The following is a 57225-nucleotide window of genomic DNA, read 5'->3' on the forward strand; positions in this document are numbered from 1 at the left end:
GCGCTTTCGAGCCGGTGCGCACCGCGGAGCACTTCGCTGATGCCTTCGGGCCAGGAACGGGCGGCCATGACCAACCGCTGCTCCAGCGCGGCGGAATCCACCGTGACCAGCTCTTCTCCCTTCGGCAGCCGGATCCGGAAGAAGAGCCGGGCCAACGCGGATTCGCTCATCCGCGCCTCAAAATCAATGGACACCGCGGCGAACGTGCTGGTCAGCTCCGCTTCGATCCGGTGCCGGACGGCCGTGGTGTAACGGTCTCTGGGGATGTAGATCAGAGCGGACATGAACCGGCCGTAGATGTCCGGGCGCAGGAAGAGCCGGGTCCGCCGACGCTCCTGCAGACGCAGAATTCCCTGGGCCGTGGCGATCAGGTCATCGACCTCGATCTGGAAGAGCTCATCCCGCGGGTAGGTCTCCAACACAGCGAAGAGATCCTTGCCGGAGTGGGAATCCGGCGGAAACCCGAAGTGCCGCAGCACGGCGTCGACCTTCTCCCGCACCACGGGAATGTTCCGGACGCTTCCGGTGTAGACCGTCGAGGCGAACAGTCCGATGAAACGCTGCTCTCCGTTGACGTTTCCGGCCGCGTCAAAGGACTTGACGCCGATGTAGTCCAGATACGCGGCGCGGTGGACCGTGGAGCGGGAATTGGCTTTGGTGATGACGAGTGCCCGTTTTTCCCGCGCCTTGCGCCTGCCCGTATCGGTCAAATGTTGGACGTGCCGGTTGCCGCGGTCGTCGCGGAGCAGGCCCAGTCCGCTGCCTTCCCTGTTGACCAGAACGTCCTCGCCGTTTTCCTGCACGAGGTCATATTCCCGGTAACCGAGGAAGGTGAAATTGCCCGCATCCATCCAGTGCAGCAGGTCTTCCGCTTCGCGAAGGTCGACGATGGACTCGGCAGCGGAGACCTCGGCCAGCAGACCGGCGCGGCTCAGGGCGCGCTCCCGCATCTGCTGCCAATCCTCCACCGCCGCCCGGACATCGCCGAGGATTTTCGTGAGGCCAGAACACAGTTCCGCGTTGACGTCGTCGCCCACGCGGTCAATTTCGACGGCGATCCAGGACTCCATGAAGGAGGCGTTGTCGCCCTGGGAAATGAGAGCGGAAAGACTGGGCATCGCCGCCGTGTCGCCGCTGGCAATGCCGACGTGGGAGGGCACCCGCGCCACGTGGACCAGCTCGTTGGTGTCCCGGTTGCGAGTCACCACGAACATCGGGTGCATCACCAGGCGGATGGCGGCGTTTTGGCGGACCAGCTCGGCGTTGACCGAGTCCACCAGAAAGGGCATGTCATCGGTGACGATGTAGACAACGCTGCGGTCAACCTCGGAGGAAATGTGCACCTTGGTCTCGCCGGGTGCACGGTCCCGGGCCAACCTGCGGTGCTCCTGCACCCGGTCCTTAAGTGTCTGCGGATCATAGGCCCGCGAATCTTCAGCGGCCAGCTGCTCGTAGTAGTCAGCGATGAATGTCTCCATGGCCGAATTATCCAGCGTGGTATCGGCCGAGTTGATTCCAGACGACATGAATAAACGCCTCCGTGACAGTTGTTGAAGGCCGCCTCATTGCGGCCCGATTCCGAGCCTAGCGCGAAATCCCCAACCGTGCTGTGGCCCTTCCGACAGCGGATCTTCGCCTGCGCTGGACGGGTGCACAAACTATCCGGGACACTGCCGTCCGGAGGGCCGAATCCGGCGCCGCCTCCAGCAGCAGCTGCCCGGCACTAAGGGTTTTGTCCGTTGCGGCCGGATCCCAGGGCAGGAAGTGGCCGATCCCCAGTGGCGGCCCAAACCGGTCCCAGGCCAGTTGCAGCGCACGCTCGGGCCCCCTGCCCGCGGCCGACCTGCGGACCTTGTTGAGCACCACCGAAATGTCCGCGGCGAAGGTCAGCCCGGCGAGCTCGGCTAATCCGCGCACCAACCGCGGCAGCCCGACGGCGTCCGCGGCGCCGACCGCGTAAATGCTGTCCGCCGCGGCCAGGGACGCGAGCGTGGCAGCATTGCGGCGCGGGGCCAGAGTGTCGTAGCTGAGCTCCTCGTCCGACTCCAGACAGAACCCGCAGTCGATCACCGTCACCTCTGCAAGTTCCCGGCAGACCGCCAGCACCCCCTCCAGCGCCGCGGCCCGCAGTTCCGGCCATCTGTCCGCCCGGGTCAGCCCGGTCAGCACACGGATATGTCCGCCCCTGAAGACGACCGGGGTCGCCACGGTGCGCAGCCCATCGGCGGTCAGCAGCCCCTGATCGGCCAGCCGACAGGCCTGCGCCAGTCCCGCCGATTCGTCCAGCAGCCCCAGACTGGCACTGACGGTCGGTCCATAGCTGTCCGCATCCACCAGCAGGACGGACAGCCCCGAGGCCGCTAGCTCGGCGGCAATATTGACGGCAACCATGGTCCGGCCGGGTGCCCCGGTCGGGCCCCAGACGGCCAGGATCCGCGCTGCGGAAATCGCTTCCGTGCCGCCGTTCCCGGTGGGGTCAGGCGGCGCGGCTTCCCCGGTGTCATGCCCCGGCGGCGGTTCTCCGCGTCCGGCCGCAGGATCCAGCCGCGATGTGGCCGTCGCCGGGTGCGCTTGGGCACCGCTGGTTCCCCGCCCGGGCGTTCCCGCAGACGTGGCGACCGCCTCACGGATCTGCCCGGCCAGCGTTGCGGGATCCGTCGTGCTCGCCGCGACCAGAGCACCGATGCCGCGCAGCCGGCTGACTTCACCGCCGTCGTCGGCCAGTACGACGACGGCGACGCCGACGGCCGCCAGCCGGTCCACGAGGGTCGCCGTCAGTTCCTCCGAACCGGCAAGGACGACGGCGGCCCGGGCCAGCCCGCTCTGACAGGCAGCCAGCAGTTCGGTCAGTTCACCGCAACGCCGCACCACCGTGACCTGGCCGTGCAGTTTCTCGAGGCCGCCGATCAGATCTTGTGTCGTCTGACCCACCGTCACGACAGGAATCTGCATTATTGTCCGCCTGCGGGGTTCCAGACCACGGCGATCTTCGCCTTGTTCGCCTGGGCGCCGAGAAGTTTGGGCATCTGGGCCGTTGTCACCAGCACATGCAGTTGGGTGGTTTTGTTCCCGCCCAGCGCCGATGAACCCGGAGTGAGTTCGGAGATTTCCGCCCCGGGCAGCAGCAGTGCCGGCTCACCGTATCCGTTTTTGCCGTCCGGAACAGAAATCCACACATCCACCCGTGAACCGACCGCCACTTCCTTCGGGAGCGCCTCTTCGACGCTGATGGCCGCCGGTTTTCGTCCCAGCGCGTCGGCCGTGCCCATGCTGGATTTGGCCAACAGCTCACCTCTGGGCACCAGACGGACGGCCATTTGTCCGGCCGGAAGGGGATCCGCGGCCACTGCATACATGCCCTCCGCGTCCCCGAGCCGGACCCGCACGGTGGTCAATTCGTCCGGAGTGATTTTTTGTCCCAGCCCAATGTTGTTCCTGGCCGCGTACACCTCAGTTGTTTGGTCGGCCCCGCCCACGAGCGCCACCACCGAGGCTATCGAGGCCAGGACAAGCAGAATGCCGACCAGCAGCCGTGGGTCTTTCCAGGAAGGCTTTTTGAGGCGGGCCGCCGGGGTGGAAACGCCAAGGCTCATCTGCACTCCCCCGAAGGTTCCCGTGGCGCTTCCCCGGGTCCGCGCCTTTGCGGTCCTGGTTCGACCCGAATGATTTTCCTGCTTGTGTTCCTAGTTCTAATGGTTCGCGGCCCGGAAGGAAAGCCTTGGGGCGGAAAATGTGCAAAACCGCAGCTTTGGTCACCGTCGGAAACCGTCGGCAAAAACGGTCATGCAGGACCATTGAGCGAAACTTCCGGCCGAGGTAAACCGTCCAAGGTATCCGGGGCGCCCGAGAGGGTTGTGGACATCAGCATCAAAGGGGCGCAAACGTGGCAGGATGAAAGCATGCCACGCTTTTTGACCCTTTCGGACGTTGCGGAGCAACTGCAGCTGTCCGCGGCCGCCACGTACGCCCTGGTGCGCAGCGGCGAACTCGCCGCCATCCAGATCGGCGGCCGGGGGCAGTGGCGGGTAGAGGAATCCAAGTTTGAGGAATTCATCCAGGCGCGCTATGCGGCGACAGAGCAGCTGTTGGCCGCATCGAAACCTGCACCAGCACCTGACGTGGGGTCATCCAGCCGTCCCCGAAGCTGAGGGACCGCCTCCAACGGCTCCGCCTGCCAAGGCGCCGGCGGCTAAGAATCGGCCTGCCAAGACGCCGCCGGTAAAGGCGCGGTCGGCTAAGGCGCGGTCGGCTAAGGCGCGGTCGGCTAAGGCGCGGTCGGCTAAGACAGCGTCTGCCAAACGCAGCCTAGGGGCGGCCGTTGTTCCGCGAACTGACGGCCACCAGAGCGGCAAAAGGAATTGCATAGCTGGTGAGCACGTTGCGCTGGCGCCGCGGTTCGCCGTCGGCGGTCACAGCAAGCTCCACGTAATCGAAACCAACCCGGTCGAAGACACCGGCGAGCGGGCCGGCATGCTCCGAGTCCTCCAGATACAGATGAACGGCCGCTCTGTCGCGCGCGAGCGTCCGCAGGACCGATGCCAGCGAATGGCGGACCGTGCCGACCGGCTTGACTGCGGTCCCGGGCAGGCCCGAAATCCGAATCACGGCGTGCAGGGGCACCAGCACTGAACGGTTCCCGTCGGACATCAGCAGCCACCCGTGTCCCGTGCAGGCCAGCGTACCGCTGAGCTGCAGATTACCCTTCAGCAGCAGCGTCAGAGGGGCATCTTCGCCGCCCCGGAGCCTGTCCGCCAGCCCGATTGCGGAGTCCTCGATCCGCGCCATTTCCGTGACACCCGCATCACGTTCCAATTGCTGCGCAGCATCCAATTGGTCCTCCATATCGCGAAAAAGCGAGTCCCAGCGCATGCCGCCAGCGTACGAGAGCCGGCCGGACGGGTCAACAGTCGGTCCACAGGGAGTCAACACAGGGATGGAGTTACCCACAGCCACCCCTCACCTCTGGACACCGCTATCCGAAGAGGTCAAAATCTATCAAAGAGCATCAAAAATGGTTCAAAATGAGGCGGCGCGGGCTAACGGTGGAAGGAGTGCGCATCATGCGAAAGCAACTGCGGGAAGATGCGGCCATGGCCGGGACCATACTCCTGCTGGGAGTCGCACTGGTCTATGTCGGGACCGTGCTGCTCCAGCGTTGGCTCGTGCAGGGCCGTCCTGGACGGACTCCCGGGTTTGAGGACGCGCTCGGAGCCGTGTCGGCGGCGATTGGATCCGCCGTCGTCCTCTGGTGGCTCTTTGCCCTACTGCTGGCCCTTGTCTCCTGCATTCTGCACCGCACCGGGCGACGGCGGCTGGCCGGCGTTGCCGGGCGCCTGACACCGGCGTTTATGCGCAGACTGGTTCTGGCCGTCCTCGGGGTCAATCTGCTCTGCGCGCCCTTGGCTCACGGCGCTGAATCCCCCGTTGATCCGCTGTGGCATCCTGCCGTGGCCACCACCGCCCCGGCCGCCCCGGTCCTTCCCGCCGCGCGGACGGCCGTGGACCCGGTGACACCGGGTGCTCCGGAACCGCCGAGCCCGCTCTGGAGGCCGGAGGCACCCGTCGTATTCCCCGGGCCGCTGGCGCCGGTCCCCAGCCGTCCGCCGGACCAGATGCCGTCATCACGGGGTGAACAGACCCCGGCATCACCGGGCGGTCACGCCGCGGCGCAGCCGGTCGCACCAGCGGCCAATGACGCAGGCTCCGAGGACACGAATATGGTCGTGGTGAGGGCCGGCGACAGCCTGTGGACTCTCGCCGCAAAGCAATTGGGTCCTTTTGCCACCGACGTGGAGATTGCCCGTCAATGGCCGCTCTGGTACCGCATCAACCGCGCCGCCATCGGCAGCGACCCAGGGCTTATCCTGCCGGGGCAGATTCTGCAGGAGCCATGACATGTCGTCCCTTAGGCTTCCGGATTACCTGGTCGGAGACGCTTTTCACCCACGCGCACCCAAGCAAGGAGAGAACCATGAACACGCATGCAGCCCTTGATGGCGCTGTCACGCCGATCCGGAGCCGTCCGGCGCCCGTGCTGGAACCGGCCGGGGAATTGGCTCCCGTTATTCCGATGCCACCGCGGCATCGTGGTCTCCGCGCGGGAACAACGTCAGGACAGGCGGCGACCGCGGCAGAGGTCCTGGCAGTTCCGGCCTTGGGCGTGTTCACATCGGCAGATCGTGAGGCCGTTGAGCCAGGAGGCTCTGCGGACGGCGATGGCTCATCCCTGAAATCCCCAGCAGACAAATTCCGACACGATCTTGCCCAGGCGCGTGCGGCGGAAGCAGCCCTGGTTCGGGCCATGACGGCCAAGATCGGCCAGGCCGCCGTCGAGGTCCTGGCTGGCAGCAGGCCACCCCAGCAGCTGGCGCGCTGGCTGGACGCGCGCAGCTTCGAGGCCCTTCAAATCCGCGCAGAACTGACTCGGTCGGTACAGCGGAATCTGGATCACAGCGGCGGACACAGCAATGTCCATCAACTGCACCGCAACCCGTCGGTCAGGTCGGTGCACTGCTGTGCCGTCAGACCCGGGGTCTACGAGGCTTCGCTTGTCATCGCTGAACAGCAGCACGTCCGCGCCCTGGCCATGCGCATGGAGGAACGGAACGGCGTCTGGAAAGTGACCGCACTGGAAATCGGCTAACCAAGGTCCGGGCCCCGTCCCACTAAGGGCGGGACCGCCAGGGTCCCTACTTGGCGCGCCAGCGACACGAAAGGGCCGGTCTCGTCCGCTACCGCCGCTTCTTTTTCTTGGTCTTCGCAGTATTGGTCTTCGTCGCGGCAGCCTTCTTCGCCGACGGCGGCAACCCGCTACTGCTGGAGCGGCGTTCAGTGTGAGTCTCTGCTTCACCGGATACATCCGGAGCCGTGAACTGCAGCTGGGCCGGCTGCTCCGGAGCCTGCAGGCCCGGAGCCTTGAACTTCACGGCGGCGTGCTCCTCCGCCGGCTGCGCCTTCTCACCGTCGGAGGAGGCATCCGACACCCGCCTGAGCAGGGACTCCGGCTGGTCGGCCATCACTCCTACCTGGGCTGCTGCCGGTTCTTCAACCTGGACCTCCAGATTGAACAGCAGCCCGACGCTTTCTTCCCTTATCGCACCCATCATGGCCTGGAACATGGTGAAACCCTCACGCTGATACTCCACCAGCGGATCACGCTGGGCCATGGCGCGCAGCCCGATGCCCTCCTTGAGATAGTCCATCTCGTAGAGGTGTTCCTGCCATTTGCGTCCGACCACTGAAAGCACCACCCGGCGCTCCAACTCACGCATCGTCTCGGAGCCAAGCTTTTCCTCGCGGTCCTGGTACGCCAGCTTCGCGTCCGATAGCAGCTCGGTTTTGAGCAGTTCGGGCGTGATCCGGCCTTCACCGCCGGCCTCTTCTTCCAGCTCGTCCGCGGTCACGGAGACGGGGTACAGGGTTTTCAGGCCACCCAGCAGCGCCGGGAAATCCCAGTCGCCGCTGTGGCCTTCCGCGGTCGCAGCGTCGATGGATTCGGTGACGGTGTCCTCCAGGAAGAACTGCACCTTTTCATGCAGATCATCGCCTTCCAGAATTCGACGCCGGTCCCCGTAGATGGCCTCGCGCTGTCGGTTCAGGACGTCGTCGTACTTCAAGACGTTCTTGCGCTGCTCGGCGTTGCGGCCCTCCACCTGGCCCTGGGCGGAGGCGATCGCCTTGGACACCAACCTGGATTCCAGTGCGACGTCGTCGGGCATGACAGACCGGGACATCAGACGTTCCGCTGCTCCCGAGTTAAACAGGCGCATCAGGTCGTCAGTGAGCGAAAGGTAAAAGCGGGACTCGCCCGGATCGCCCTGGCGCCCGGAACGGCCGCGCAGCTGGTTATCGATGCGGCGTGACTCGTGACGTTCCGTACCCAGCACGTACAAACCGCCGGCCTCCACGACGTCGTCATGCTCGGACGACACGGCATTCTTGGCATCCTCGAAGGCCTCGGCCCAGGCCGCCTCGTAGTCCTCCGGCGTCTCCTCCGGGTCCAGTCCGCGGGCCGCCAAGGCTGCCACAGCATTGAACTCCGCGTTCCCGCCGAGCATGATGTCGGTACCCCGGCCAGCCATGTTGGTGGCCACGGTGACGGATCCCTTGCGCCCGGCCTGGGCCACGATGGCGGCTTCGCGGGCATGGTTCTTCGCGTTCAGGACCTCATGCTTGATGCCGCGCGTGGCCAGCTGCTTGGAGAGATATTCACTCTTCTCCACGCTGGTCGTACCAACCAAAACCGGCTGCCCGCTGGCGTGGCGCTTGGCGATGTCCTCGACGACTGCCTCGAACTTCACCACTTCGTTCTTGTACACCAAGTCCGGCTGATCGGTGCGGCGCATCGGCATGTTGGTCGGGATGGGCACGACGCCGAGGTTGTAGGTGCCCATGAACTCGGCGGCCTCGGTCTCGGCAGTACCGGTCATACCGGAAAGCTTTTCATACAGCCGGAAATAATTCTGCAGCGTCACCGTGGCAAGCGTCTGGTTCTCCGCCTTGATTTCCACGCCTTCTTTGGCCTCGATGGCCTGGTGCATGCCCTCGTTATAGCGCCGACCCGCCAGAATACGGCCGGTGTGTTCGTCCACGATCAGGACCTCGCCGTCCAAAATGACGTAGTCCTTGTCGCGCTTGAACAGTTCCTTGGCCTTGATGGCGTTGTTCAGGAAACCGATCAGCGGCGTATTAGCGGATTCGTACAGGTTGCTGACGCCGAGGTAATCCTCGACCTTCTCGATGCCGGGCTCCAAGACACCCACTGTGCGCTTCTTCTCGTCCACCTCGTAGTCGTCCTCGACGTTCAGGCGCAGCACCATCTTGGCGAATTCGCCGTACCAACGGTTCGCATCCCCCGAGGCGGGACCGGAAATAATCAGCGGGGTGCGGGCCTCATCGATCAGGATGGAGTCCACCTCGTCAACAATCGCGTAGTGATGGCCGCGCTGGACCAGTTCATCGGAGGCCCAGGCCATATTGTCGCGAAGGTAATCAAAGCCGAACTCGTTGTTGGTTCCGTAGGTGATGTCCGCCTCATACTGCTGGCGGCGCACGGCTGGATCCTGATTGGAGAGAATGCAGCCGCTGGTCAGCCCCAGGAACCGGTACACGCGGCCCATCAAATCGGACTGGTACTCGGCGAGGTAGTCGTTGACCGTGACCACATGGACGCCGTTGCCGCCCAGAGCATTGAGATACGCCGGAGCCGTGGCGACCAGCGTCTTACCTTCACCGGTCTTCATCTCGGCAATGTTGCCCAGATGCAGGGCCGCACCACCCATCAGCTGGACGCGGAAGTGTCGCAGGCCAAGGGTGCGCGACGACGCCTCGCGGACCGCCGCGAAGGCCTCTGGCAGCAGCTCATCCAGCAGCTCGCCGTCGGCATGGCGCGCCTTCAGCTTGTCCGTTTCCTCGCGGAGCTCGGCGTCAGTGAAGGTTTGGAACGGCTCCTCCAGCCTCTCGATGGCGTCCGCGTAGACATGAAGGCGCTTCAATGTCTTGCGGTCACCGGTACGGAGGACTCGCTCGAGAAGTGATGGCACGGGTGTAGCTCCCAATCTATGGCTGCCTAAAACTGGCCTTTTCAGTCTACGTGAACAGACGAACGGCGCGCGGCCCCGGTTCCCCGGATCCGCTGCCGGCTGCATAAATTGACATCGATGATGCAATTCGCGCCGATGCCGATGACTGACATGGGCGTGAAATGCGACATCGATGAACGGGCGGGCGCGGGTGGGGGGTGCGACGGCGTGCGGGGGCGCTGGAGCGACGGTCAGCCGGCGCGGACGGCGGCCGCCAGTTCCGCGGCCAGCGTGCCGACGGGTTCGACGACGACGTCAGTCAGCGAGAGCCAAGTGGCCATCAGCTGCAGTTCCGCAGCGAGCTCGGAGGCGGTTTCCGGTGGACTCCCGGGCTCGGCAAAGGCGCTGCGGACCAGCAACACTGCGCGGAGTCTGTCGGCCTTGAGGTCCACCCGCGCCACCAATCGCTCACCGAGCAGAAACGGAAGCACGTAGTAGCCGTAGCGCCGCTTCGCCGCCGGGGTGTAAATCTCGATCCGATAGTGGAACCCGAAGAGCTCCTGAAGCCGGCGACGTTCAAAAACCAGCGAATCAAACGGACTCAACAGGGCCCGGCCCGCAGCGCGCCGCGGCAGCGTTGCCTGCACATGCCGGTAGACCGGTCCGTCCCAGCCGCGCACGCTGACCGGCTGCAGGATGCCCTCCTCTGCCAGCTCCGCAACTGCCTGAGCGGCCGGTTTGGCCGGCAGCCGGAAATAGTCAGCGAAACATTTGACGGTGCCGATACCGTGCGCCGCCGCCGCAGCCTCGACGAGACGGCGCAGGGACGCGTCTGGATCGGTGGGTGTGCACGTCTGGGCAAGGAGCGGCGGCGGCAGCACGGAACCGATCGGCGTGTACCGCCGCTCAAACTGGGCCGTGCGCGCCGCGGTGCCGACCGTTCCTTGTTCGAAAAGATCCTCCAGCACTCGTTTGGCCGCGTTCCAGTTCCAACCCCAGTTATCAGTGACCTTTGCCTGCCGGTGGTCGATGGCCCCGGTGATTTCCCGGGCCGTCATTGGAATCCCTTCGTCCAGCACGGAAAGAATCCTGGCTTCCAGCGAACTGCGAAGTTCCGGCTCCAGTGCCCGGGCGCCCACCCATTGCCGCTTTTGCCACAGCCGCAGGTCCCGGAAATGTTCCGGCCGGATGAAGCTGGCTTCATGCGCCCAGTACTCCATCATGGTGCGCGGCCGGGCTCCGGAGATCCGGTCCAGAAGGTCCCGGTCGTAATTGCCCAGCCGGGAAAAGAATGGCAGGTAATGGCTGCGGGCGAGCACGTTGACCGAGTCAATCTGAACCAGCTGCAGCCGGCCAAAGGTCCGGCCCACCGCCCGTGCGTTGACGGGGCCGGCGGGCCGTTCCTTTGCCAGTCCTTGGGCTCCCAACGCGATCCGACGGGCCTGTGAAAGACTCAGATCGGCCGCCACGGAACCCTCCTGGTCTATGCGATAGCCGCCTTATCCGGCGAGCGGTAGGCGATGATTTCGTCGGCCGGAGCAGACTCAATGCCGGCGCGGTCCGAATCCAATGAAATCACACCATACGTCCAACCCTCCCGGCGATACACCACGGACGGCGACCCGGTTGCCGAGTCGATGAAGAGATAGAAGTCGTGTCCCACCAGTTCCATATTGTCCACCGCGTCATCGAGCGAAACAGACGCCGTCGGGAAGACCTTCCGCCGGATCAGCACAGGAGAATCACCGGCCGGAATGTCATTTTCAATATCGAAGCGGGAACGTTCTTCCGCAGCACCGTCCGTCGTGGCAGTGGCTGACTGGGCGTAGATGGGTTCCGATGCGCTCACGGTGGGGAGCGCAGCCGTAGCCGTGTTGACTCCAATCGGAGCATGCCTGCCGTGGTGGACCTTCTTGCGGTCCCTTGCGCGGCGGAGTCTTTCCAGTAGCTTGTTGTAGGCCGTGTCAAAAGCCGCAAATTTATCCCCGGCGGATGCCTCGGCGCGGATCACCGGGCCGCGGCCCTGAACTGTTAGTTCGACTGTGAGCTGGGCATCCGCGGCACGTGCGTTCGTCTGCTTCGAAACCTTTGCATCGATGCGCTGGACCTTGTCTCCGAGCTGTTCAATCTTCGACATTTTTTCGCCGGCGTATTCGCGGAAGCGGTCCGAAACGGTGACGTTACGGCCGCTGATCAAGAACTCCATGGTGCCCTCCAAATGACTTCGGTGACACGACGGCCCGCAATGTCGTCCAGCCATTGCTTGACCGCCGACGGGTGGTCAACCTCTATGAGGTACCCGTTTAACCACGCTAGTCCACGTATCCCCGATATTCGTCTTTTAGCCACGCATTTCTTTCCTTGAAGTGGCTGTGAGCTGTGCGGAGCCATCGCGGGTCGGACCTCCGGCTGCCGCCAGCACCACGGATCCGCCGACTACGGCCCCGGCGGACCGCAGCGCGCGTGCGGCCTCCGCGACGGTGGCACCAGTGGTCAGCACATCGTCAACGATCAGCACCCGGCGGCCCTCCAACGCCCGGGCGCGAGCCGATCCAGGCCTGCCGCGGACATACATGGAATTGCGCACGTTCGCCCGGCGCGCCGAGCGACCCAAGCCCTTCTGGCTCAGCTGCCGCCAAGGCGGCCGGAACCTCAGTTTCAAGGCCCGGCACGTCGTTGTTCCCGGTGGAAAGGCCGAACGCCGGCGCAGGGTGAGCAGCAGCAGCCACACCGGGTCGTAGCCTCGCTTGCGGAATCCCTTGCCGCTGGTCGGCACCGGCACCACGAGCACGGGCCGGTCAGCGGTCAACGGCCAGTCGCCCACCGCCGCAGACAAGGCCCCAGCAAGCGGGCCGGCCAGCCTGGCGGCCAGATCGGTCCGGCCGTGGTTTTTGAAAGCCAGCAGCACCTGGGCAAGCTCGTCACGGTAGCTGCCGGCCGCCACCGACGGCAGCAGCACCGTGCCATCCACATCCATCAGTGCCGGCGCGCTCTCTTCCGAGCGGAAGGGCCGGTTCGTCGCTGTGCGCATGGTCCGCGCACAGTCCCGGCACAGCGAGCTGTCCTCGGCACCGCAGACGACGCAGTCCGCGGGCAGCAGCAGGGCGGCCAGCTCCTGGCCCGCGGCGGTCAGCCACAGCACGAACCGCAGCCACCACGCTCCCGCCCGGGCACGATGGGATCCTGTCGGCGCGGGAGATCCCCTGGGCCTGCCCCGTCCGGAAGCATCGTGTGCGTCACCGTCGGGCAGTGCCGATCCGTTCAATTCAGTGCCCATTCGTGCCGCCATCCCGGTGCCGCTGTCCCTTATCACTGTCCATCTGCAGCACTGTCCATCTGCATCACTGTCCATCTGCATCACTGTCCATCTGCCCATTGTCTACGGGGGTTGCGGTTCCGCGAGGGCGGCAAAACGCGGATGTGGATGTCAAGAGACCGGGGATGGCGTGTGCAGGACAACACGCCATCGGATGGCAGCTTCAGCCCCAGCGGACGAATGCGCCGGCCGCCAACGCTCCGGCATCAGCTTGGGTCAGCCGGCGAAGGACGCGTCCGTCACGTCCTTCGCCTGAACCACCCAACCGTTCCCCAGCCGCGCGTAGATATCCTTATCCGTTTGGGCGTACAGGTCCAGCCAGCTGTTGCCGGCACTCAGCCAGCGCATACCGTCCATTGGCGCCAGCTGCTGCGGATCGGATTTCAGGTCCAGAATTTCCACCGCCACGGGGCCCGTCGCGGATGGCCGCATGACTGCCATGCTGGTCTCGCTGACCCATGCACCGAAGCTCGGATTCACGGAACTCACCACCGTGATGGGCGGTGTGAGGTCCTTGGGCACGTCGCCGGCGCGCAGGATGCCGGTGATCTGGACGCTGCTGACACCGTTCTGCTCGGAAATGACCAGGGCGCGGCTGCCGTCGCGGGAGACCCGGAAGCTTGTCACCGTCCGCCCTGTCAGCCACTGCACTGACAGCACGACTGCGGCAGCCGGTTGTCCCGCTTTGCTCCCGTCCGGGTGGAACGCGATGACCTGCCCACCGCCGTCACCGGCTGCCGTCCAGACCCAGTCCTGCGGCGAAAACGACGGCGCCGTGAGGTTAGGCCCGGTGGCGCCGGCCTCCTCCAGTTGTCCGGGCACCACACTGAAGAGTTGACTATGATCGGCATTGAGGAAGGCATACAGCGGCTTGATATAGGACTGTGCCGGGTGGGACGGGCCGTACTTGGCCATCGACGCCAGCCCGACTATCGCCGTCGTCTGCCCGTTGTCGAAGTGCACCAGCTCGCCCTTGGAAATGCCGACCTGGGTGTGCGGCACCTGGTGGTTGACCACCAAAGCAGGCTGCCCCGACTCCTGCGGCCCCAGGTCAATTTCGCGGGTATCCGCGCGGAGCGTGACCGAGGTGACCGTGTTGAGGTTGCGCTGCAGGGTCAGCAGCAGCTGCGCCTGCATCTGCTGGCGGGCCTTCACGGTGGCGTCCAGCAGCGGCTGCGCAGTCAGATCCAGTTGGGCCACTCCATTGTTGATCGGGACCGAGTCCCGCACCAGCCTGATGCCGTCCGGGAAGGCGCTGGCAACGGCGCCCTTGAGATACGGCGCGGGGCCATCGAGCATGGCCCGCACGATCGACGTTGCCCGGGTGGTGGCCTTACCGGCCAGCCAGCGGATGTCCGGCACGGCATAGGCAAACGACGGGTCATAGAAGTACAGCGAATAGGGGCTGTACAGTGTGGCAAAGTTGGCTGACTGCAGCATGATGCCGTCCGGCACGCTGCTGATGCGCCACTCGCCGTCCTCCTTGACCAATCCGAACTTCACGGTTTCCACCGCACCCGCCTCCGCGGGTGTGAGAATTCCGTTCGCGTCCACCATGGACTCGGTCGAAAAATCAATTTTGAAGTCCGAATCCGTCCCCGTGCTGACGACCTTGAAAGTCTCCTTGTACACCAGCGTGCGCGCGTCCGCCCGCCACGTGCCGGAAATTTTGTGTGCCAGGTACTGCCGTGCCACCTGAAAGTCGTCTGTGACGCCGGTTCCGGCCGCAATAAAGCCTTCAATGATGCTCGTGGGGCTTGCCCCCTGAACAGGGGCGTTCTGCCGGAAGTCGATGTTGATCGGATTACTCCGTCCGGCCACCGGATCGCTCTTGCCTACGGCACCGCTGCTGGGAATAACGGCGCAGCCGGCCGCGCACAGCAGAACCGCGACGACGGCAGCCAGAAGACGCAGCAGGGACCGGATACTCATCACAAAACCGCCTTGCCCTGGACCGAAATGGCCCCCGTTACCGTCGACTCGGACTGCGCGGCCGTCACGGCCGGCCCGGTGAGGTGCAGGTTACCCGTAGCGTCGTCGTCGTCCCCGGGCGGAAGGCCCACCGGAGAACGATCCAGCACGACTCCGCTGCGGCGCGGCAGGGTCAGCCGGAAACACGAACCGGCCGCCGGCTTACCCCAGGCCTCCAGCCAGCCACCGTGCAGTCGGGTGTCCTCCGTGGCTATGGACAAGCCCAGTCCGCTGCCCCCGGTGGTGCGCGCGCGGGCCGGATCGGCGCGCCAGAAACGGTCAAAAACGCGTGCCACGTCGCTGGCGGACATGCCGATGCCGTGATCGCGGACGGCAACGGCGATGGTGTCCGCGTCCGAGGCCAGATAGAGTTCCACGGCCAGCCCGTCCCCGTGTTCGAGGGCATTGACCACCAGATTCCGCAGGATCCTGTCAATCCGTCGGGGGTCCATATCCACCACGCTGCCGTACTCCTCGGTACTGTCGATAACGGTGAGGGTGGAACCGCATTGCTCCGCCAACGGCTGGGCTCCCTCGAGGACGTTGTGGATCACCGCGTAGATGTCGCCGGGCTCCGCGTCCAACACGGCGGCCCCGGCATCGAAGCGGGAAATTTCCAGCAGATCCGACAGCAGCGCCTGGAAGCGCTCAACCTGGTGGTACAGCAGCTCGGCGGAGCGTTTGTTCACCGGGTCAAAGGCTGCCCGGGCGTCGAAGAGTACCTCCGCGGCCATCCGCACCGTGGTCAGCGGAGTTCGGAGTTCATGCGACACATCAGAGACAAAACGCTGCTGCATGTGCGAAAGCATGGCCAACTGCGTGATCTGTTCCTGCAACGAGTTGGCCATGCGGTTAAATGAGGTGGCCAGGCGCGCCACTTCGTCCTCACCCTTGACCACCATGCGCTCCTGCAGTTCGCCGGCCGCGAGTTTTTCCGAGACCGCCGCGGCCTGACTGATCGGGAGGACAACGTTGCGCGTTACGTACAGGGCAATGCCACCGATCAACAGCAACAGGATGCCCCCACCCAGCCACAACACGGACTGAATATAGTTCAACGTGGACTGGGCGTTGTTGAGGTCGTAGATCAGATACAGCTCGTAGTTGGTCCCGAGCAGATTGACATTACTGCCGATCGCCACGGCCGGATGCTCCTCGCTGCTTCCGGCGCTCAGAGACATTGACTGCCAATACTGACCGGAATTTTCCTGAACCGCCTTGCGCAGCCCGTCCGGAATAATGGCGGGCGTGATCCCGCCGGAGCTCACGGTGGCAACGAACAGTGAATTGCTTTGCCCTGGCACCAGCACCATCAGGTACTTCCGGGTGTCGTCCGCGCCGCCAACTTCCAGCAGTTTCAAGGTGTCCCTGACATAGGTGGATGCGGCTGGCACGTCACTGAGCTGCGCATTGTCAAAGCTTTCCTGGACCTGCGTAATGCCCCGGGAAGATTCCTGTTTGGCCTGCTGCAGCCGCTCCTGAAAGAGACCGTTGGCAATCTGGCTGGACAGGTAGGCACCCACACCGACCAACGCGATAAATGCGATCAGCAGGGTCACCAGTACGGTGCGGAACTGCAATGAGGTGCGCCAGCGGCGGCGGACCGAGAGCCGCCGCCGATCCAGCCATCTCCCGACCGGCCGCAGCACCGGCAGCACCGCGGTCCACGCCAGCCGCAGCCACCCCGGGATGCGGCGAACGACGGCCAGCGTGCGGACGACGGCGCCGGGACCGTCGGGCGCGACGGCGCCGGTTCCGGGGGCGCTGCCCGGGCCGGATATGTCCGGATCGGGCACAGCCTCCCGGTCGCCCGGCACAGCATTCCGGTCCCCGCGCACAGCGTCGCGGCCGTCGGCAGCAGTGCCACGGAGGATACCGCCGACGGGTGCGCCGGGCACGGCCTCGTCGTGCGCCCTGTGGTTTTGAACGTTAGTCATCCGCGCCTGCCGGATCGCCGCTCTATTGCCCGGCCTTGTAGCCCACGCCGCGGACCGTCAGCACAACTTCGGGGGCCTCGGGATCCTGCTCAATCTTCGAACGGAGCCGCTGGACATGGACATTCACCAGCCGGGTATCGGCCGCATGTCGGTATCCCCAGACTTGTTCCAGCAGCAGCTCGCGGGTAAATACCTGCCACGGTTTGCGGGCCAACGCCACCAGCAGATCAAATTCCAGCGGGGTCAGGGAAATCTTTTGCCCCGCCCGTCGCACCACATGTCCGGCGACATCGATCGTCACATCCGCGATCGCCAGCGTCTCCGGTGCCTTCTGATCGCCCGGACGCAGCCGTGCCCGCACCCGAGCCACCAGTTCCGCCGGTTTGAAAGGCTTCGGCACGTAATCGTCGGCACCGGATTCGAGACCGCGGACGACGTCGGACGTGTCGGCCTTAGCCGTCAGCATCACGATGGGCACATCGGATTCGGCCCGTATCTGACGGCATACCTCGATCCCGTCGACGCCCGGAAGCATCAGATCCAGCAGGACCAGATCTGGTTTGGCCGAACGGAATGCGGCCAGTGCCTGCGCTCCGTCGGCACAAAAGAACGGTTCAAACCCGTCATTGCGCAGCACAATGCCAATCATCTCCGCCAGTGCTTCGTCATCATCAACTACCAGAATGCGTGCCTTCATAGTTATATGTTCGCCTATCCCTTCACCAATGTCTTGTTTGCCCCCGTCCGAGGTCGCCCGCACCTTCCCCCGTGGCGCGAGATCACTAACTACCGCTGGTCACGCCGTGAGATTCCTCGGTGGCGAAACAGTCCCAACGAAAACCGGCCGGTTCCTTACCTTTGGCAGCGGTCCAGGGAGGAGCCGATGCCAAAGCCCAATAATGGCCGACGGCGGCTGGTGCCGATAGGCTGAACCGAGAGTCAGGATCCGGCACCGGTTTACCGCCGGCGCATTGGGAGATTGGCTGCGTTCAGATGGGGAGAAGATCATGACGCAGGAACCGGACGAACCGACCGGGGGTCGCGCCAGCGGGCCCGACCAGCCCGGGCCCAACCAGCAATGGGACCAGCCGTCCCGATGGGGCCAAGCACCCCAATGGGGGCAGGCCCCACAATGGGGTCAATACGGGCCGCCGGGAGGGCCGCCCCAGCCCGGGCCGCAACAGCCGTTCCCCGCTTACCAGCAGTATGTTGCGCCGCCGAAGCCCGGTGTCATTCCGCTGCGGCCACTTGGACTTGGTGAGATCCTCGATGGCGCATTCCAAGCCGCGCGGCGCAACGGCAAGGCGATGTTCGGTTCGGCACTGCTGGTCCAAGCTTTTTCCGCTGTGTTGACCGTCGTCCTGCTGGCGGTATTCTTCAGCGGCCGCACCTTGTATCAGCCGCTGATCGAAGGAACCGCGTCCAGAAGCCAGATAGTCTCTTTCGTTGTCGGCGCCGGGGCCACCGTGCTGATAGCGGTCCTGCTCCAGACGCTCACCCAGATGATCCTGCAGGGCGTCCTGGTGATCCCGGTGTCCCGCGCCGTACTCAACCGCACCACCACCTTCAAACAAATGTGGTCGCTGGCCCGCCGCCGCATCGGTTCGCTGATCGGGTTGTCCCTGCTCTATATGCTAGGCGCGAGCGTCGTGATCGCAATCGTCGTCCTCGTCGCAGTACTGCTCGTCGCCAATCTGGGCGTCGGCGGCGCCCTCATCACCGTAGCCCTGGTGCTGGCCATGATCGCCGGATTCATCTGGATCGGCACCAAGCTGCTCGTGGCTCCGGCCGCCATGATCGTGGAGAATCTCGGCATTTTCCACGCCGTTGCGCGGTCCTGGGGGCTGACCAGCAACAGCTGGTGGCGCACCTTCGGCACCTCGATCGTCGCGAGCCTGATCGTCGGCGCCATCACCGGAGGCATTTCCACGGCCGTGGGCTTCGTCGTCAGCATCGTCACTATGCTCATCAACGCCAATCCCACCGAAGAGCAGCTGATTCTGCAGGCCGTCGTCGGGCAGGTGATATCCCTGCTTGTCTCCAGCGTGATCGGCGCTGTCGCATTGGCGTTCCAAGCCGGCGTGCTGGCCCTGATCTATGTGAACCTGCGGATGCGCACGGAAGGCTTCGACATTGTGCTGATGAAGGAGCACGAAGGCGGCCCAGGAAGCGATCCGGATGGCATCCCCGGCGCTGTACCGGCAGCCAGGACATGGCCCGCAGCTCCAAAATGATAGTCTCCGGCGGCCCGTATCCGGCCTTAGTGCGCGCCGACGTACCGGTCATCCCGGGCGGCGATGAGGCGCGCAGATGGGCCCAAGAGGAATTGTCCAAGAAGGTCTACCAAGACGCCAGGCCCGGTCTGGCGGAGCTGATCCTGCAGCGGATCGTCAAATTTTTCCGGGATCTGCTGAATGGGCTCTCCGCCATCAACGGTAACCTGGGCCTGGTGCTGTTGGGCCTGCTGGTGCTGGTACTGGCCGCGATCGCTGTGTGGCTGGTTCGGCCGCGACTGAACCGGAAACAAGTTGCCGCCGCCGACCTCTTCGAAAACGATGTGCCCCTCACCGCGGCTGAACACCGGAAGCTGGCAGCGCAGGCCGCAGGGGGCGGCGATTATGCGGGCGCCGTCGCCGAACAGTTCAGGGCGCTGGTCCGCGCGTCCGAGGAGCGCGCCGTCCTTGATCCGCAGCCTGGCCGGACTGCGGATGAAGTCACGGCCCGGCTCGTCGGCGCCTTCGCCGGGCACCGCGATGAATTGCTCGCTTCGGCGGGGTTGTTCAACGGCGTGCGCTACGGGAAGGCGGTCCCCGCGGCGGCGGACTATGACCGACTGCTCGCACTGGAGCAGACTTTAGTGAAGCAAACTCCGGAATACGACGACGGCCCCGGTTCGGCGGTGGCTCGGCGATGAGCACTCCCTTTCAGCCGCCCGGCGCAGTCCCGGTGGCCGCGCACGAGGCGCCGCCGGTGACCGGGGAAGGCCAGGGAAACGCCCTGCCTGGAGTTCGGAGTGAGGCAGCCGACATCCATGAATCCGCTTCAACCGGTGGCCCCTCCGTCGGTGACCTCTACCGCGGTGGCCTCTCCACCGGCTCGGGACGCTTCCGTGCCACCCTGGGAAAGCACCGCTTCTGGCTGGTTGTCGGTGCGCTGTTCGTGCTGGTGACCCTGACTCTTTTCGTACTCGGCAGCCGGGAGCAGCGCAGCGCCGGCGAACTCGCTGCGGACAATCCGGCCCCCGAGGGCGCCATGGCCGCGGTACAGATCCTGCGGCAGCGCGGCGTCAGCGTCACCGCAACGGACACCCTCGCGGCGACGCTTAGCACCGTGCAGAAGGACGGGGCCGCCGCTACGACGGTCCTGCTCTTCGATCCGTCAGGCCTGCTCGACCACGATCAGCTCCAGCGGCTGGCCGGAACCGGCAGCACTTTGGTGCTGGTGGAACCCGGACCGCTAACGTTGGCCGGGGTCGGCGGTTCAATCACCGTAGCCGGCGCTGCATCCTTCCAGGCCGCCACTGCCGCAGCGGCCTGCGGCATGACGGACGCCGAGGCTGCCGGGGCCATCAGCGCCGACGGCGGCACGGTTTACCGCGGCCCGGTGACCTGTTTTCCGGACGGCGGCACGCCCGACAGCGGTGGAGCCATGCCCGACGGCGCTGGCTCCCCTGCCGGTGGTCCCGCTGACACCGGAGATCGCGCCGGACTCTACGCAGCTAGCGCGGATGGGCGCACCATCGTCCTCGGCAACCGTGCGGTCCTCAGCAACGACAAGCTGGGCACCAGCGGCAATGCCGCCCTCGCCCTGCGCACCCTTGGCAAGGCCAGGAATCTGCTCTGGTATACACCGTCGCTGCAGGATTTAGCCCAGGCCGAAACCCCGAAAGACCTCGCCCAGCTCACCCCCGAGTGGCGGGTCCCGGCCGGGATCTGGCTGCTGATCGTGGCCGTTCTCGGCATGCTCTGGAAGGGCCGCCGCGACGGGCCCTTGGTGCCGGAACCGCTGCCGGTTGTGGTGCAGGCTTCTGAAACGGCCGCCGGGCGCGCCCGTCTTTACCAAGATGCCGGTGCTGTCGGCACTGCGGCCGCCAGCCTGCGGGCGGGTTCGCTGCTACGGATGGCACACCATCTTCGGTTGGGTCCGGGGGCGTCCAGAGACGATGTTGTCGCCTCGATCAGCGCCCAAACCGGGCGGTCCGCCGAAGAGTTGACGCAGCTGATTCAGGCCAAGCCGGGCACCGATGCGGCGCTGCTGCGCTGGGCACGGGACCTCGACGTACTAGAGAAAGAAGTCACCTCCAGATGAGCGAACAGTATCCCGACGGGCAGCCCATTGTGGGTTTGCCATCTGCACCGGTGCCGGAGCAATTTGCCCCCAATTTGGCCTCCCTGGCAGCCCAGTACGCAGCCACGCAGCCGTTCACGCCGCAGCCACAGCCTTTGCCGCCGACCGGTCCGGCGGAAACCGCGGAACCCGGCCGCCCCGCGGGCAGCCCGCCGGCGGGCAGCCCGCTGGCGGGCGCGGCCCCGCGGCACCAGCCCCGGAGCCTCGATCCGGTGCGGCAGGCGTTGTTGAACGTGCGCACGGAAGTCGCCAAGGCCGTCGTCGGGCAGGATGCAACGGTCACGGGCATGCTGATCGCACTGCTGGCCCGGGGCCACGTGCTGCTGGAGGGCGTCCCGGGCGTGGCCAAAACGCTGCTGGTCCGCACCCTCTCCACTGCGCTGAGCCTGGATGCCAAACGCATCCAGTTCACGCCAGACCTGATGCCCGGCGATGTGACCGGCTCGCTGATCTATGATGCCCACAGTTCTAATTTCAGCTTCCGTGAAGGCCCGGTCTTCACCAATATTCTGCTCGCCGATGAGATTAACCGGACCCCTCCGAAAACCCAGGCCGCATTGCTGGAGGCAATGGAAGAACACCAGGTCTCGGTGGACGGCGTATCACGAAAACTGCCGGCACCGTTCATGGTGGCAGCCACCCAGAACCCGGTCGAATATGAGGGCACGTATCCGCTGCCAGAGGCGCAGTTGGACAGGTTTCTGCTGAAGCTGACGATGCCGCTCCCGGGCCGCGACGACGAAATTGAGGTAGTCCGCCGGCACAGTCTCGGGTTCGATCCGCAGGATCTCGCGGCGGCCGGAGTCCGTTCCGTGGCCGGGGCCGCGGAGCTTGAACGGGCCAGAAATGCGGTGAACAAGGTCGGCATCTCCCCCGAAGTGCTCGCCTACATCGTGGATCTGGTCCGGGCCACCCGGGCTGCGCCGTCGTTTCAGCTCGGTGTCTCGCCCCGTGGCGCGACCGCCCTGCTGAACACCTCCCGCGCTTGGGCCTGGCTATCAGACCGGAGTTTTGTCACGCCCGACGACGTCAAGGCCCTCACGCTGCCGGCACTCCGTCACCGCGTGGGCCTGCGGCCCGAAGCGCAGATGGACGGGGTCAGCGTGGACGACGTGCTGGCGCATATTTTGGCCACCGTCCCCGTGCCGCGCTGACCGGGGATTGCGATGGCGATTACCGGGAGGTTTGTGCTGCTGGCGCTGGCGGGCCTGATCCCCTTGCTGCTATTCCCGGCAGCAGCAACCATCTTCCTATGGCTGCTGCTGCTGGCGGTGGTGCTGGCGTTGGATCTCGTCCTGGCGGCGTCGGCGCGCACAGTGGTGCTGCGCCGCACCCTGCCGGACAGCGTCCGGCTCGGTGAGAGCACCAGCTCGGTCCTGACGATCGCCAACGGTTCCCGCCGGAGGATGCGCGCGCTGGTGCGCGAGGCGTGGCAACCCTCGGCCAACGCGCTGAACCCGCGCCAGCGGGTGCTCATTCCGCCGGGCGAACGGTCCCGGATCACCGTGCGGCTGCGGCCCACCCGGCGCGGTGACCTGCACACCCCGCACACCACCATTCGTTCCTACGGCCCGCTCGGGATGGCCGCCCGACAGCTGACGATCGCTGCACCGGGCCGCCTGCGGGTCCTTCCGCCATTCAACTCCAAGCGGCATCTGCCCTCGAGGCTGCGGAAACTGCGCGAACTCGATGGCAGGGCGGCCGTCCAGATCCGCGGTGCCGGCACCGAATTCGATTCCCTGCGCGACTACGTCCGCGGTGATGACGTGCGCTCCATTGACTGGCGGGCCACCGCCCGGCGGCAGGGCGTCGTCGTCCGAACCTGGCGGCCCGAGCGGGACAGGCGCGTCGTCATCCTGCTGGACACCTCCCGGACCTCCGCTGCCCGGATCGAGGATGAGCCGCGGCTCGATACCGGGATCGAGGCCGCCCTGCTGCTGGCGGTACTCGCCGAGCGAGGCGGTGACCGGGTGGATTTTTTGGCCTTCGACCGCCGGATCCGGGTGCAGGCCGGGTCAACGACGAAGGGCAACCTGCTCGGCGCCCTGGTCCAGGCGATGGCCCCGCTGCGCTCCGAGCTGATAGAAATGGACTGGCAGCAGATTCCCGGCCGGATCCGCGCCGTCTCCGCCCACCGCTCCCTGGTGGTCCTGCTGACCGCGCTCGACTCGGGGGCGGCGGAGGAAGGCCTGCTGCCGATGCTGGCCCAGCTGGCACCCGACCATGTCGTCGTGGTGGCCGCGGTACGGGACCCGCTGCTGGGCCGGCTGCGTGCTGAACGAACGACGGCGTCGGATGTCTACCGTGCGGCAGCCGCCGAGCGCGCGCTGCTGGACCGGGAAGCACTCACTGCGCTGATCCGAACGCTCGGCGTCGAGGTGGTGGACGAGGACCCGCACGAGCTTCCGCCGAGGCTGGCGGACATGTACATCCGGCTCAAGGCTGCCGGCCGGCTCTGACCGGGCCGCCTGCGTACATCCGGGCCGGACATCCATCCCGGTACCGAGCCCGTCCGGTCAACCGGCTTCCCCAGCCAGCAGCCTCCCAGCCAGCAGTTTCCGAGCCAGCAGCCTCCCAGCCAGCAGTTTCCGAGCCAGCAGCCTCCCCAGCCAGCAGTTTCCCGGCCAGCCCGTCGCCCCTCCAACCCGCTTTCCCGGCCAGCCCGTCGCCCCTCAAACCCGCTTTCCCGGCCAGCCCGTCGCCCCAGCCAGCCCGCCTCCCGGCCAGCCCGCCTCGGTGGCCCGCCATGGGGCAGTAGGGTTAACGCATGAGCGGTATTTATGAACAGGCCCTGGGCGAGGATTTCCGCCGGCTCCAGCCCGAGGTCCAGGATTACTTCTCGCTGGAACCCGGCTCGGGGAGCTACGGCGTAGGAAACGGCACCTTCGACGTCGCCGGCTGCCCGCAGCCGTGGCTCCGTCCGCTGCTGAAACTGAGCACCGGCGAGGAGGCATTCTTTCCCGAATATGGCACGGCGGTTCCCTTCCGGATCGAAAACCATGCGCATCTGGACCCGTTCGGGCGCGCCAGCCTGACTGCCCGCCGCGAGATTAGCTTCCCGCATGTGACGCGGCTGTTCCAGGACACCACAAGCCTGCAGACTACCGGCAGCCGGAACACGCTGGTGGATTATGTCGGCAAGTACCGGCGGCTCGTGACGGACCTGAACGTGAGCGTCACCCCGGACGGCCTGCTGCGCGGTGTCTCACAACGGTCCCGGCTGCTGGCGGGCAAGGTCCGGCTGCCGCTTCCGGCCCTGCTGGATGCCAGGGCGTATGCGCAGCAATGGTGGGACCGTGGAACGGAACGCCACCGGATCCAGGTGAAGGTGATCCAGCCCCAGCTCGGTGTGGTGCTGGTCTATGCCGGCAGTTTCGACTACACGCTGGTGCCGTACCCGGCCCACGAAGCCGCCGCCCACGGCGTGCTGGGGTCGCTGCCCTCCTACGCCCAGCCGGCCCAGTGGGAAGCCAGGGTCTGACGGGTAGCGCCTATTCGGTGCGCACGTCGTTGAGCGCGCGGGCGGCATCCGTCAGCCGCGTCAGGACCGCACGCGCGGACGACGGCGTATGGCCGGCCAAGCCGGCCGCGGGCGTCAGGCGCAGTGCCGAGAGCTGACGTGCCGGCAGCCCCACCCCTCGCCACGGCCGCATGACCCTCTCCACCAGCCGGGACACCTGCGGCAGTTCCGCGGCGTGGTCCGCGGACGCGATGACGCCGGCCCACACCTGCTTCCCGTTTTCCACGGCACCGGCGAGCTGTTCCCAGTCTCCCGCCGCCAGCGCGCCCAAGGCCAGCGCGACGCCGTCGGCCCCCGCGGTGAACGCCGCACCAATCGGGGCGTCGGCTCCCGGCAGCGCAAGCACCACCTGACCCGCTCCGGCGGCCTTCGCCGCGGCGAACACCAGCTCCCAGCCCTGGGAAACCTCCGGCGCGGCGATGGAGCGTAAGGTTCGGTAGCCGCTGGCCGTGGGAATGGTGCCGGCCAGGACCCGGGCGATCTCCGGTTCATCGAGCTGCAGGGTCAGCTGCGCCCCGGGAACGGCTGAGCGCACGCGGGCCAGATGCTCCGCGATGCCGGCCGCCAGGGACTCAGTGATTTCCCGCCGCGCCCCGACATCCAGGAGGGCGCGTTCGCCGTAATGCGTATACAGCGAGGCGGCCATGGTCCACGGTCCGCACAGCTGGATCTTCAGCTCGTGCCCGGGCTGCTCCTCCGCGCCCACGACGTCGGCCAGGACGTTAATATCAGTGGACAGCGCCGAGACCGCCCGGCGCTGATCGGCGCCGGGCCGGTCCACCAGCCGCCAGCCGAAGGGCTGCACGTCCACCGGCAGCTCGATGAGCACCGCAGCGGTCCGTCCCACCGCGTCGGAGCCTATCCCCCGGTCCGGCAGCTGCACCAGATACGGCAGATGCGGATCGCCGAGTTCACCGAGGGTGATCAGGGCAGCCTCCACCGGGTCTGTTCCCGGCCAGCTGCCGAGGGCGGTGGCGGTGACGGATCGGGTCGTCGGCTCTGCCGGCTCGGAACCGGTGTCCAAAGGGGCACTCACCGCGCGGCTGAGCCGCCGTCGTCGGCCGCTGTTCCCGCCGCGAAGTGCGTGCCGTTGGCGTTCACAACGGGCGTCGCCCCGGTCCGCAGGGCCTCGGAATGGCTCTCCGAAATGGCCTGATGGTGGCGGATCACCTCGCTGATGATGAAGTTCAGGAACTTCTCCGCGAAGGCGGGATCCAGATGCGCCGACTCGGCCAACGCCCGCAGCCGCGCGATCTGCGCGGCCTCCCGTCCCGGATCCCCCGGCGGGAGCCGGTGCTGCGCCTTAAGGAAACCGACCCGCTGGGTGGCCTTGAACCGCTCCGCGAGCAGATACACCAACGTCGCGTCTATATTGTCGATGCTGGAGCGCATCGAGAGCAGCTCGGCCATAACCTCGGGGGCAACATGGCCGGCAAGCGAGCTGGCGGTCGGGTCAAAATCCGGTACGGCCTCGTGCCGATGGGTCGGTTCGGTCATTGTTTTAGTCTAAGTGGTGGGCCGTCGTCACAAGCAATGTGGCCGCCCGCAGGGATTCGTCCGGGGTCCCGCAGCTGTTGACAGCGCCGCCGCCTGTGCTGTAGTTGACATGTAGGAAGCCGCCGCTGCTGAGGACAATCCGAGTACCCGGCTGCGCGGCACCGGAGAAGGAGCCATCATGAAGATTGCAGTCCTCGGCACAGGACCGGTTGGCCGGACGCTGGGGAGCAAATTCACCGCCCTGGGACACACTGTGGCCATGGGCTCGCGCGACGCCGCCAATCCGACAGCGGCCGAGTGGGTCGTGTCGGCCGGTGCTAAGGCCCGAGCGGCGAGTTTCTCCGGCGCCGCGGAAGGGTCGGACGTCATCGTCAATGCCACGGCCGGCGCATCGTCGCTGCTGGCACTTAACGCCTGCGGCGCCCGGAATCTGGCGGGTAAGGTGCTGATCGATGTCGCCAACGCGCTGGATTTTTCCGCCGGATTCCCGCCGTCGCTGTCGGTCCTCAATACCGACAGCCTGGCTGAATCCATCCAGCGCGTCTTTCCGGACGCCATGGTTGTCAAGACGCTGAACACCATGGCAGCGCCCGTCATGGTGGACCCTCAACTGGTGGCCGGCGGGGACCATGACGTATTTCTTGCCGGAAACGACGACGACGCGAAGGCCGTCGTCGTCGGCCTGCTGCAGGAGATCGGCTGGCAGCCCGGGCACATCCGTGATCTCGGCGGCCTGGACGGCGCCCGGGGGATGGAAATGTACCTGCCGCTCTGGCTGAGGCTGATGGGGAACCTGGGCCACGCCAGTTTCAATTTCAGGGTCGTCTCCTGACCGGAAGGATCCGGTGCCCGATCCAGTCGGTGCGGCAGTGCTTTTCGGGCTGATGTTCCGGTGCGTGCACCGGCTGTGCAGCAGCGCGCGGTGTGCCTCCGGGAAACCGACGCGCCGGGTGGCCTTGAACAGACGGGGGCCATTGGAAGTCTTCCACTGTCCGTCAGGTGATCAGCGGTAACTAATGGACGCACCTGTTCCGTGCGTCCAGGAAATGCGGCCACCTTGATAGTCTTGGGCCACGTTTCCTCGGCCGATCGAGTATTCGTTCGTGGTCGGGTAACCCAGGCGGCCGTTTTCGAACCCCGTGGACGCCCATGTCTTACGGATGCCGCCGATCGAAATGCGGGCACCGGTAGCCGGTGACCAAATGATGACGCCATTGCGGTAGTTCTGGTAGCAGCCCCCGCGGACGAGTCCACAAATGACGCCCGCGCTTGCAGAGCTGAGGCCCGGGTTAGCGGCCGCCTTTGCTTGAATCGGGGCCGCCCCCGTGGCGGGACTGCCGCTGGCAGCGGGCGGCGGCTTGGAACCGGGATATCCGGCGAGATTGGACACGACGAGGCGCCAGCCCTTATAGGGGCCTGCGGTGGGAACCGTGATGCCGAGCCCGGCATCGGTCACTCTGGAATCCAGCATCGCAGCCTTGTGCGAGGGCGAATCCATCCACCAGTTGACCACGGCCGCGGGGGTGAAATTGAAGGCGATGATTTCGCTGTACCACGTGGCCCCGCGCGGTATCTGCTTGCCCGTGCCAGCCGGCCTGTGGATGGTGGCAAAGTCAAAATTGGGGTCGCGGGTGACCACGCCGAGATGGTCTGACCAATCCTGGGATACATCCGCGATGCTCTGGTTCCACTTCAGCGGTGCAACACCTGTCGCCGCGCGCTTGGCGTTCATCAAATCGAACACCTGTCTGGCAAAGCTGTCGCTGTACAGGGAGGCGGGTACAACGGCTGCTGGCCGCATTTCCTTGGCGACCGGTGCGGGCCCAGCAACGGCGGACGGTGCTGAGAGGACCAGCATAGCCAGCGCCGCCAGGGTGGCGGCGGGCATGGCTGAGCGTCGCACGGTGTGCCTATTCATGAGACCTGTATTCCTTGTGTCGGACGGTCCGCAGAATCGGGCAGGCATGATCGGATTCCCAGCCAGCCGCCGGCGCCCTACTGCGGACCGGGAAATAACTCTCAAAGTATGCCAGAGTCCCGAGGCGGCCTTGTACCCCGGCAGGAATGCCAGGGTCCAAAGCCGCCGGCAGGGGTGTCAGCTGAGCAGGAGGGCCCTGTGTGCTTCACGCCGTTTCGCCTGCTCCGCCGGATCCGGCACCGGCAGGGACGCGATCAGCCGCTTCGTGTAGTCGTCCTGCGGACGGCCCATCACCTCGCTGCCGATCCCTTGCTCCACCATCTTGCCTTTATACAACACGCCAACCCAGTGCGAGAGGATATCCACCACGGCGAGGTCATGGCTGATGAAGAGCGCAGCGAACCCGAACTCGGCCTGAATCTCCTTGAACAGCTCCAACACCTTGGCCTGCACCGAAACATCCAACGCCGACGTGGGCTCGTCGGCGATCAGCAGCTTCGGGTTCAGCGCCAGCGCCCGGGCCAATGACGCGCGCTGCCGCTGGCCGCCGGAGAGCTCGTGCGGGTACCTGTCCGCGTAGGACTTGGGCAGCTGAACCGCCTCCAGCAGTTCGGCAACACGCTTGTCCACGTCCGCCGGTGACCGGTCTTCGTGGATCAGGATCGGTTCCGCGACACATTCACCGATGGACAGCTGTGGGTTGAAGGAGGCCGCAGGATCCTGGAACACGAAGCCGATCTCCTTGCGCAGCGGCCGGAAGCTCCGCTCACGGAAATTGAGCATTTCGTAGCCGAGGACCTTCAGCGATCCGCCCGTGGTCTTGTTCAGCCCGGCGATGGCCCGCCCGATGGTCGTCTTCCCGGAACCGGACTCCCCCACCAGGCCGAAGACTTCACCGGCGGAAATGCTGAAGTTCACGCTGTCGACGGCCCGGAACGCCGGAGTACCGAGCCGGCCAGGGTACTCGATGACCAGATCCCGGGCCTGCACAAGCACCTCCGAATCCTGATGCGCCCGCTCCGTCAGCCCCGCCGAGGCGGAATTGCGGCCCAGATGAGGGACGGCCGCCAGCAGCTTCCTGGTGTAATCCTGTTTCGGTGAGGCGAAGAGCGTTATGGCGTCGGCTTCCTCCACCACATCGCCCTGATACATCACCACCACCCGGTCCGCAAGATCCGCCACCACGCCCATATTGTGCGTGATCAGGACGATTGACGTGCCGAAGATGTCGCGGCAGTCCCGCAGCAGCTCCAGAATTTCGGCCTGGACGGTGACATCCAGCGCCGTGGTGGGCTCATCCGCGACAATCAGCCCGGGATTGAGCGCCAGCGCCGCGGCAATCACCACCCGCTGTTTCTGCCCACCGGATAACTGGTGCGGATAGTAGTCCACCCGTTTTTCCGGCTCCGGGATGCCCACCTTGCCCAGCGCCTCGATGGCCCGGGCCCGGGCCGCCTTTTTGCTGACCTTTCCGTGCGCGCGCAGCCCCTCGGCAATCTGCCAGCCGACGGTGAACACCGGGTTCAGCGCCGTGGAGGGCTCCTGGAACACCATGGCTACCTCCTGACCGCGGATCTGGCGCAGGTGCCGCGGCGTCACGCTGATCACGTTGTTGCCGCTGATCAGCACCGCCCCGGAGCTGATGGCCGTCTCCGGCAGCAGCCCCAGGATGGTTTTCGCGGTAACCGTTTTGCCCGATCCTGACTCACCGACGATGGCGACGATTTCGGCGGGCGCTACTGTGAGGGAGACGTCGTCGACCGCTTTGACGTCGCCGGTGTCCGTGGCAAAGGTGACCTTCAGGTGCTCAATGCTCAGCACCGGGCCGTCCGTCACGTCGCTAACCTCATCCAGCTGCTCTGCATGGCGTCTCATACCGTTACCTCGTTCTCAGGGGTGCTGTTCGCGGTGGGGCCGGCTGTGGCAGTGGGAGCCGTTTTGCCGGCACGTCGGCGGCCGCGCAGCCGTGGATCGTTCAGATCGTTCATGCTCTCGCCCACCAGGGTCAGGCCCAGCACGGTGAGAACGATGGCCGCTCCCGGGAAGACACCCGTCCACCAGATGCCGGCGGTGGTATCGGAGAGGGCCTTGTTCAGGTCGTAACCCCACTCGGCGGCGGAGGACGGTTCGATCCCAAAACCCAGGAATCCGAGGCCTGCCAGGGTCAAGATGGCTTCGGAGGCGTTCAGGGTAAAGATCAACGGCAGTGTCCGGGTGGCGTTCTTGTAGATGTGCCGGGCCATGATCCGCACTGATGAGGCGCCCACCACCATGGCTGATTCCACGAACGGCTCCGCCTTGAGCCTGATGGTCTCCGCCCGGATAACGCGGAAATACTGCGGGATGAACACCACCGTAATGGAGATGGCCGCCGCCATAATGCCCCCGAGCATGCTGGAGCGGCCCTGGCTGATCGCAATGGACATGACGATGGCAAGCAGCAGGGTGGGGAAGGCGTAGATGGCATCCGCGATCACGACCAGGATCCGGTCCAGCCAGCCGCCGATGTAGCCGGAGACCAGACCGAGGGCGACGCCCAGGAAAATCGACAGAATCACGGCAACGACAATGACGAGGACCGCGGTCTGCGTCCCCCAGACCACTCGGGAGAGCACATCGTAACCGCCCGACGTCGTGCCCCACAGGTGTGCGGACGACGGCGGCTGCTGGGTGTCGAAGTGCTGGGCAAAGCCGTAGGGGGAGATCAACGGTGCCAGCGCCGCCGTCAGAAGGAACAACGCACTGATGATCAGACCGGTGACCAACATGCCGCGCTGCAGCCCCACGCTCTTGCGCAGGTGGGAGATCACGGGCAGGCGCTGGATAAGGGAACCGTCTTTTCTGCTCATCTTCAGTACCTCACTCGCGGGTCGATCAGGGCGGCGACGACGTCCACGACGAAGTTGGTCAGCGCCACTATCACTGCCAGCAGGACCACGATCCCCTGCACCGCAACGAAGTCGCGCGCCGTGAGGTACTGGGCCAGCTGAAAGCCCAGGCCCTTCCACTCGAAGGTCGTTTCCGTCAGCACGGCGCCGCCGAGCAGCAAGGCGATCTGCAGGCCCATCACGGTGATGATGGGAATCAGCGCCGGCTTGTACGCATGTTTGGTCACCAGCCGGAATTCCCGGATACCGCGGGACCGGCCTGCCTCGACATAGTCCTTGCTCAGCGTGCCGATCACGTTGGTCCGGACCAGGCGCAGGAAGACGCCACCGGTCAGCAGGCCAAGCGCGATGGCAGGCAGTACGGCGTGCGCCATCACATCTCCCAGCGCAGCCATGTTGCCGCTGCGGATGGCATCAAGCCAGTAAATTCCCGAGGGATTCGCCAACGCCGTCAGGGCGATCTCATTGCCCGATTTGGCCCGGCCCGCGACGGGCAGCCAGCCCAATCCGACGGAAAAAATCAGCTTCAGCAGCAGGCCGGCGAAGAAAACAGGGGTCGCATAGGAGAGGATGGCGAAGACCCGCAGGACCGCGTCGGGCCATTTGTCGCGGTATTTGGCGGCCACCATGCCCAGCGGAATGCCGATGATCAACGCCACCACCAGTGAGTTGATCGCCAGTTCCAGGGTCGCGGTCCCGTAGGTCGCGAGCATATCCGTGACCTTGAGGTTGTCCGAGATGGTGCGGCCGAAATTGCCCGTAGCGATCTGACCCAGATATTCGGTGTACTGCACCAGGATGGGCCTGTCATAGCCGGCCTCGTGGATCCTCGCCTGCAGGGCGTCGGGTGGGAGGCGCCCACCGAGCGCCGCGGTGATCGGATCGCCGGTGATCCGCATCAGGAAAAAGACCATGGTGATCAGGATGAAAATCGTGGGGAAGATCAGGAAAAACCTGACGACCAAATATTTGCCAAGCCCGCCGCCGGTTTTGGATCTCTTGGCAGGAAGAAGCCCATCTTCCTCTTGCGGCGGTGCGTCAATCAACGTTGTCATAACTACCCAGTTCTGTTGTGTCCGCCTGCCCGCGGCGGTCCGCCTCTGCGGAGCTCCGGCTCTCATGCCAGGAGGCGGGGCGCCGGTAGGCGCCACGCCGGCCCTCATGCAAGGAGGCGGGGCGCCGGTGGCCACCCCGCCTCCCCAACCGGCAGTCCGTACTTTATTTCAGGGTTTATCCCTACCAGGGACTATTTGGACAGCACGCCCAGACGGAACTTGAACGATGCGTCCAACGTGCTGGCGACACCTTTAACGTCCTTGCCCGATACCGCGACCTGTGCGCCCTGCAGCAGGGGCAGGGTGGAAAGATCCTTGGCGACATCCGTCTGGATCTGCTCGATCATTTTCTGCCGCGCTGCCTTGTCGACGGTGGTGACCTGCTCGCTGATCAGGTCCGCGACGGCGGGGTTGGCATAGTGGTTCTTCAGGAAACTGGAGGCATCCCCGGCGAAGAACGGGGTCAGGTAGTTGTCCGCGTCCGAGTAGTCCGGGAACCAACCCAGCTGGTACAGCGGGTAGGCGTCCTTGACCCGGTCTTTGGTGTAGGTGACCCACTCTGTGGACTGCAGATTGACCTTGAACAGCCCGGTCTTCTCCAACTGGTCCTTGACCGCCGCATACTCGTCTCCGGACGAGGTTCCGTAGTGGTCCGGGTTGTACTGCAGGTTCAGGGACACGGGGGTGCTGACGCCGGCATCGGACAGCGCCTTCTTGGCCTTATCCGCGCTGGGCTTGCCGCTCCCGTCGCCGTACATCTCCTTCAGCGGCTCGATCGCTCCGGCAAAGCCCTGCGGGACGTAGGAGTACACCGGCAGGTAGGTGCCCTTGTAGACCTGGTCTGCAATCGCCTGCCGGTCAACGGAGTCCGCCACGGCCTGCCGGACTGCCAGGGACTTCGCGGGGTCCGCCTCGGGCGTGGTGGCACCGAACGGCATTGTGTTGAAGTTGAAGACGATGTAGCGCAGCTCACCGCCGGGGCCGACATCGACGTTGACCTTGTTGGAGCTCTTTAGGCTGTCGATGTCGGTGGCCGTCAGGCTCCGGGATGCCACATCGACATTGCCCTGCTGTACATCGAGCTTCAGGTTGTTGGAATCCGCGTAGTACTTGACCGTGACGTTGTCCGTCGCGGGCTTGCCCAGCAGTCCCTTGTAATCCGGGTAGGCCTTGAAGCTGATCAGTTCGTTCTTTTTGTATGTCTCAATGGTGTACTGGCCGGCGAACGCCTTCGCCGCGATGATGTCCTCATCGTTCATGACCTTGTCCGCCGGGAACACCTTGTGGTCCACAATCGGTCCGGCAGGGCTGGACAGCACCTGGGCGAAGGTCTGGTCGTTCCCCTTCTTGAGGTTGAAGACCACGGTGGTGGGATCGGGAGCGTCCACGGTGGCCAGGTTGCCCAGCAATGCGGCGGGACCGTTGGCATCATTGATCTTCAGCTGACGGTCAAAACTGAACTTCACGTCGGTGGAATCAAGGGTATCGCCGTTGGCCCACTTGAGACCGGATTTCAGCTTCACGGTGTAGGCGGTAGGCGTGGTGAACGACGCCGACTCCGCCATGTCCGGCTGTGGATCTGCGCTGCCGGGCTTGGAGTTGAGCACAAACGGGTAGATCTGGTTCATCACCATGAAGGAACCGTTGTCGTATGAACCGGCGGGATCAAGGAAGGTCACCTTGTCCGTGGTGCCGAAGGAGATGGGCGCCCCGCTGGAGCCTGCCGTGTTGCTTGCGGAGGTACCGGCAGTGGGTCCAGTGCAGGCAGTCAGTGCCAGCGCGGAGACTCCGGCGAAGGCCATGAGGTAGCGCAGGCCTATCTTTTTCTTAGCCATGTGGGATCTTTCTTGTCGGAAGTGCAATGCGCGGCCCAACACCTTCGTGAGGAATTGCCTGTGAGGGAGCGCACAATCGTGATCCCTCGTTTCTACCAGACCGGAAGGAGTTTTTCCCCCAACAACAAAAGTTGCAACCAGATGGTTATCCTCGCGAAGCAGCGCTGGCTGGCGAGCCACAGGAAATGCGGTCCTCAACTGCGGACAACAGCTGCCAGGACGGAGTCCCCCTGATTGTCCTGCCGGGCTGGCCGGAGGGGCGGGCTGGCCGGAGGGGGGCTGGCCGGAGGGGGGCTGGCCGGAACCGTCGATTCTGGATAGGGTCGCAGGAGACATCGAAGCGACAGACTGGGGCCGGGGCCACCAGCCGAGCCGACCCGAAAGTTGGAAGTCCCATCAAGAAGAAACAGATCTTCACGGTCGGCCATTCAACGCATCCGATCGAAGAGTTTGTCGCGCTGCTCAAATCGCACGGAGTCGAAATGGTGGTGGATGTCCGCACCGTGCCCAGGTCCCGCCACAACCCGCAATTCATCTCGGAAGCACTGGCCGCAAGCCTTCCGGAGAACGGGATCGCATACCATCGATTGGAAGCTCTCGGCGGCCTGCGCCACGCCAGGAAAGACAGTGCGACCGGAATCAACGGCGCCTGGCGCAACGCCTCATTCCGCGGCTACGCGGACTACATGCAGACCAATGAATTTGCCGCGGGCCTCGAAAAGCTGATGACAATGGCGGACAAGGCTCCGACAGCCGTCATGTGCGCGGAAGCCGTTCCTTGGCGCTGCCACCGGTCACTGATCGGTGATGCGCTGCTGGTGCGCGGCATCGAAGTGCTGGACATCATGAGCGGAAAATCCGCCAAACCGCACACCTTGACCTCGTTCGCCCGGATCGAAGGCACCACGGTGACTTATCCCCCGGAACAAAATCCCGGCTAGCCGACATCCCCGGCCGGACTCTGCCATGCCGTGGATATGGACAAGCGCCAGGGAAATTCCCACGGCACCCGTCCCAATCACCGGCACAAGAGCCTCCTCAGGCCGGACCCGGCCGTTAACATCAGGCTAGAGCGCCGGTCGGGCCAGCGAGCGCGCCGTATCGATGGTCGCCTGGCCCAGCACACGGGTTCCCTGATACAGGACGACCGTCTGTCCCGGGGAAACCCCGCGCAGCGGCTCGATCAGCGTCACCAGCAGCTCCTCACGCAACCCGCCGTCGTCGTCGGCCGTCACTTCGACGCACGCACGGGCCGGAACGGGGTCGCCATGCGCGCGGACCTGCGCGTAGCAGTCAAATTCCTCAGATACCGACCCGCACGTTGTCCCGTCAGCCCGTGTCCGCGCTGGCTCATGCCCCACGGGCTCATCCCCCACCGGGTCGACCACGGAACGTGGCTCAGCCACCGGGCCGGGAACGGCCGCGGGGATCGGCACGCCGGCCCAGGACAGCTTGATGCCGCGGATCTCGTCGACCGCCAGCAACGCCTGCGGCCCCACCACCACCTTGTTCTCCTTGGGCCGGATCTCCAGCACAAAGCGCGGCTTCCCGTCCGCGGCCGGTGTGCCCAGCTTCAGGCCGCGGCGCTGGCCCACGGTGAACGCATTGGCGCCGGGGTGCTCGCCGACCTTGGTCCCGGACTCGTCGACAATGTCCCCGGTGCTCATCTCGATCTTCTCGGCCAGCCAACCGGCCGTGTCGCCGTCGGGTATGAAGCAGATGTCATGACTGTCCGGCTTCTTCGCCACGGACAGGCCACGGCGTTCGGCCTCGGCACGGACCTCGGCCTTGGACGGGGTGTCCGCCAGCGGGAACATCGAGTGCTGGAGTTGCTCATGGGTCAGCACACCGAGCACGTAGCTCTGGTCCTTGGCCCAGTCCGCGGCGCGGTGCAGCTCCTTGTTGCCGTTCCCGTCGTCGACCACTTTGGCGTAGTGCCCGGTGCAGACGGCATCGAAGCCCAGCGCGAGGGCCTTCTCCAACAGGGCGGCGAACTTGATCCGTTCGTTGCAGCGCATGCAGGGATTGGGGGTACGGCCGGCGGCATACTCGTCGATGAAGTCCTGGACCACGTCCTCCTTGAACCGCTCGGAGAAGTCCCAGACGTAATACGGAATGCCGAGCTTGTCGCAGGCGCGCCAGGCGTCGTTGGAGTCCTCAACCGTGCAGCAGCCGCGGCTGCCGGTCCGCAGGGTTCCGGGCATGCGGGAGAGTGCGAGGTGAACGCCGACGACGTCGTGCCCGGCGTCAACGGCCCGCGCGGCCGCTACGGCCGAGTCCACTCCCCCGCTCATGGCGGCTAGTACTCGCATTAGGTCCCTCTCAATTGGTGGTTCGGTGCTTGAGCCGGTCGAAACCGACCGCGGCCGGGCGTTGTTGCGGTCATTGGGTCATGACCAGTGCTCGCGGCCATTGGGTCCCGGCCAGCGGTCGCAGCCAGCGGCAAAGTGGCTCACCGCTGGGTGCTGGCTGTTTGAATATTCGACATATGGGAGGCCATGCCGGCCTGTCTTGCCCGCGCATAAGCGTCCGGCAGGGCGGCTATGAACTTTTCAACGTCGACTGGGACCGATGTATGTCCCAGGCTGAAGCGCTGGGCACCGCGGGCCGTCTCCTCGCTCAGGCCCATCGCCAGCAGCACATGCGAGGGCCGGGGAACGCCGGCGGTGCAGGCCGAGCCGGTGGAGGATTCGACGCCCGCCATGTCGAGCAGGAACAGCAGCGAATCGCCCTCACAGCCGGGAAATGTGAAGTGCGCGTTGCCCGGAAGCCTGCCTGCCGGGTTCCGGCCGGGGTCGGTGCCGCGGAGCACGGCATCCGGGACGGTGGCCCGCACACCGGCGATCAGCGCATCGCGGAGGGCAGCGATCCTGGCACTTTCCGCGGCCAGATGCCCGACGGCGTCCTGGGCCGCCGCCGCGAAGGCAGCGATCGATGCGGTATCCAGGGTGCCGGACCGAACGTCGCGCTCCTGGCCACCGCCGTGCTGGACCGGCACCAATTTAACCGCACGACCCAACAACAGGGCGCCAACCCCGACGGGTCCGCCGATTTTATGGCCGCTGACGGACATCGCCGCGAGTCCCGAGGAGTCGAAGCCGACCGGGATCGAGCCGAAGGCCTGTACGGCATCCGAATGCACCGGAATGCCGTGCCCGGCTGCGAGCGCCGTTACCCCCGCGATCGGCTGGACCGTGCCCACCTCGTTGTTGGCCCACATCACGGTGACCAGCGCCACGGACTCCGCGCCGCCGTCGAGCTCTGCCTTCAACGCATCCAGGCGGAGCACGCCGTCGCCGTCCACCGGCAGCCAGACCACCTCCGCGCCCTCATGCTTTTCCAGCCATGCCACCGTGTCCTGCACGGCGGCGTGCTCCACGGAGGAGACCAAGATCCGCGTCCTGGCCGGATCCGCAGCACGACGGGCCCAGAAAAGCCCCTTGACGGCCAGGTTGTCCGCCTCGGTCCCGCCGGACGTAAAAATGACCTCGGACGGATGGGCACCGGCGGCCGCGGCCAGGGTTTCCCGGGCCTGCTCCACCACGGCCCGGGCACGCCGACCGGAGCCGTGCAGCGACGAGGGGTTGCCGCTGCGGCTGAGTTCGTGGATTAGTGCGGCCAACGCGGGCCCGGAGATAGGCGTGGTTGCCGCATGGTCAAGATACACGGGCATCGGACAATTCTACCGCGCCGCTGGAGGGTCCGTTGCGGAGGGACTCAATGCCCCGCTGCAGCGCGAGTGCGTTCCGGCCCGATCCGCGCAGGCCCCGAAGGCTGCGTAACACAGTGCGCGCATCGAGGTCGGGAGGGGTCACGGAGTGGTCAGGGGCTGCGCCGCGGGATGCGGGCGCAGCAGTACGGGCCGTCCGGATCCGGCTGCACCTGGTGCACGCTGTCGGCACATCCTTGCAGTGCGCCCGTGAGCAGCGCCCCGTTGAGTCCGCACACCACCTCCGTGTGGCTTCGGGCCAGCCGGTGAAACGGGCAGTTGGACAGCAGATAACCGCCCTGCCCATCCGGCTCCGGAGAGTAGCCGGTCTGCGTCAGCATCCCCTCGATCGTCCCGGCCGCGGCACCCAGACGGCGCCCCGTGTCGAAGGCCACCTCCGAGAGGGCCTCGCGGACGGGTGAGCCGTCCGCGTCCGATTTATCAATGGCGGCGGCCATCAGCCCCGCCGCCAGATCATAGGCGCGTTCCGGCACCGACGCCGCGACCTCCGGCCCCACCACATGGTACAGCTTCGCCGGCCGACCGGACCCAGGCCCGCTGCGGCCGCCGCGCTTGTGGTACTCCACACTGAGCACGCCACTGTCCACGAGCCTTTCCAACTGGACGGCGACGGTGCTGCGCGGAATGCCGGCGGATCCGGCCAGTTGATCCCGGCTCAGCGGTTCCGGACTGTGGCGCAGCAGTTCGTAGAGAGACCTTCGGACGGGGTCCCCGAGCGCGGCCACGGCTTGGAGCCGACCGTTCTGATCCAGTTCCTGCATGGCACGCCCGTCTGCGTTGGTAACATCCTTGACATTCCGAGTGTGCGCTTCTAAAGTCAAAAATACAAGATTTAGAAGCCCCCAGGTATCAGAAGGGCAAGGCATCATGTTGACGCAGACGAATGCGGCCAGTCGGCTGCTGGAAACCGAGGATTCATTTGAGGGCGGCTTTTTGGAGTCCGCGCCGGTCAGGATCGGCGCCGGCGCGCTCGGAAGGGGTTTAATCGAAGGGGATGCCGGCGCGGTCGAAGCTCCGGGCCGCTCTCCTGGTACCGTCGATCTGCCAGCCGCCGAGCGTGCCATCGCCGATTTCCTCCGTGCGCTGGGCCGTGACGTCCGTGAACCGCATCTGGCGGAGACTCCACGCCGGGTGGCAGGGGCCTTCCGCGAGATGCTCACCCCACGGGAAACCAACTGGACCACCTTCCCCAACGACGGGGGTTACCGCGAGCTGGTCCTGGTGAAAAACATTCCCTTCCACTCCCTCTGTGAACACCACCTCCTGCCCTTCCGCGGCGTCGCCCACATCGGTTATCTGCCCGGAGACCGTCTTTTAGGCTTGTCGAAACTGGCGCGCGGGCTGGAGCTCTTCGCCCGGGATCTGCAGGTTCAGGAACGGCTCACCACGCAGGTGGCGGATTGGCTGCGGGAGACGCTGAATCCGCGGGGTGCGGGCGTTGTCCTGGAGGCCGAACACCTGTGCATGTCCCTTCGCGGAGTCCAGAGCAGCGGCACCGTGACCCGCACGTCCACGTTCTACGGCGAGCTGGGCGCGGCCGGCCCGCTGCGCGACCAGTTCCCGAACTAGCCGACTTCCCGCAGCTTACCTTCGTTCGAAACGAGCAGATCATGACAGACCCCGCCAGCTCCGCACACCCCGCTGATCCAGCAAATCCCGCTGATCCAGCAAATCCCGCTGATCCAGCAAATCCCGCCAGCAGCCAAGTCACGGTCCCCGCAGGCGCCCCCGCGCACAGCTCCAGCGGCCACAGCTCTGCCGGACACAGCTCCGGTGGCCGCGACACGATGGTGATCATTGGGGCGGGCCTGGCTGGTGGCACCGCCGCCACGACTCTACGCTCCGAAGGCTTCGCCGGTCCAGTGATCCTGGTGGGGGCGGAGGGCAGGGTTCCTTATCTGCGTCCGCCGCTGTCCAAGGGCTTCCTCGCCGGCAAGGACAGCGAGGAATCGCTGCTGGTGAATACGGACGCTTGGTATGCCGACAACAAGGTGGAGCTGATCCTCTCGGATGCCGCCGTCGCCGTGGACCCTGAGGCCCACACGGTGACCCTCGCCAGCGGCCGGGTGCTCAGGTACGCCAAGCTGCTTCTGGCCACCGGAGCCGCCCCGCGCGTGATCCCTTTGCCGGGGGTCGAGCTGAAGGGTGTGCAGTATTTCCGCACCCATGCCGACAGCGTCCGCCTGCACAGCGAGCTGGCCGGCGGCGGCCGTCACCTGGTGCTGATCGGCTCCGGCTGGATCGGCATGGAAGTCGCCGCCACCGCACGGGAACTGGGCAACGAGGTCACCCTGCTTGGACTGGAGGAAGTCCCGCTGAGCACCGCCATCGGGGCAGAACTTGGACGGGTCTTCGCCGGCCGGCAGGAGGAGGCCGGCGTGCACTTCCGGCTGCCGGCCTCCGCGGGTGCGCTTAAGGGCGACGGCGACGGACGGGTCAGTGCCGTCGTCACCAGCACCGGCGAGGCGCTCCCGGCGGACCTGGTGGTGGTCGCCGTCGGCGTGGTCCCCAATACCGCCCTCGCCGTTGCTGCCGGACTGACCGTCAGCAACGGAATCGTCACGGACGCCGGGCTGCGCACCAGCGCGCAGGACATCCTGGCTGCCGGGGACGTCGCTAATGCATTTCATCCCGTGACCGGCGTTCACGCGCGCAGCGAGCACTGGGCCAACGCGATAGCCGGCGGAAAAACCGCGGCCAAATCCATGCTGGGTCAGGACGCCGCACTCGCGGAGATCCCTTACTTCTACACCGACCAGTTTGATCTGGGCATGGAATACTCCGGCTACGCCGCACTGACCAAGGACGCCGAGCTCGTCATCCGCGGCAGCCTGGAGAAGCGCGAATTCATCGCCTTCTGGGTGCTCGCCGGTAAGGTGGTGGCCGGGATGAATGTCAACGTCTGGGACGTTCAGGATGCCATCAAGGAGCTTATCAGCAGCGCCCGTCCTGTCGACGCTGGGCGTCTGGCTGACCCGCAGATTTCCCTGGACGCGATGTGATGCGGATGGCCGCCCCCTCCGACGTGGCCCGGGCAGCTTCCGCAGCGGCGCAGCCCTTTTACGACCCGCCGCTGCTGTACCCGATCCACGGATTCGGCGAACGGATCCTCGACTTCCGGCGGCAGGTGGCCGTGATGGCGATCATCAACCGGACCCCGGATTCCTTTTACGACGGCGGACGGACGTTCGCGCTGGATGCGGCGGTGGCCGCTTCGCTGCAGGCCGTCCAAGACGGCGCCGATTGGGTGGACATCGGCGGAGTCCCGTTCTCCCCCGGGCCGGCGCTGAGCGCGCGGGACGAAGGGGAACGCGTAATCCCGGTGATCGAGGCCGTCGCAGCCCGCAGCGATGTGATCATCTCCGTCGATACCTTTCTGCCGGAGGTCGCGGAGCTGAGCATCGCCGCCGGCGCCCATGTCATCAATGACACCACCGGCCTGCAGAATCCGGAACTGGCCGCCGTCGTCGCCGCCAGCGAAGCACATCTGGTCATCACCCACAGCCTGGCCCGCCCGCGCACCGTGTTCCCTCGTCCGGAGTATGCGGATGTGGTCTCTGAGGTTGCCGATTTTCTGCGGAGGAAAACGGAGTACGCGCTGGAGCTGGGCATCCGGCCGGAGAAAATCCTCATCGATCCCGGCCACGATCTGAACAAGAACACGATGCATTCCCTGGAGCTCACACGTCGGTTCAGGGAAATCGCCGCCCTCGGATTCCCATCGCTGGCCGCCGTCTCCAACAAGGACTTCATCGGCGAGACCCTCGATCAGGAAAAACACGACCGGACGGAGGGATCCTTGGCGGCCGCGGTGATCTGCATTCTGGGCGGAGCCCGGGTGGTGCGGATGCACGATGTCGCCGCCGCGCATTCCGCCGTTAGGTTCACCGAGTCGGTGCTCGGTTGGCGCAGCCCAGCGTATCAAAAACACAATATGGGCCCGAGCAATGAAACGGTGGTTCCATGAGCGACGCCACGACCGGCCCGATACACGGCTCGATGGACGGCCCGGCCAACGGCGCCCCGGCCGGCGGAACTGCCGGCGCGCCGATCACCCCGATTTTCCCTCACCCGTCCGGTGCGGCAACGGACGCCGAGCTGCTGAGCTGGTACGCCGGACCGCCGGAGGGTGGCCCGGACAGGGGTGCGCCCCGCGTCAGTTTCAATTTTGTCTCCAGTCTGGACGGTGCGGCCACGGTTGACGGGCGCTCCGGAGGCCTGGGTAGCGCGGCGGATCAGCGCATCTTCAAACTGCTGCGCCGCCACGCGGATGTGCTCCTGCTGGGCGCCCAGACCGTCCGGGCCGAGGGCTATGCCGGTGAACTGCTCGATGACGAAGCGCAGCGCTGGCGTGTGCGGCACGGCAAACCGGCACATCCGTCCGTCGCCATCGTGTCCGGGTCGCTGCGGCTGGACCCTGAGAGCAGATTCTTCACCGCCGCTCCCGTCCGCCCGCTGATTTTCACCACCGGGGCTGCACCCGCCAGCCGCCGCCGGTCCCTTGAGGCAGTGGCCGACGTGGTGACGGCCGGAGCGCAGGTGCTGGACGTGGATGCGATCATCGACGAACTGACTGCCCGCGGACTGCCCGGGATACACTCCGAAGGCGGCCCGCACCTGTTCGGTTCGTTCCAGGAAGCAGGCCGCGTCGACGAGCTGTGCCTGTCGCTGTCCCCACTGCTGGTCGGCGGGCAGGGGCCCCGGATCAGCGCCAGCATCGCCGGAGTCAACGGAACGGCGGCGGCCGCACCGGAAAAGATGCGGCTGGCGCATGTGCTCACCGGCGGGGACATGCTGTTCCTGCGCTACCTTAGAGGCTGAGGATCCCTTCCAGTGGCAGGGCAGCCACGGACAGCCCCGCCACAAACAGCGCAGCCACAAACAGCGCAGCCACGGACAGCGCAGCCACAAACGCAGGCACCGGTGAAGGAAGCACGCACTCGAACAACGCCTCGATAGAATTGCCGGACGCACTCATCGCCGACACGGAAGGGCCCCTCAGTGAGCGAAAAGTTCCTCACGCACTATCAGGTGCTCGGGATCCCGGCCACGTCGACGGAGCGGGAGATCAAGGCCGCGTACCGCAAGGCCGCCCGGCGGGCACATCCGGACCATGGCGGCGATCCCGCGGCTTTCCTGCTGGTCACGGCGGCCTATGAAACGCTGATCGATCCGAAGCGCCGGGCCGCCTATGACCGCTCCTACGGTGCCGGCTCGCAGCGCCAGCCCGGCTGGTACCAGCACTCCTCGCCGCCGGGATTCCGCACCCACTCCCGGACCGCGGATGCTTTCAGCACCGGCACCGGCGCCCCGCTCCGCAAGCCGAAGGTTTCTGCCGCCGATCCCGCGATGTACGTTCCGCCGTTCACGGACCTCCCCGCGGGAGCGGAACCGCTGCTGCCGCTTTCCCGGGCGGCCCAGCAAGTCCATGGCGCTCCACGCAAACGCGGGCTGTTCGGTGCGCAGGCCCGGCTGGCGCGGGAGGCGAGAACCATCGCGCTGGCGATGCAGCAGATCCTCCCGCACATTCCGTCGTCGAGGATGGTCAACGGGCTGACCTCTCCCGCGGACAACGGCTATATCGACCACGTTCTGCTGGCCGGCTATCGGATGGTGCTGATCGGATCGATGCTGCTGCCCGAGGGCGCGTACCGCTTCAACGGGACCTCCCTGCTGCACGGCGGAAAGACTGTCGAGCCGCCTCGAATACTCCCCGCGGTGCGCGCCATGGCGCAGCTGTTCCCGGAATGCAATGTCACCGGCTGGATCTGCGTCCACAGCCCGGACGGAAACCTATATCAGCCGGTCATCGATTACACGCGCGGCTGTGAACCTGACGGCTCCCACCTGGTCAACGCGGTCAATGGTTCCCGGCTGGTACGCGAGGTCCGGCATTTCCTGGCCGCCGGCCCGGCTCCTAATGTGGTCGATCTTTCCGTGCTCAGCCGGCTGCTGGGCGGTATGTACTGACGCGGTTCCGGAACGCGCCCGACGGCAATGGGCCAGGCAAAGGTGCACATCCGACCGCCCGCGCCGGGAAATGCTCAGACGCGCGAGAGACGGCGGTGTCCAAAGGAAGCGTGCGGCAGACCCGCGGTCCCGGTACCGTACGTCACGGACCGGGGCTGCCGGTCGGCGGCTCATTCGCCGGCGCTGACCCAGGCCCCGGCACAGGCCCCGGCACGGAACCCGGCCCGGAAGTCGTCGGCGCCGGGGAAGCGGACGGGGCCGGCAATGGCGGGGACACCGGGGTCGACGGCGTTCCCGTCGCCGTTCCGGCGGGAGCGGACTCCGTCGCCGTTGGGGGCGTCGGACTCGACGTCGCCGTGCTCGGCACGGGTGCAGGCACGGGTGCGTGCGACGCCGGAACCGCCGGCTGCGGCTGATCCGTGCCGACGCTGCCTGCAGGGACGGGACGGACAAAGAGGTACAGGACCAGCACCCCCATGAAAAGCAGGGCCAGCAGTATTGTCGAGGTCCGGAGCCGGCCGCCGAGGACCGTGGCGGGCAGACTCCGGGGCATCAGCGTCCCCGGCCCGGGCCGCCTGAAGTGCCCGCCGCGGATGTCCCGTCACCAGTTTCGGTGACTGCGCCGGCTGCACCTGCAGGCGGCCCCTCCCCGGGGGCCGCGGTTGCGGGTATGGCTGCCGCGAGTACCGCAGCCGCGCCGAGGCCCTCCCGGTTGAATGCCATAACCACTCTGGCACGAAGCTCCCGCCCCACCTGGAACTGCTTGCCCGGCAGTGTGCGGGCCACCATTCGCACCGTCACCCGGTCAATTTCGATGCTTTCAACTCCCATCACGGTCGGCTCGTCAAGGAGCAGCGGCCGCAGCTGCTCATCCGCGAAGGCGGCCGAGCCCACGCGCCGCAGCACGTCGTTGGCGTGCAGCACATCAACACCGGCGGGAAGCGGAAAATCCACCACGGCCCGGGCCCAGCCACGGGACAGGTTGGTGACCTGGGCCAGCTGACCGTTCGGAACCACAACGACCTCTCCGTTGACGGTCCGCAGCCGGGTGACCCGCAGCGACACATCTTCGATGGTCCCGGTTGCGCCCTCGGCAAATCCCGCCGCCGAGATGCGGACCAGGTCACCAAAGCCGTACTGGCGTTCGGCAATAATGAAAAACCCGGCAAGGTAATCACGCACCACCTGCTGCGCGCCGAATCCGATGGCCGCCGCGATCAGCGCGGTGGGCGCAGCAAGGCTCCCGATCGGGATGCCAAACCGGGCCAGGACCAATAATCCGGTGATGAACCAGACCAGCGCAATGCTCAGCCAGACGAGGATCTGCGCGATCGAATGCCGGTACTTGCTCACCTCGGAGCGCACCAGGTCATCCGCGTCGGGCGAAACCGCGTCGATCCGGTCGGTGATTCCGTCGCCGGACCAGGTGATGAAGCGGGCCAAGAGCATGGCCCCGAGAATCAGCAGGACGATTTCCAGACCATTGCTGCGGATCCAGACACCAATGTCCGCGAGCTGCGCTTCCATCGTCGCCGTCATCGCTGATTCTCCGCCTTGACCCGGTCAGTAGCGGAAGACGGCGGCGACCGGGCCGCCGCCGGGCAGATCGCCGTCGTCGACCGTATGCACCTGCCCACCTCCGGACAGCGTGCCGACGGCGGCCAGATCCAGCTGCTCGCAGGAGAGGTACTCAGTGTCCTGCCCGAGACTGATGACCGCGGGACTGTCCGCGCCGATGCGCTGCCAGCAGCACGGATCCAGGAAAAGCGTTTCCACGCGTCCGTCCACCGCAGCCTGACCGATCACCTCCCCGTCCATCGAAGCCCGGCCGGTGCCCTGCAGCTGCCCGAACCCGTCGATCGCCCTCCGCTTCAGCCCGCCCAGATGCTCTTCGATCACCGGCCATGCCGCTGCGTGGAGCTTCTCGTCGGAAAGCTGATCGGGGTTTTGCCGCACCGCCCCTACCACGTGCGGGTAGGTCCGCACTTCGCGGTAGATCCCGAGCATTTTTTCCAGCCCGACGACCACCATCGGCAGATCCAGCTCCGCCAGAATGTCATGCAGTCCCTTTCCCACGAGCTGCAGGAACCGCCGCACCTCATCGGTCTTGAAATCGTCGTCAGTGCCGCCATGGCCGAAGAAGACTGCTGCCCCGGAGGGACCGCCGGACAACGAGCGCGCCACCGTGCCCGAGCGGGGCTCCCGGGGTTCCGAGACATCGCGGAGGCTGACGGGAATTTCACCGAGATCCATGTTCGAGACCCGGTCCCGGGTTCCCTCCAGCAACCGGATCTGGCGCTGGCTGATGGTCAGCAGCAGGAAGCCGCCATCACCGGAAATAACCGGCAGCAGCGGACTTATAATGAAGCGGTCCCCTACGGTTGCCAGCTCCGGCACATGGACCGGAACACGGAATTCGCGGTGCCAGCCCGGACGCAGGAAAACCGCCAGACCCTCGCTCATGTACTGCCAGGCCCTGCCGTCCTCGTGCAGCGCCCATGCCGGGGCAAGAAGCTCGTCAATTTCGGGCTTGCGCAGGCCCTTGTCCGTCAGCGCCGAGGTCACACCGGCCACCAGGTTCTTCCAGCTCAACGGATCGGCTTCCATGCCGCTGCCGGAACGATGCGTCGGCATGTAAAGAGACACGTAGATGCCGCCCTGATCGTGCCCGCTGAGCTCTTCGAGTTGGGTTCTGGTCAAATGATCCATCTTGTCCTCCGCATCATTCCTGCCCGGGACGAAAAGCAATAACGTCCCATGCCACTGACCCTAGCCACGACCAACGGCCAAGTACAGAGCCAGCCCGATCATGAAGCGAACGCAGCGGCACCTAAGATAGAGGGGTGTTCCGCATACTGTTCTATAGACCCGAGATTCCCGGCAATACCGGCAATGCGATCCGGCTGGCCGCAATAACCGGCGCCGAGCTGCATTTGGTGGAACCGCTGGGATTCGATCTCGAAGATTCCAAACTCCGCCGTGCAGGCCTCGATTACCATGACCTTGCCGTGTTGCACGTGCATAAGAATCTGCAGGACGCCTGGCAGGCGCTCGCCCCCGAACGTGTTTACGCTTTCACCTCCGACGGTGAATGCTCCTACACGCGGATCGAGTACCAGGCGGGCGATGTCCTGCTGTTCGGACCGGAATCCGTCGGGCTGCCGACGAGTGTGAAACAGGATGCCCACGTCACCGCCCGCCTCCGGCTGCCGATGCTGCCGACTTTGCGTTCGCTGAATCTTGCCAATTCCGCCTCGATCGCCGTTTACGAAGCGTGGCGCCAGCATGACTTCGCCGGGGCACAGCTCTGACCCGGTGGGCTGATTCCGCGGCCGCTGACGCATTAACCCGCAATCCATCAAACGGAGGTATTCTCATGTCCGCACGTGATCCTGGCCTGGCCTTCACCGACGGTGCCCTGCAGTTCGAGGCCTGGTCCGATCAGCTGTGGGATCCGATGGGGTACGCCCTGGCATCGGCAGCGCAGCTTCAGCCCGGTGAGCGGGTCCTCGACGCCTGCTGCGGCACGGGCGCCGCAACACTCCCGGCCGCGGCCGCCGTCGGGCCCCAAGGTTCCGTCGACGCCGTCGACCTTTCCACCGGTCTGCTGCGCCTCGCCGCCGCCCGCGTCGGCGCGGCAAAGCTGCTGAACACCACGCTGACCGAAGCGGACGTCACGCAATGGCGCGGGCACCGGATTTTCGATGCCGTGCTTTGTTCCTACAGCATGTTCTTCTTCTCAGACATGGAGGCCGGAGTGGAGCATCTGGCCGATATGCTCCGCCCGGGCGGCCGGTTTGTCACCAGCACTTGGCTGGCCGGTGCGCTGGAACCCTTTGCCGGACGCATCCTCCAAGCCGCCGTCACCGAACGTCCGCGGCTGGAAGGCATCCTCCCCCGGCCCAACCGGAACATGGATAAGGTCTCTTCGGCCGACGCCCTCAAGAACTGGCTGCAGGACCGCGGCCTTACCGATGTCACCGTCACCGAGCGCACATTGTGCCTGACCGTCGACGACGAGATGGCGTGGACGCTGGTGATGGGCAGCGGCTGGCGGACCTACCTGCCGCGGGACCCGGAAGCCATCGAACGGGTCCGGAAGCTCTTTGTCCGTTCGGTGGGGCCGCAGGTGGAAATGAACTCGGATTCGCTGATTGGTGTGGGATACCGTCCCTAGCCGCGCGTCGGTGCGGGCCGCTGTGTCTACCGGCGACCCTGCCGGCGTCTGCGGATAATGTGCTCCCATCCGCACCTGCTCCGGCTCCGAATAACTACCGGAAGCAAAAATATCCGGACAGCTGATCCGGCGAGCACCGGAATCGAGGCGAGCGCATGTCGGCCGATCTTCAGCGGCGCAAATCGCAGCCAGGTTCCGCACACCCACACGCGCGCAGTCACCTCACGGCCTCTCATCCCCCGGGTCGACCCCGTTGGCCATTATGCTTGACCTTAATGGATACTCCACGAACTGCACGGCTGCCCGATCCGCCCCGGCAACTGCAGACACCCGACGATGCCGGCAACTCCGAGCGGGACAACCTCGCCCGGCTCATCTCGCTGACCGCGACCGGTGATCAGAGCGCCTTTGCGCAGCTCTACCAGCTCACCGCGAAGCGCGTTTACGGGATGGCACGGCGCGTCCTGATTGACGCGAATTTGGCTGAGGACACCACCCAAGAGGTCTACCTTCAGCTGTGGCAGTCTGCCGCCAAATATGACCCTGCCGCGGGCAGTCCCTTGGGGTGGTTGATGACGATTGCGCACCGCCGGGCGGTTGACAAAGTGCGATCGACGCAGAGCGCGACGGACCGCGAGGCCCGTTACGGCGCCACCAGCCATGTGATCGAGCACGACGACGTCGTCGACACGGTTAATGAGCGGCTCGACGCCGAGTCAGTGGTGAAGTGCTTAGCCACCCTGACTGCTACACAGCAGGAATCCGTGAAACTGGCCTACTATGGCGGACTGACCTATCGGGAAGTCGCCGAAAAACTTGGCGCCGCGGTGCCCACCATTAAGTCCCGCATCCGGGACGGACTATTACGGCTGAAAACCTGTCTGGAGGTGGGTTGAGATGAACGGACAAGCCATCAACAGCAATCAGTTCGCTGAGGATATCGCGACGGACCTCGCCCAGGGCAGGGTTATGGAGCTGGCGGAGATATACGCGGTGCACGCCGTGACCGACGCTGAGCGGGCGGAAATTGACGGGTACATTTCATCCGCACCCCCCGAAATCCGGCACGGCTTTGAAGACCGGGTCCGGCAGGCCAGCGAAGCCCTCGCAGCCGCATACGCCACGGACGAAGCCGAACCGCCGGTAGGGCTGCTGGACAGTATCCTGGCTCAGCTGCCGCCGGCCGCCGCGGCAGCCGGCGCGTCGGAGGCTCCGGCTCCCGGCGCCGATGCGTCTGACACCGGGGCGGATGCTTCCTACACCGCGGGCACATCCGATGAATTGTCCGCCCGCCGGGAGCAAAAAGCCGCTCGGCGCGGTCTCTCCTCCGGGCGGCGCTGGCTGATCGGTGTGGCGGCGGCGGCAGCCATCGTCATCGGCGGTGTGGGTGTAGGAACAAATATTTTCAACAGCCAGGATCCCACCCGGCAGATACTTAACGCCGCCGATCTGCAGACCAAGAAGATTGAATTTCCGGCAGGTGGAACGGCCACCTTGGCCATTTCGGGGTCAAAGGACGCCGCGGTGGTGACCATGGAGAACGTTCCCGACCCGCCGGCCGGCAAGGTCTACCAGATGTGGCTGATCCCCAAAAATGGCACCGCGCCGGTCTCCCAGGGCACCGTGGACGCAGAAGCATTGTCCAAGGCAACAACCATCAAGGGCGTGGACAGCTCGTCCGCGTTTGCCATCACAGTGGAACCCGCGGGAGGCTCCGTCGGCCCAACGATGCCCACGGTCGCATCGCTCCCGCTCAACAGCTAGCACGTTCTCGGGCGACCCTTGACGTTGACGCAGCGTCAAGTTTTACAGTGATCGTATGCCCGGATCAGGGCACAGCGGCCCTGCAGGGCGGCGGAAACCGGCGTGAAAGGGAGCCTGCTGTGAAGGCGCATGATTCGGTCCATCCCCGAGCACCGCGGACCATCCTAACGGCCGGGGCAGGCGCTACGGGATCCGACTGGCCCATTTCGGACGTGGCCAGGATGTCCCGGGTTTCCTCGCGGACGCTGCGGCATTATGACGCGATCGGGCTGTTGACTCCGGCCAGGACGGATCCCAGCGGCCATCGGCACTACGGACCGGCGGAACTTCGTCGGTTGCAGCGAATCCTACTGCTGCGCGGGCTGGGCCTGGCACTGGACACCATTGCAGCGGTCCTGGCGGGCGAAACGGATGAACTCGAAGCGCTCCGCACCCAGCACGGCTGGCTGTTGGCCGAACGTGACCGGATGGCGCGGATGGCCGCGACAGTCGATTCGACCATCAACGCATTGAGACGAGGAGAAACCATGAACGCCAACGAATTGTTCACCGGATTTGAAGAAAATCCTTACGAAGAAGAAGCCATTGCCCGCTGGGGCAAGGACGCCGTCGGACGGAGCAACGCTAAGTACGCGGCACTGTCCGCGGACGCCAAGCAGGGCATGGCGGACGAATCCGCCGCTATCAACGCCGACCTGGCCCGTTACCAGCGTGCCGGGTTGGCCGCCGACGACGACGCTGTCCAGACCGTCGTCGGGCGACACTACCGGTGGGTCTGTTTCCATTGGACACCGAATGCTCAGCAGTATGTGGGTCTGGGCCGGATGTACATCGACGAACCTCGGTTCCGTGCCGCCTACGAGACCGCCGGTGTGGACACGCAGTTCCTGCTTGAGGCCATCACGGCCTACGCCGCCGGAAACCTCGCTTAGCGCCCGGCTCGGTGGGCGGTGGGCGCCCGTTGCCTCGACGGGCACCGGAGTCAGCCCTTGCGGCGCTTTATTTCCTCGGTGGCCTGCGGCAACACGGTGAACAAATCTCCGACGATGCCGAAGTCCGCGATGTCAAACACCGGTGACTCGGCGTCCCGGTTAACAGCAACAATGACCTTGGATGTCTGCATCCCGGATTTCTGCTGAATGGCCCCCGAGATCCCGGCCGAAATATACAGCTGCGGGGAGACCGTTTTGCCCGTCTGTCCCACCTGCGCGGAGTGTTCGATCCAACCTGCGTCGGTGGCGGCCCGGGATGCGCCGACGGCAGCGCCGAGGACGTCGGCGAGCTCCTCCACAGGCCCGAAATTACCCTCCATGCCGCGTCCGCCCGCCACGACGATCCGTGCCTCTGTCAGCTCGGGACGGCCGCTGGCGGGCTTGCCCGTGCGGTCAATGATCCGCGCGGCAAGGCTGGCCGGACCGAAAATCACGGATACGACCTCCACCTCCGGCAAGGCCGGTACAGCCGCTTCTTCGGCATGGACGCTGTGCGGCTTGACGGTGATGACCGCAGTCGCCGTCGTCGCTCTGGCCGTCACAGTATATGAACCTGCCAGAACGGATTTTTGCACGTTCAGCCCCGCGTCAAGCCCCACAGCGTCGGAGATCACGCCGGCCGAAAGAGCGATGCCCACCCGCGCCGCGATTTCCTTGCACTCGGCACTGTTCTCCAGCAGCACGGCCGCCGGTTGCAGCTGTGCGGCGACGTGGGTGAGGAAATCCGCCTTGGGAGCCACCAAGTATTCAAAAAGTTCGCTCTGCTCACACTGGTAAATCCTGCTGGCTCCGTGCGCACCCAGTGCGGTCAGAACCTCCCCTGACAGGGGTCCGGCCAGCACCACCACGGGCTCCCCCACCGCGCGGGCCAGGGCCAGCAACTCCTGGGTGCTCTGGGGCAATGCGGCGGCGCCCCCATGTGCGGAAGGCTGGTCAACAAAAACGAGAACTGCAGACATGGCGGGTCCTTCAGGCTCAGAGCAGCTTTTGGGCGGCGAGGAAATCCACCAGCAATAGGCCGGCGTTCCCTTCGTCATTGATGATGGTGCCTGCCGTCCGCGGCGGCCGGACCTGCGCAGACTCGACGACGGTCCAAGACCCTGCCCGGCCGACCTGCGCCGGGTCGACGGCGATATCGGCCACCGTCAGTGTGGTCACCGTCTTCTTCTTGGCGGCCATGATGCCCTTGAAATTCGGGTAGCGCGGCGAATTGATCTGGTCCGTCACCGAGATCACGGCGGGCAGGGTGGCTTGGACCACCTCCGACTGGCTATCACCGTCCCGGCGGATAACCGCCCGGCGGACGCCGCCGTCGTCTGTCACCTCCAGCGACGCGGCGAAAGTCAGCTGAGGCAGCCCAAGACGAGCGGCCAGCTGTGCTGGAAGCAGGGACGTTTCACCGTCTGTAGAGGCCATCCCTGTCAGGATCAGATCCACCGGCCGGGAGGGCGATAGGTGACGGATCAGAGCCGCGAGGGCCAGGGACGTGGCGGCGGCGTCGGAGCCTGCCAGCGCCTCATCGCTGAGGTGGACACCTTCGAAGGCGCCGATCTGCAGCGCTTTTTTCACCGCGGCCACGGCTCCCGCGGGGCCCATCGTGACGGCGACGACATTATTTCCCGCGGCCACTCCGCCGCGCGCTTCCACCAGCTGAAGGGCCGCCTCGAGAGCATACTCGTCCAGTTCGGAAAGGATGCTGTCCGAGCGGTCTACCGTGTTTTCTTCGCCGGTCAGGTGCCGGTTTAACTGGACGTCCGGTACGTGTTTGACCAGAACCACTATGTTCAGTGCCGAATTTTCCATTGCTGCCCTTCATCCTGCAAGTCGTTACCCAAACCGGTTGCCGCACCCACCGGTCGGGGCATATTCACGGTCATCGCACCTGGCTGTTCTTTCCCCCAAGCTATCCTCATCGAGCTTAGTGCGTCGTCGTCGGCGACAGGCATTTATGCTGCGCAGCGTGACGATCGGCAGCGGCGCCGGGCAGCACCTCGGCGCAACCGGCCCGGCACACTCGCTGCGTCGGATGGTGATCGCCGACCGGCCGGACAGCAGCCCAAACGCCACTGGAAGCGGGCGAACGACGTCACAAGCAGGGGCGGTTCCGCTGATCCGGAACCGCCCCTGCGGTCATGCCCTGCGGCGGTCATGCCCTGCTTTTATGCACTACTCTCGCCCTGCCCTGACCTGTTCACGCAGCGCCGCTGTCATGCTCCGCTGCTACTCGCTCGCCGCATCCAGGGTTACGTCCACGGACTGCTGCTTGCCGTCGCGGAGGAAGGTGGCCTTGACCGTAGCACCGGCCGCCTGTTCACGGACTGCCGCCGTCAGTGCTGAGGCATCGTCAATCACCCGAGTACCGAAGTTGGTGATGACATCACCGGCCTTGAATCCGGCCTTGTTCCCAGCCGATCCGGAAACCACCGAGGCAACAACGGCACCATTTGAGAAGGAGCCGGAGTTGGCCTGGCTGCCGGCGGCGCTGGGCTTGACCGAGACCCCAAGCTGACCATGGGTGGCTTTACCGTTGGCAATGATCTCCTGGGAAATCCGCTTGGCGGTGTCGATCGGGATAGAGAAGCCGACGCCGATGTTACCTGACTGGCTGCTCGAGCTGGATGAGGATCCAGCCGACGCGATGGCCACGTTGACGCCTATGATCTCACCCTTGGTATTCGTCAGTGCGCCGCCCGAGTTGCCGGGGTTGATCGCCGCATCGGTTTGAATCACGTTGAGGTTGACCGTACCGGTGGTCGCGCTGTTCGAGCCGCTGGAGCCGTCCGGTGGAGCAAAATTGAAGCCGTTGCCGTTACCCGATCCGGACGAATCACTCTGTGACTTCGGCACTGCAGAGGAGGCCACCTGAATGGTCCTGTTGAGCGTGGAGACAATGCCGTCCGTAACGGTACCGCTCAGCCCAAGCGGAGCACCGATGGCAATGACTGTGTCCCCGACATTGATCTTGTCCGAGTCTCCGAGCGTCGCCGGAACAAGACCGGGGGCGTCGATCTTGATGACGGCCAGATCGGACAGCGGATCGGTGCCGACGACCTTGGCCGGATACACCTTCCCGTCACTGGTCCGGACCTCCAGCGTTGCATTGGCGGCCGCGCCGTCCAGCGTCACCACGTGGGTGTTGGTGAGGATGTGCCCGGCCGTGTCAAGAATGACCCCGGAACCGGTTCCGCCGGAATTCCCCGATGCTGCAGAGATCGTAACCACGCTCGGAGTTGCCTTTTGCGCTGCTGCCGTTACCGCGCTGACGTCGTTGGTGTTGTTCACAATCAGGGGAATATTCGGCGCGGCCTGACTGCTGCTCACGGCTGAGGTCTGATTGCCCAGCAGGAGCGAGGCGCCGGCCCCTGTCCCGCCGCCGACCAATGCAGCGGCAACCATGCCAGCTACGAAGATGCCGGCGCCGACCCTCTTCTTCTCGCGCCTTTTACCGGGCCGCTGGCCGGCCGGATACCCCGGCCCTCCGGCATGCGGAGGCGTCTGGCCAAAGACCGGGTGGCCTCGTCCTGCGTTGTCCTCGGCGGAGTTGCCTAGTGAAGAACCGCTGTGGGAGAACGACGGCGAACCGGCCGGGTAGTCCGGCGGAGGCGCCGGAGTGCCGAAAGAGGTCTGAGCATACTGACCATACTGGGGCTGTGTTCCACCGGGCTGGCCGAAACCGGAGTGTGCTGCGGACTGGGCTGCGTGTGGGGACACATGCTCCGGCGCAGTCTGCATCGGGGAAGTCTGGTCTGACGACGTCTGTTCAGGGGAAACCACCGGAACTGGAGCATCGTCGGACGACCCGTGCCGGGCGGCAGTCGGCTCCTGGGCCGTCGACGCCAAGGACTCTCCGGCGTCGTGGCGCCGGTTCCACCACTCATGCATCGGCAAGGTGGGGTTAATGCCCTGGGCCGGAACGGGGCCGTCGCTGATCCGCTCCGTGTTGGTCCACTCCGAGCCGCTGTCCGAACCATGGCTGTTCGACACATGGTTGTCCGAAATGTGGTTGTCCCCGGTGTCCGGCTGCCCCTCGTTGGGCGCTCCGCTGCCGGACCGCTCCGGGGTGCTTGCCGCAGCGGTGCTGCCGCCCGTGCCCGTCCCTGCCGTGCCGTTCTCAGGTGTGCGGCTGTCAGTGGGGACGGCATCGCTGCCAAAGCCGGACTCGCCGCCATTGTGCTCGGTCATTGGTCTTTCCTTCCTTATCGGTAGTTCCACTATGGACGCCGGAACTGGAGCCTTCGCGAACGTTTGCTGGAAGCTTCCTGTGAACTGACATTCTCCACCCATGGACCGACAATCCAACCTATACCGGCAGCACCGGCCAGATTCGGCCGGTCAGATTCGGCCGGTCAGATTCGGCCGGTCCCTCTAAAGTCTCCGCCGGACGGCTTGTTTTCGCTAGCGGCATATCCTGCAATATGGACTGGCATCTGGACGCATCATAGAATCAAAAGCAGCTGCCACGGCTCGCTTCGGCACTTCGCTGCTGGGTCGCCGGGGCTCTTTGCCCGGAGTGCGCCCCGGCCGGGGTCTTCCACTAACGGGTTCGCAGGTAACGCACCGAAGGGTTTCATATGCGGTCCGGTCTCAGTTTGTTCACTCGCCTTCTTGCCGCGGCGGGACTCGCCGCCCTGCTGCTGCTCCCCGGGACAGCGGCCAATGCCGAACCGCCCGTGAACATTCCGGCCGGCCAGTACGTGGTGGATGCTGCCGGAGTTCTCGGCAGCAAAGCCGGTGACGTCAAAAACTCCCTCACACAGCTGAGCCGGGACCACGGTTACACCCTGTTCGTGGTGTACGTGAAGTCCTTCGATTCCATGGATCCACAGGCGTGGGGCCAGTCCGTGGTCAACAGCAAGAGCATGGGCAGCCACGATGCCCTTCTCGCTGTGGCAACGGACGAGGGCCATTTCACGTTTCTTGGCGGAAAGAACACGACCCTGACGCCGCAACAGGGCGAAAACATCATCGGTAAGGCCATCAAGCCCCAGCTCAGCGGCCACAACTGGGCGCAGGCCGCGATCGACGCGGCCGCCGCCCTGGGCGACGCGGCCGGAGGCGGCAGCGGCACCGTTCCGAACCCCACCGGAGGTTACGTCGCCCTCGGTATTGGTGGCGTCGTCGTCCTCGGTGGGGCCGGCACGGCCCTCGCGATCCGCAGCAAACGACGGAAGACCGCTCAGGCTGCCACCGAGTCCGGCTACGGACCCGACGGCGAAAAGCTTGACCCTCTGGCGGGCGTCAGCATTCCCGAGCTGCGCCAGCGGGCCGGCTCCCTCCTCATTGCGGCCGATGACGCCATCAAATCCAGTGACCAAGAGGTAGGGTTCGCCCAGGCCGCCTATGGCGATGAGGCCGTGAAACCGTTTCAGAAGGCCCTGTTCGAGGCCCAAGGCCATCTGCAGGAGTCCTTTAAACTCCAACAGCAGCTCGACGATGCCATCCCGGATACAGTCGGGGAACAACGCGCCTGGTACGGGGAGATCATCCGCCGCTGCGAAGCCGCCAACGCGTCGTTGGAAGAGCAGAAGGAAAACTTCGATTCACTGCGGGAGCTGGAAAAGAATGCCCCGGAGGCATTGGCCACTGTGGCGGCCGGCCGCGAGGAGGCGGAAGCCAGGGTCGCCGCGGCGGAGGCCAACCTGACGGCGCTGCAGAGCCGGTACACGGAATCGGCTCTCTCCACCATCGGGGACAACATCAGCCAGGCGCAGGAACGGCTCGAATTTGTCCAGACCGCATCGCAGACGGCACAGGAGAAGATCTCCGCCTCGGACGCCAGCGGCGCCGCCGTAGCTGTGCGGGCGGCGGAGGAAAGTCTGCATCAGGCCAAGCTGCTGCTTGACGCGGTGGGCAAGGTCGCCGAGGGCCTCGATCAGGCGCTGTCGGCGCTGCGGGAGTCCGTACGAGAAACTGGCTCCGATCTGAATCAAGCCAAAGCTCTGGCCTCCTCGGGGACGAATCCGCACTTCACCGGCCAGATCGCCGCGGCCGAGTCAGTGCTGGATCAGGCACAGCAGGAGCTTGCGGCCGACCGGCTGGACCCCGTCTCCATCCTTGCCCAATTGGAAAAGGCCCACAGCGGTATCGATGCCATGCTTGCTGGGATCCGGGACCAGCAGCAGCAGGCCGCCCGGGCCTTGGCGTCGCTGGCCCAGACCATCAGGGCCGCGCAGGCGCAGATCTCCTCCTCGCAGGATTACATTGCCGCCCGCCGCGGCGGCGTCGGATCCGAGGCCCGGACCCGCATCGCCGAAGCGCAGCGGAACCTCGATTACGCGCTGTCCATCCAACGCAGCGATCCCGTCTCGGCGCTGACTTATGCGCAGCAGGCCAGCGCGTTGGCCCAACAGGCCGCCCAGCTTGCCCAATCCGATGTCTCCGGCTTCCGGGGCGGCGGCAGTTACGGAGGGGGCGGCTTCGGCGGTGGTGGCTTCGGCGGCGCGATTTTGGGCGGTATCCTCGGCGGAATGATTTCCGGCGGCGGCAGAGACGGCGGCAGCTGGGGTGGCGGTGGATTTGGAGGATTCGGCGGCGGCGGAGGCGGAGGATTCGGCGGCGGAGGCGGTGGGGGCGGCTTCGGCGGCGGCGGCGGGAACTTCTGACGTCGACCACAGCGCAGGGAACGTCACACTCCGACGGCCGCGGGACCGTCTGGGTCGACGACGGCGGGGCGGTGAGCGGCCGCAGTCCCGGAGGAAGCCAGACTATGGTTTTTGACAGGCTACATTCAGCGATATCAGGTTTGCCCATTCCTCACGGGGACCCAGAGCAGGACGAAAGGTAACAC

50 protein-coding genes and 1 pseudogene (1 of these 51 cut by a window edge) are annotated in these 57225 nt (G+C 65.6%); 23 read left to right on the forward strand and 28 right to left on the reverse strand.

Annotation, left to right across the window (positions count from 1 at the left end; translation table 11 throughout):
• The 3 genes in view from QMG52_RS10120 to QMG52_RS10130 are tightly spaced (at most 58 nt apart) and all read right to left on the reverse strand, a layout consistent with a single transcriptional unit that may run on beyond the window.
• Window positions 1-1526: the 5' portion of an NAD-glutamate dehydrogenase gene (locus QMG52_RS10120; protein WP_283560283.1), read on the reverse strand. The gene continues 3340 nt to the left of window position 1, outside the view; the window shows 1526 of its 4866 coding nt (coding positions 1-1526); it begins with the start codon at window positions 1524-1526; the stop codon falls past the left edge of the window.
• A gap of 58 nt (window positions 1527-1584) precedes the next feature.
• Window positions 1585-2952 carry a CpaE/TadZ family protein gene (locus tag QMG52_RS10125; protein ID WP_283560284.1) on the reverse strand — a complete coding sequence of 456 codons (1368 nt, stop codon included), beginning with the start codon at window positions 2950-2952 and terminating at the stop codon, window positions 1585-1587.
• Complete coding sequence (locus tag QMG52_RS10130) at window positions 2952-3593, reverse strand: CpaB family protein (RefSeq protein WP_283560285.1); 642 nt, start codon at window positions 3591-3593, stop codon at window positions 2952-2954. Before QMG52_RS10130 ends, QMG52_RS10125 begins: the two co-directional genes overlap by 1 nt.
• 306 nt (window positions 3594-3899) lie before the next feature.
• Between QMG52_RS10130 and QMG52_RS10135 the strand changes: the two genes are divergently transcribed.
• On the forward strand, window positions 3900-4148 hold the full coding sequence (locus QMG52_RS10135; protein WP_283560286.1) for a helix-turn-helix domain-containing protein: 249 nt from the start codon (window positions 3900-3902) through the stop codon (window positions 4146-4148).
• A 157-nt stretch (window positions 4149-4305) separates the two neighbouring features.
• Here the strand turns inward: QMG52_RS10135 and QMG52_RS10140 are convergent, their stop codons facing one another.
• Window positions 4306-4830: a hypothetical protein gene (locus QMG52_RS10140; protein WP_283560287.1), complete on the reverse strand. Its 525-nt coding sequence runs from the start codon at window positions 4828-4830 to the stop codon at window positions 4306-4308.
• A gap of 230 nt (window positions 4831-5060) precedes the next feature.
• On the opposite strand from QMG52_RS10140, the gene QMG52_RS10145 reads away from it, so the two are divergent.
• Together QMG52_RS10145 and QMG52_RS10150 are read left to right on the forward strand one after the other, a co-directional pair.
• On the forward strand, window positions 5061-5894 hold the full coding sequence (locus QMG52_RS10145) for a LysM peptidoglycan-binding domain-containing protein (protein ID WP_283560288.1): 834 nt from the start codon (window positions 5061-5063) through the stop codon (window positions 5892-5894).
• 77 nt (window positions 5895-5971) lie between these two features.
• A complete protein-coding gene (locus QMG52_RS10150; RefSeq protein ID WP_283560289.1) occupies window positions 5972-6643 on the forward strand; it encodes an Rv3235 family protein in 672 nt (223 codons plus the stop codon).
• An 88-nt stretch (window positions 6644-6731) separates the two neighbouring features.
• On the opposite strand, the gene secA is transcribed toward QMG52_RS10150, so the two are convergent.
• The 7 genes from secA to mtrA form a co-directional block, all read right to left on the reverse strand.
• On the reverse strand, window positions 6732-9542 hold the full coding sequence (secA, locus tag QMG52_RS10155) for a preprotein translocase subunit SecA (RefSeq protein WP_283560290.1): 2811 nt from the start codon (window positions 9540-9542) through the stop codon (window positions 6732-6734).
• Between the two features lie 230 nt (window positions 9543-9772).
• On the reverse strand, window positions 9773-10990 hold the full coding sequence (locus tag QMG52_RS10160) for a winged helix-turn-helix domain-containing protein (RefSeq protein ID WP_283560291.1): 1218 nt from the start codon (window positions 10988-10990) through the stop codon (window positions 9773-9775).
• A gap of 14 nt (window positions 10991-11004) precedes the next feature.
• The gene (gene hpf / locus QMG52_RS10165; RefSeq protein WP_283560292.1) at window positions 11005-11727 is read right to left on the reverse strand and encodes a ribosome hibernation-promoting factor, HPF/YfiA family; all 723 of its coding nucleotides are present in this window, start codon (window positions 11725-11727) and stop codon (window positions 11005-11007) included.
• A 135-nt stretch (window positions 11728-11862) separates the two neighbouring features.
• Window positions 11863-12798: a ComF family protein gene (locus QMG52_RS10170; RefSeq protein ID WP_283560293.1), complete on the reverse strand. Its 936-nt coding sequence runs from the start codon at window positions 12796-12798 to the stop codon at window positions 11863-11865.
• Window positions 12799-13053: 255 nt separating this feature from the next.
• Complete coding sequence (locus QMG52_RS10175) at window positions 13054-14769, reverse strand: LpqB family beta-propeller domain-containing protein (protein ID WP_283560294.1); 1716 nt, start codon at window positions 14767-14769, stop codon at window positions 13054-13056.
• Window positions 14769-16745 carry an MtrAB system histidine kinase MtrB gene (gene mtrB, locus QMG52_RS10180; RefSeq protein ID WP_283560295.1) on the reverse strand — a complete coding sequence of 659 codons (1977 nt, stop codon included), beginning with the start codon at window positions 16743-16745 and terminating at the stop codon, window positions 14769-14771. The genes QMG52_RS10175 and mtrB overlap by 1 nt, the downstream gene beginning before the upstream one ends.
• Before the next feature lie 22 nt (window positions 16746-16767).
• On the reverse strand, window positions 16768-17442 hold the full coding sequence (mtrA, locus tag QMG52_RS10185; RefSeq protein ID WP_283560296.1) for an MtrAB system response regulator MtrA: 675 nt from the start codon (window positions 17440-17442) through the stop codon (window positions 16768-16770).
• 310 nt (window positions 17443-17752) lie between these two features.
• Here mtrA and QMG52_RS10190 point away from each other — a divergent pair, with 310 nt between their 5' ends.
• The 6 genes from QMG52_RS10190 (at window position 17753) to QMG52_RS10215 (ending at window position 24573) form a co-directional block, all read left to right on the forward strand.
• Complete coding sequence (locus tag QMG52_RS10190; protein ID WP_283560297.1) at window positions 17753-18979, forward strand: hypothetical protein; 1227 nt, start codon at window positions 17753-17755, stop codon at window positions 18977-18979.
• Window positions 18958-19659 (forward strand): DUF4129 domain-containing protein, encoded by a 702-nt coding sequence (locus tag QMG52_RS10195; protein ID WP_283560298.1) that lies wholly within the window; start codon window positions 18958-18960, stop codon window positions 19657-19659. Before QMG52_RS10190 ends, QMG52_RS10195 begins: the two co-directional genes overlap by 22 nt.
• Window positions 19656-21053, forward strand: coding sequence for a DUF4350 domain-containing protein (locus QMG52_RS10200; RefSeq protein ID WP_283560299.1), 1398 nt, complete (start codon window positions 19656-19658; stop codon window positions 21051-21053). Before QMG52_RS10195 ends, QMG52_RS10200 begins: the two co-directional genes overlap by 4 nt.
• Window positions 21050-22246: an AAA family ATPase gene (locus tag QMG52_RS10205; RefSeq protein ID WP_283560300.1), complete on the forward strand. Its 1197-nt coding sequence runs from the start codon at window positions 21050-21052 to the stop codon at window positions 22244-22246. The genes QMG52_RS10200 and QMG52_RS10205 overlap by 4 nt, the downstream gene beginning before the upstream one ends.
• A gap of 12 nt (window positions 22247-22258) precedes the next feature.
• Window positions 22259-23551: a DUF58 domain-containing protein gene (locus tag QMG52_RS10210; RefSeq protein ID WP_283560301.1), complete on the forward strand. Its 1293-nt coding sequence runs from the start codon at window positions 22259-22261 to the stop codon at window positions 23549-23551.
• 308 nt (window positions 23552-23859) lie between these two features.
• Entirely contained in the window at window positions 23860-24573 is a 714-nt protein-coding gene (locus tag QMG52_RS10215; RefSeq protein WP_283560302.1) for a DUF4166 domain-containing protein, read from the forward strand.
• Between the two features lie 10 nt (window positions 24574-24583).
• Here QMG52_RS10215 and QMG52_RS10220 read toward each other — a convergent pair whose 3' ends face one another.
• Together QMG52_RS10220 and QMG52_RS10225 are read right to left on the reverse strand one after the other, a co-directional pair.
• On the reverse strand, window positions 24584-25648 hold the full coding sequence (locus QMG52_RS10220; RefSeq protein ID WP_283560303.1) for a uroporphyrinogen decarboxylase/cobalamine-independent methonine synthase family protein: 1065 nt from the start codon (window positions 25646-25648) through the stop codon (window positions 24584-24586).
• The gene (locus tag QMG52_RS10225; protein ID WP_283560304.1) at window positions 25645-26109 is read right to left on the reverse strand and encodes a chorismate mutase; all 465 of its coding nucleotides are present in this window, start codon (window positions 26107-26109) and stop codon (window positions 25645-25647) included. Before QMG52_RS10225 ends, QMG52_RS10220 begins: the two co-directional genes overlap by 4 nt.
• A 178-nt stretch (window positions 26110-26287) precedes the next feature.
• On the opposite strand from QMG52_RS10225, the gene QMG52_RS10230 reads away from it, so the two are divergent.
• Entirely contained in the window at window positions 26288-26941 is a 654-nt protein-coding gene (locus QMG52_RS10230) for an NADPH-dependent F420 reductase (protein ID WP_283560305.1), read from the forward strand.
• Between the two features lie 171 nt (window positions 26942-27112).
• On the opposite strand, the gene QMG52_RS10235 is transcribed toward QMG52_RS10230, so the two are convergent.
• The 5 genes from QMG52_RS10235 to QMG52_RS10255 form a co-directional block, all read right to left on the reverse strand.
• The gene (locus tag QMG52_RS10235; RefSeq protein ID WP_283560306.1) at window positions 27113-28027 is read right to left on the reverse strand and encodes a CAP domain-containing protein; all 915 of its coding nucleotides are present in this window, start codon (window positions 28025-28027) and stop codon (window positions 27113-27115) included.
• Between the two features lie 177 nt (window positions 28028-28204).
• A complete protein-coding gene (locus QMG52_RS10240) occupies window positions 28205-29902 on the reverse strand; it encodes an ABC transporter ATP-binding protein (protein WP_283560307.1) in 1698 nt (565 codons plus the stop codon).
• Window positions 29899-30876, reverse strand: a complete 978-nt coding sequence (locus QMG52_RS10245; RefSeq protein ID WP_283560308.1) for an ABC transporter permease — start codon at window positions 30874-30876, stop codon at window positions 29899-29901. Before QMG52_RS10245 ends, QMG52_RS10240 begins: the two co-directional genes overlap by 4 nt.
• 2 nt (window positions 30877-30878) lie before the next feature.
• Window positions 30879-31970 carry an ABC transporter permease gene (locus tag QMG52_RS10250; protein ID WP_283560309.1) on the reverse strand — a complete coding sequence of 364 codons (1092 nt, stop codon included), beginning with the start codon at window positions 31968-31970 and terminating at the stop codon, window positions 30879-30881.
• 191 nt (window positions 31971-32161) lie between these two features.
• Window positions 32162-33805: an ABC transporter substrate-binding protein gene (locus QMG52_RS10255; protein ID WP_283560310.1), complete on the reverse strand. Its 1644-nt coding sequence runs from the start codon at window positions 33803-33805 to the stop codon at window positions 32162-32164.
• A gap of 440 nt (window positions 33806-34245) precedes the next feature.
• Here QMG52_RS10255 and QMG52_RS10260 point away from each other — a divergent pair, with 440 nt between their 5' ends.
• Window positions 34246-34746 (forward strand): DUF488 domain-containing protein, encoded by a 501-nt coding sequence (locus tag QMG52_RS10260; protein WP_283560343.1) that lies wholly within the window; start codon window positions 34246-34248, stop codon window positions 34744-34746.
• Between the two features lie 126 nt (window positions 34747-34872).
• On the opposite strand, the gene mnmA is transcribed toward QMG52_RS10260, so the two are convergent.
• From mnmA to QMG52_RS10275, 3 genes are all read right to left on the reverse strand, one after another.
• Window positions 34873-36117, reverse strand: a complete 1245-nt coding sequence (gene mnmA, locus QMG52_RS10265) for a tRNA 2-thiouridine(34) synthase MnmA (RefSeq protein WP_283560311.1) — start codon at window positions 36115-36117, stop codon at window positions 34873-34875.
• Between the two features lie 140 nt (window positions 36118-36257).
• Window positions 36258-37478, reverse strand: coding sequence for a cysteine desulfurase family protein (locus tag QMG52_RS10270; RefSeq protein ID WP_283560312.1), 1221 nt, complete (start codon window positions 37476-37478; stop codon window positions 36258-36260).
• 149 nt (window positions 37479-37627) lie between these two features.
• Window positions 37628-38296 carry a helix-turn-helix transcriptional regulator gene (locus QMG52_RS10275; protein WP_283560313.1) on the reverse strand — a complete coding sequence of 223 codons (669 nt, stop codon included), beginning with the start codon at window positions 38294-38296 and terminating at the stop codon, window positions 37628-37630.
• Window positions 38297-38402: 106 nt separating this feature from the next.
• On the opposite strand from QMG52_RS10275, the gene folE reads away from it, so the two are divergent.
• Genes folE through QMG52_RS10295 form a run of 4 tightly spaced genes read left to right on the forward strand, consistent with a single transcriptional unit; the run spans window position 38403 to window position 42356 of the window.
• Window positions 38403-39104, forward strand: coding sequence for a GTP cyclohydrolase I (gene folE / locus QMG52_RS10280; protein ID WP_283560314.1), 702 nt, complete (start codon window positions 38403-38405; stop codon window positions 39102-39104).
• Between the two features lie 41 nt (window positions 39105-39145).
• Window positions 39146-40537 carry an NAD(P)/FAD-dependent oxidoreductase gene (locus tag QMG52_RS10285; protein WP_349361691.1) on the forward strand — a complete coding sequence of 464 codons (1392 nt, stop codon included), beginning with the start codon at window positions 39146-39148 and terminating at the stop codon, window positions 40535-40537.
• Window positions 40537-41502, forward strand: coding sequence for a dihydropteroate synthase (gene folP / locus QMG52_RS10290; RefSeq protein ID WP_502920496.1), 966 nt, complete (start codon window positions 40537-40539; stop codon window positions 41500-41502). The genes QMG52_RS10285 and folP overlap by 1 nt, the downstream gene beginning before the upstream one ends.
• Window positions 41499-42356: a pyrimidine reductase family protein gene (locus QMG52_RS10295; RefSeq protein WP_283560316.1), complete on the forward strand. Its 858-nt coding sequence runs from the start codon at window positions 41499-41501 to the stop codon at window positions 42354-42356. The genes folP and QMG52_RS10295 overlap by 4 nt, the downstream gene beginning before the upstream one ends.
• On the opposite strand, the gene QMG52_RS10300 is transcribed toward QMG52_RS10295, so the two are convergent.
• Window positions 42346-42522, reverse strand: a complete 177-nt coding sequence (locus tag QMG52_RS10300; RefSeq protein WP_283560317.1) for a hypothetical protein — start codon at window positions 42520-42522, stop codon at window positions 42346-42348. The two genes, QMG52_RS10295 and QMG52_RS10300, sit on opposite strands and share 11 nt — an antisense overlap.
• A 14-nt stretch (window positions 42523-42536) precedes the next feature.
• Here QMG52_RS10300 and QMG52_RS10305 point away from each other — a divergent pair, with 14 nt between their 5' ends.
• Window positions 42537-43505 carry a J domain-containing protein gene (locus tag QMG52_RS10305; RefSeq protein ID WP_283560318.1) on the forward strand — a complete coding sequence of 323 codons (969 nt, stop codon included), beginning with the start codon at window positions 42537-42539 and terminating at the stop codon, window positions 43503-43505.
• A gap of 95 nt (window positions 43506-43600) precedes the next feature.
• The gene (locus QMG52_RS10310; RefSeq protein ID WP_283560319.1) at window positions 43601-43921 is read left to right on the forward strand and encodes a hypothetical protein; all 321 of its coding nucleotides are present in this window, start codon (window positions 43601-43603) and stop codon (window positions 43919-43921) included.
• Between the two features lie 38 nt (window positions 43922-43959).
• Here QMG52_RS10310 and QMG52_RS22230 read toward each other — a convergent pair.
• The 3 genes and pseudogenes from QMG52_RS22230 to QMG52_RS10320 form a co-directional block, all read right to left on the reverse strand.
• A pseudogene (locus tag QMG52_RS22230) lies at window positions 43960-44058 on the reverse strand (Rv3103c transmembrane domain-containing protein); the annotation flags it as partial.
• On the reverse strand, window positions 44058-45044 hold the full coding sequence (locus QMG52_RS10315) for a mechanosensitive ion channel family protein (protein ID WP_283560320.1): 987 nt from the start codon (window positions 45042-45044) through the stop codon (window positions 44058-44060). The pseudogene QMG52_RS22230 and the gene QMG52_RS10315, both read right to left, overlap by 1 nt.
• A gap of 24 nt (window positions 45045-45068) precedes the next feature.
• Entirely contained in the window at window positions 45069-46205 is a 1137-nt protein-coding gene (locus QMG52_RS10320; protein WP_283560321.1) for a baeRF3 domain-containing protein, read from the reverse strand.
• A gap of 143 nt (window positions 46206-46348) precedes the next feature.
• Between QMG52_RS10320 and QMG52_RS10325 the strand changes: the two genes are divergently transcribed.
• The 5 genes from QMG52_RS10325 to QMG52_RS10345 all read left to right on the forward strand — a co-directional run bounded on the left by QMG52_RS10325 (window position 46349) and on the right by QMG52_RS10345 (window position 50378).
• Window positions 46349-46816, forward strand: coding sequence for a tRNA (cytidine(34)-2'-O)-methyltransferase (locus tag QMG52_RS10325; RefSeq protein ID WP_283560322.1), 468 nt, complete (start codon window positions 46349-46351; stop codon window positions 46814-46816).
• A 65-nt stretch (window positions 46817-46881) separates the two neighbouring features.
• The gene (locus QMG52_RS10330; protein ID WP_283560323.1) at window positions 46882-47682 is read left to right on the forward strand and encodes a class I SAM-dependent methyltransferase; all 801 of its coding nucleotides are present in this window, start codon (window positions 46882-46884) and stop codon (window positions 47680-47682) included.
• A 275-nt stretch (window positions 47683-47957) separates the two neighbouring features.
• The gene (sigK, locus tag QMG52_RS10335) at window positions 47958-48578 is read left to right on the forward strand and encodes an ECF RNA polymerase sigma factor SigK (RefSeq protein ID WP_283560324.1); all 621 of its coding nucleotides are present in this window, start codon (window positions 47958-47960) and stop codon (window positions 48576-48578) included.
• Between the two features lies 1 nt (window position 48579).
• Complete coding sequence (locus QMG52_RS10340; RefSeq protein WP_283560325.1) at window positions 48580-49446, forward strand: anti-sigma factor; 867 nt, start codon at window positions 48580-48582, stop codon at window positions 49444-49446.
• A gap of 119 nt (window positions 49447-49565) precedes the next feature.
• A complete protein-coding gene (locus QMG52_RS10345; RefSeq protein WP_283560326.1) occupies window positions 49566-50378 on the forward strand; it encodes a MerR family transcriptional regulator in 813 nt (270 codons plus the stop codon).
• A 50-nt stretch (window positions 50379-50428) separates the two neighbouring features.
• On the opposite strand, the gene QMG52_RS10350 is transcribed toward QMG52_RS10345, so the two are convergent.
• From QMG52_RS10350 to QMG52_RS10360, 3 genes are all read right to left on the reverse strand, one after another.
• Window positions 50429-51397, reverse strand: coding sequence for an electron transfer flavoprotein subunit alpha/FixB family protein (locus tag QMG52_RS10350; protein ID WP_283560327.1), 969 nt, complete (start codon window positions 51395-51397; stop codon window positions 50429-50431).
• Window positions 51398-51413: 16 nt separating this feature from the next.
• A complete protein-coding gene (locus tag QMG52_RS10355) occupies window positions 51414-52241 on the reverse strand; it encodes an electron transfer flavoprotein subunit beta/FixA family protein (RefSeq protein WP_283560328.1) in 828 nt (275 codons plus the stop codon).
• Between the two features lie 417 nt (window positions 52242-52658).
• Window positions 52659-54620 (reverse strand): S1C family serine protease, encoded by a 1962-nt coding sequence (locus tag QMG52_RS10360; protein WP_283560329.1) that lies wholly within the window; start codon window positions 54618-54620, stop codon window positions 52659-52661.
• Window positions 54621-55009: 389 nt separating this feature from the next.
• Here QMG52_RS10360 and QMG52_RS10365 point away from each other — a divergent pair, with 389 nt between their 5' ends.
• Window positions 55010-57040, forward strand: coding sequence for a TPM domain-containing protein (locus QMG52_RS10365; RefSeq protein WP_283560330.1), 2031 nt, complete (start codon window positions 55010-55012; stop codon window positions 57038-57040).
• Window positions 57041-57225: the final 185 nt, after the last annotated feature.

It is taken from the genome of Paenarthrobacter sp. PH39-S1, assembly GCF_030063245.1.
Taxonomy (GTDB): Bacteria; Actinomycetota; Actinomycetes; order Actinomycetales; family Micrococcaceae; genus Arthrobacter_M.

Bases quoted from the DNA above. Each gene is read 5' to 3' on its own strand.
- QMG52_RS10125 (WP_283560284.1), bottom strand. From the start codon at position 2,952: ATGCAGATTCCTGTCGTGACGGTGGGTCAGACGACACAAGATCTGATC.
- QMG52_RS10130 (WP_283560285.1), bottom strand. From the start codon at position 3,593: ATGAGCCTTGGCGTTTCCACCCCGGCGGCCCGCCTCAAAAAGCCTTCC.
- QMG52_RS10135 (WP_283560286.1), top strand. From the start codon at position 3,900: ATGCCACGCTTTTTGACCCTTTCGGACGTTGCGGAGCAACTGCAGCTG.
- QMG52_RS10145 (WP_283560288.1), top strand. From the start codon at position 5,061: ATGCGAAAGCAACTGCGGGAAGATGCGGCCATGGCCGGGACCATACTC.
- QMG52_RS10150 (WP_283560289.1), top strand. From the start codon at position 5,972: ATGAACACGCATGCAGCCCTTGATGGCGCTGTCACGCCGATCCGGAGC.
- hpf (WP_283560292.1), bottom strand. From the start codon at position 11,727: ATGGAGTTCTTGATCAGCGGCCGTAACGTCACCGTTTCGGACCGCTTC.
- QMG52_RS10170 (WP_283560293.1), bottom strand. From the start codon at position 12,798: ATGGGCACTGAATTGAACGGATCGGCACTGCCCGACGGTGACGCACAC.
- QMG52_RS10175 (WP_283560294.1), bottom strand. From the start codon at position 14,769: ATGAGTATCCGGTCCCTGCTGCGTCTTCTGGCTGCCGTCGTCGCGGTT.
- mtrB (WP_283560295.1), bottom strand. From the start codon at position 16,745: ATGACTAACGTTCAAAACCACAGGGCGCACGACGAGGCCGTGCCCGGC.
- mtrA (WP_283560296.1), bottom strand. From the start codon at position 17,442: ATGAAGGCACGCATTCTGGTAGTTGATGATGACGAAGCACTGGCGGAG.
- QMG52_RS10190 (WP_283560297.1), top strand. From the start codon at position 17,753: ATGACGCAGGAACCGGACGAACCGACCGGGGGTCGCGCCAGCGGGCCC.
- QMG52_RS10195 (WP_283560298.1), top strand. From the start codon at position 18,958: ATGGCCCGCAGCTCCAAAATGATAGTCTCCGGCGGCCCGTATCCGGCC.
- QMG52_RS10200 (WP_283560299.1), top strand. From the start codon at position 19,656: ATGAGCACTCCCTTTCAGCCGCCCGGCGCAGTCCCGGTGGCCGCGCAC.
- QMG52_RS10205 (WP_283560300.1), top strand. From the start codon at position 21,050: ATGAGCGAACAGTATCCCGACGGGCAGCCCATTGTGGGTTTGCCATCT.
- QMG52_RS10210 (WP_283560301.1), top strand. From the start codon at position 22,259: ATGGCGATTACCGGGAGGTTTGTGCTGCTGGCGCTGGCGGGCCTGATC.
- QMG52_RS10215 (WP_283560302.1), top strand. From the start codon at position 23,860: ATGAGCGGTATTTATGAACAGGCCCTGGGCGAGGATTTCCGCCGGCTC.
- QMG52_RS10225 (WP_283560304.1), bottom strand. From the start codon at position 26,109: ATGACCGAACCGACCCATCGGCACGAGGCCGTACCGGATTTTGACCCG.
- QMG52_RS10230 (WP_283560305.1), top strand. From the start codon at position 26,288: ATGAAGATTGCAGTCCTCGGCACAGGACCGGTTGGCCGGACGCTGGGG.
- QMG52_RS10235 (WP_283560306.1), bottom strand. From the start codon at position 28,027: ATGAATAGGCACACCGTGCGACGCTCAGCCATGCCCGCCGCCACCCTG.
- QMG52_RS10240 (WP_283560307.1), bottom strand. From the start codon at position 29,902: ATGAGACGCCATGCAGAGCAGCTGGATGAGGTTAGCGACGTGACGGAC.
- QMG52_RS10245 (WP_283560308.1), bottom strand. From the start codon at position 30,876: ATGAGCAGAAAAGACGGTTCCCTTATCCAGCGCCTGCCCGTGATCTCC.
- QMG52_RS10250 (WP_283560309.1), bottom strand. From the start codon at position 31,970: ATGACAACGTTGATTGACGCACCGCCGCAAGAGGAAGATGGGCTTCTT.
- QMG52_RS10255 (WP_283560310.1), bottom strand. From the start codon at position 33,805: ATGGCTAAGAAAAAGATAGGCCTGCGCTACCTCATGGCCTTCGCCGGA.
- mnmA (WP_283560311.1), bottom strand. From the start codon at position 36,117: ATGCGAGTACTAGCCGCCATGAGCGGGGGAGTGGACTCGGCCGTAGCG.
- QMG52_RS10270 (WP_283560312.1), bottom strand. From the start codon at position 37,478: ATGCCCGTGTATCTTGACCATGCGGCAACCACGCCTATCTCCGGGCCC.
- QMG52_RS10275 (WP_283560313.1), bottom strand. From the start codon at position 38,296: ATGCAGGAACTGGATCAGAACGGTCGGCTCCAAGCCGTGGCCGCGCTC.
- folE (WP_283560314.1), top strand. From the start codon at position 38,403: ATGTTGACGCAGACGAATGCGGCCAGTCGGCTGCTGGAAACCGAGGAT.
- QMG52_RS10285 (WP_349361691.1), top strand. From the start codon at position 39,146: ATGACAGACCCCGCCAGCTCCGCACACCCCGCTGATCCAGCAAATCCC.
- folP (WP_502920496.1), top strand. From the start codon at position 40,537: ATGCGGATGGCCGCCCCCTCCGACGTGGCCCGGGCAGCTTCCGCAGCG.
- QMG52_RS10295 (WP_283560316.1), top strand. From the start codon at position 41,499: ATGAGCGACGCCACGACCGGCCCGATACACGGCTCGATGGACGGCCCG.
- QMG52_RS10315 (WP_283560320.1), bottom strand. From the start codon at position 45,044: ATGACGGCGACGATGGAAGCGCAGCTCGCGGACATTGGTGTCTGGATC.
- QMG52_RS10330 (WP_283560323.1), top strand. From the start codon at position 46,882: ATGTCCGCACGTGATCCTGGCCTGGCCTTCACCGACGGTGCCCTGCAG.
- sigK (WP_283560324.1), top strand. From the start codon at position 47,958: ATGGATACTCCACGAACTGCACGGCTGCCCGATCCGCCCCGGCAACTG.
- QMG52_RS10340 (WP_283560325.1), top strand. From the start codon at position 48,580: ATGAACGGACAAGCCATCAACAGCAATCAGTTCGCTGAGGATATCGCG.
- QMG52_RS10350 (WP_283560327.1), bottom strand. From the start codon at position 51,397: ATGTCTGCAGTTCTCGTTTTTGTTGACCAGCCTTCCGCACATGGGGGC.
- QMG52_RS10355 (WP_283560328.1), bottom strand. From the start codon at position 52,241: ATGGAAAATTCGGCACTGAACATAGTGGTTCTGGTCAAACACGTACCG.
- QMG52_RS10360 (WP_283560329.1), bottom strand. From the start codon at position 54,620: ATGACCGAGCACAATGGCGGCGAGTCCGGCTTTGGCAGCGATGCCGTC.
- QMG52_RS10365 (WP_283560330.1), top strand. From the start codon at position 55,010: ATGCGGTCCGGTCTCAGTTTGTTCACTCGCCTTCTTGCCGCGGCGGGA.